Source organism: Arthrobacter sp. 10T416 (genome assembly GCF_056394165.1).
Map to the genome: position 1 here is coordinate 113,490 of NZ_JBFTHI010000006.1, position 54,276 is coordinate 167,765.

51 protein-coding genes and 1 tRNA gene (1 of these 52 cut by a window edge) are annotated in these 54,276 nt (G+C 68.9%); 25 read left to right on the forward strand and 27 right to left on the reverse strand.

Annotation, left to right across the window (positions count from 1 at the left end; translation table 11 throughout):
• On the reverse strand, positions 1 to 179 hold the 5' portion of the coding sequence (locus tag AC1DBE_RS08915) for a MerR family transcriptional regulator (protein WP_476970297.1). It extends 589 nt beyond the left edge of the window; the window shows 179 of its 768 coding nt (coding positions 1-179); its start codon is at positions 177 to 179; the stop codon falls past the left edge of the window.
• A gap of 303 nt (positions 180 to 482) precedes the next feature.
• On the opposite strand from AC1DBE_RS08915, the gene srmL reads away from it, so the two are divergent.
• The 4 genes from srmL (at position 483) to AC1DBE_RS08935 (ending at position 3,388) form a co-directional block, all read left to right on the forward strand.
• Positions 483 to 1,640, forward strand: coding sequence for a PheS-related mystery ligase SrmL (gene srmL / locus AC1DBE_RS08920; protein WP_476970298.1), 1,158 nt, complete (start codon positions 483 to 485; stop codon positions 1,638 to 1,640).
• A 105-nt stretch (positions 1,641 to 1,745) separates the two neighbouring features.
• Positions 1,746 to 2,201, forward strand: coding sequence for a hypothetical protein (locus AC1DBE_RS08925; RefSeq protein WP_476970299.1), 456 nt, complete (start codon positions 1,746 to 1,748; stop codon positions 2,199 to 2,201).
• 76 nt (positions 2,202 to 2,277) lie between these two features.
• Entirely contained in the window at positions 2,278 to 2,787 is a 510-nt protein-coding gene (locus AC1DBE_RS08930) for a hypothetical protein (protein ID WP_476970300.1), read from the forward strand.
• Positions 2,788 to 2,851: 64 nt separating this feature from the next.
• On the forward strand, positions 2,852 to 3,388 hold the full coding sequence (locus tag AC1DBE_RS08935; protein ID WP_476970301.1) for a DUF6023 family protein: 537 nt from the start codon (positions 2,852 to 2,854) through the stop codon (positions 3,386 to 3,388).
• A gap of 41 nt (positions 3,389 to 3,429) precedes the next feature.
• Here the strand turns inward: AC1DBE_RS08935 and trhO are convergent, their stop codons facing one another.
• Positions 3,430 to 4,317, reverse strand: coding sequence for an oxygen-dependent tRNA uridine(34) hydroxylase TrhO (trhO, locus tag AC1DBE_RS08940; protein WP_476878288.1), 888 nt, complete (start codon positions 4,315 to 4,317; stop codon positions 3,430 to 3,432).
• Between the two features lie 165 nt (positions 4,318 to 4,482).
• On the opposite strand from trhO, the gene AC1DBE_RS08945 reads away from it, so the two are divergent.
• On the forward strand, positions 4,483 to 5,175 hold the full coding sequence (locus tag AC1DBE_RS08945) for a GNAT family N-acetyltransferase (RefSeq protein ID WP_476970302.1): 693 nt from the start codon (positions 4,483 to 4,485) through the stop codon (positions 5,173 to 5,175).
• A 107-nt stretch (positions 5,176 to 5,282) separates the two neighbouring features.
• Positions 5,283 to 7,688, forward strand: coding sequence for a DEAD/DEAH box helicase (locus AC1DBE_RS08950; RefSeq protein ID WP_476970303.1), 2,406 nt, complete (start codon positions 5,283 to 5,285; stop codon positions 7,686 to 7,688).
• 197 nt (positions 7,689 to 7,885) lie between these two features.
• Here the strand turns inward: AC1DBE_RS08950 and AC1DBE_RS08955 are convergent, their stop codons facing one another.
• The 7 genes from AC1DBE_RS08955 to ssd all read right to left on the reverse strand — a co-directional run bounded on the left by AC1DBE_RS08955 (position 7,886) and on the right by ssd (position 13,116).
• A complete protein-coding gene (locus tag AC1DBE_RS08955) occupies positions 7,886 to 8,251 on the reverse strand; it encodes an Rv3654c family TadE-like protein (protein ID WP_476970304.1) in 366 nt (121 codons plus the stop codon).
• Positions 8,251 to 8,628, reverse strand: coding sequence for a TadE family type IV pilus minor pilin (locus tag AC1DBE_RS08960; protein WP_476970305.1), 378 nt, complete (start codon positions 8,626 to 8,628; stop codon positions 8,251 to 8,253). Before AC1DBE_RS08960 ends, AC1DBE_RS08955 begins: the two co-directional genes overlap by 1 nt.
• 149 nt (positions 8,629 to 8,777) lie before the next feature.
• Positions 8,778 to 9,113: a DUF4244 domain-containing protein gene (locus AC1DBE_RS08965; protein WP_476970306.1), complete on the reverse strand. Its 336-nt coding sequence runs from the start codon at positions 9,111 to 9,113 to the stop codon at positions 8,778 to 8,780.
• 133 nt (positions 9,114 to 9,246) lie between these two features.
• Positions 9,247 to 9,876, reverse strand: coding sequence for a type II secretion system F family protein (locus AC1DBE_RS08970; RefSeq protein ID WP_476970307.1), 630 nt, complete (start codon positions 9,874 to 9,876; stop codon positions 9,247 to 9,249).
• Positions 9,876 to 10,604: a type II secretion system F family protein gene (locus AC1DBE_RS08975; RefSeq protein WP_476970308.1), complete on the reverse strand. Its 729-nt coding sequence runs from the start codon at positions 10,602 to 10,604 to the stop codon at positions 9,876 to 9,878. Before AC1DBE_RS08975 ends, AC1DBE_RS08970 begins: the two co-directional genes overlap by 1 nt.
• A 119-nt stretch (positions 10,605 to 10,723) precedes the next feature.
• Complete coding sequence (locus AC1DBE_RS08980) at positions 10,724 to 11,923, reverse strand: TadA family conjugal transfer-associated ATPase (RefSeq protein ID WP_476970309.1); 1,200 nt, start codon at positions 11,921 to 11,923, stop codon at positions 10,724 to 10,726.
• 74 nt (positions 11,924 to 11,997) lie between these two features.
• Positions 11,998 to 13,116 (reverse strand): septum site-determining protein Ssd, encoded by a 1,119-nt coding sequence (gene ssd, locus AC1DBE_RS08985; RefSeq protein ID WP_476970310.1) that lies wholly within the window; start codon positions 13,114 to 13,116, stop codon positions 11,998 to 12,000.
• Positions 13,117 to 13,296: 180 nt separating this feature from the next.
• On the opposite strand from ssd, the gene AC1DBE_RS08990 reads away from it, so the two are divergent.
• Complete coding sequence (locus AC1DBE_RS08990; protein ID WP_476970311.1) at positions 13,297 to 15,006, forward strand: bifunctional 3'-5' exonuclease/DNA polymerase; 1,710 nt, start codon at positions 13,297 to 13,299, stop codon at positions 15,004 to 15,006.
• A 144-nt stretch (positions 15,007 to 15,150) separates the two neighbouring features.
• Positions 15,151 to 15,342 (forward strand): YegP family protein, encoded by a 192-nt coding sequence (locus AC1DBE_RS08995; RefSeq protein WP_476878278.1) that lies wholly within the window; start codon positions 15,151 to 15,153, stop codon positions 15,340 to 15,342.
• Between the two features lie 22 nt (positions 15,343 to 15,364).
• Here the strand turns inward: AC1DBE_RS08995 and AC1DBE_RS09000 are convergent, their stop codons facing one another.
• The 3 genes from AC1DBE_RS09000 to AC1DBE_RS09010 form a co-directional block, all read right to left on the reverse strand.
• Complete coding sequence (locus tag AC1DBE_RS09000; RefSeq protein WP_476970312.1) at positions 15,365 to 16,045, reverse strand: NUDIX hydrolase; 681 nt, start codon at positions 16,043 to 16,045, stop codon at positions 15,365 to 15,367.
• Positions 16,042 to 16,809: an endonuclease III gene (nth, locus tag AC1DBE_RS09005; RefSeq protein WP_476970338.1), complete on the reverse strand. Its 768-nt coding sequence runs from the start codon at positions 16,807 to 16,809 to the stop codon at positions 16,042 to 16,044. Before nth ends, AC1DBE_RS09000 begins: the two co-directional genes overlap by 4 nt.
• A 79-nt stretch (positions 16,810 to 16,888) precedes the next feature.
• Entirely contained in the window at positions 16,889 to 18,415 is a 1,527-nt protein-coding gene (locus tag AC1DBE_RS09010) for a hypothetical protein (protein ID WP_476970313.1), read from the reverse strand.
• 440 nt (positions 18,416 to 18,855) lie between these two features.
• On the opposite strand from AC1DBE_RS09010, the gene acs reads away from it, so the two are divergent.
• From acs to AC1DBE_RS09025, 3 genes are all read left to right on the forward strand, one after another.
• Positions 18,856 to 20,886: an acetate--CoA ligase gene (gene acs / locus AC1DBE_RS09015; RefSeq protein ID WP_476970339.1), complete on the forward strand. Its 2,031-nt coding sequence runs from the start codon at positions 18,856 to 18,858 to the stop codon at positions 20,884 to 20,886.
• A gap of 135 nt (positions 20,887 to 21,021) precedes the next feature.
• Positions 21,022 to 21,495 (forward strand): type II 3-dehydroquinate dehydratase, encoded by a 474-nt coding sequence (aroQ, locus tag AC1DBE_RS09020; protein WP_476970314.1) that lies wholly within the window; start codon positions 21,022 to 21,024, stop codon positions 21,493 to 21,495.
• A gap of 2 nt (positions 21,496 to 21,497) precedes the next feature.
• Positions 21,498 to 22,544, forward strand: coding sequence for a DUF2332 domain-containing protein (locus AC1DBE_RS09025; protein WP_476970315.1), 1,047 nt, complete (start codon positions 21,498 to 21,500; stop codon positions 22,542 to 22,544).
• Between the two features lie 24 nt (positions 22,545 to 22,568).
• Here the strand turns inward: AC1DBE_RS09025 and AC1DBE_RS09030 are convergent, their stop codons facing one another.
• On the reverse strand, positions 22,569 to 23,753 hold the full coding sequence (locus AC1DBE_RS09030; protein ID WP_476903174.1) for a MarP family serine protease: 1,185 nt from the start codon (positions 23,751 to 23,753) through the stop codon (positions 22,569 to 22,571).
• A gap of 251 nt (positions 23,754 to 24,004) precedes the next feature.
• Here AC1DBE_RS09030 and AC1DBE_RS09035 point away from each other — a divergent pair, with 251 nt between their 5' ends.
• On the forward strand, positions 24,005 to 24,682 hold the full coding sequence (locus AC1DBE_RS09035; protein WP_011693220.1) for a Crp/Fnr family transcriptional regulator: 678 nt from the start codon (positions 24,005 to 24,007) through the stop codon (positions 24,680 to 24,682).
• Positions 24,683 to 24,766: 84 nt separating this feature from the next.
• Here AC1DBE_RS09035 and AC1DBE_RS09040 read toward each other — a convergent pair whose 3' ends face one another.
• Genes AC1DBE_RS09040 through AC1DBE_RS09050 form a run of 3 tightly spaced genes read right to left on the reverse strand, consistent with a single transcriptional unit; the run spans position 24,767 to position 26,443 of the window.
• The gene (locus tag AC1DBE_RS09040; RefSeq protein ID WP_476903175.1) at positions 24,767 to 25,678 is read right to left on the reverse strand and encodes an NUDIX hydrolase; all 912 of its coding nucleotides are present in this window, start codon (positions 25,676 to 25,678) and stop codon (positions 24,767 to 24,769) included.
• Positions 25,679 to 25,694: 16 nt separating this feature from the next.
• The gene (locus AC1DBE_RS09045) at positions 25,695 to 26,285 is read right to left on the reverse strand and encodes a RidA family protein (RefSeq protein WP_476903176.1); all 591 of its coding nucleotides are present in this window, start codon (positions 26,283 to 26,285) and stop codon (positions 25,695 to 25,697) included.
• Between the two features lie 2 nt (positions 26,286 to 26,287).
• Complete coding sequence (locus AC1DBE_RS09050; RefSeq protein ID WP_476880481.1) at positions 26,288 to 26,443, reverse strand: DUF4177 domain-containing protein; 156 nt, start codon at positions 26,441 to 26,443, stop codon at positions 26,288 to 26,290.
• Positions 26,444 to 26,480: 37 nt separating this feature from the next.
• On the opposite strand from AC1DBE_RS09050, the gene AC1DBE_RS09055 reads away from it, so the two are divergent.
• From AC1DBE_RS09055 to AC1DBE_RS09075, 5 genes are all read left to right on the forward strand, one after another.
• Positions 26,481 to 28,844, forward strand: a complete 2,364-nt coding sequence (locus AC1DBE_RS09055) for a transglycosylase domain-containing protein (RefSeq protein WP_476970316.1) — start codon at positions 26,481 to 26,483, stop codon at positions 28,842 to 28,844.
• A gap of 2 nt (positions 28,845 to 28,846) precedes the next feature.
• Entirely contained in the window at positions 28,847 to 29,794 is a 948-nt protein-coding gene (locus AC1DBE_RS09060) for a metallophosphoesterase (RefSeq protein ID WP_476970317.1), read from the forward strand.
• A 674-nt stretch (positions 29,795 to 30,468) separates the two neighbouring features.
• On the forward strand, positions 30,469 to 32,286 hold the full coding sequence (locus AC1DBE_RS09065; RefSeq protein WP_476970318.1) for an ABC transporter ATP-binding protein: 1,818 nt from the start codon (positions 30,469 to 30,471) through the stop codon (positions 32,284 to 32,286).
• On the forward strand, positions 32,283 to 34,115 hold the full coding sequence (locus AC1DBE_RS09070) for an ABC transporter ATP-binding protein (RefSeq protein WP_476970319.1): 1,833 nt from the start codon (positions 32,283 to 32,285) through the stop codon (positions 34,113 to 34,115). Before AC1DBE_RS09065 ends, AC1DBE_RS09070 begins: the two co-directional genes overlap by 4 nt.
• Positions 34,116 to 34,201: 86 nt before the next feature.
• Positions 34,202 to 34,278: transfer RNA gene (locus tag AC1DBE_RS09075), tRNA-Pro, on the forward strand.
• 225 nt (positions 34,279 to 34,503) lie between these two features.
• Here the strand turns inward: AC1DBE_RS09075 and AC1DBE_RS09080 are convergent.
• Positions 34,504 to 34,746, reverse strand: coding sequence for a hypothetical protein (locus AC1DBE_RS09080; protein WP_476903180.1), 243 nt, complete (start codon positions 34,744 to 34,746; stop codon positions 34,504 to 34,506).
• Between the two features lie 143 nt (positions 34,747 to 34,889).
• On the opposite strand from AC1DBE_RS09080, the gene AC1DBE_RS09085 reads away from it, so the two are divergent.
• Positions 34,890 to 36,155, forward strand: a complete 1,266-nt coding sequence (locus AC1DBE_RS09085) for a helix-turn-helix domain-containing protein (RefSeq protein WP_476879939.1) — start codon at positions 34,890 to 34,892, stop codon at positions 36,153 to 36,155.
• Positions 36,156 to 36,177: 22 nt separating this feature from the next.
• Here the strand turns inward: AC1DBE_RS09085 and AC1DBE_RS09090 are convergent, their stop codons facing one another.
• The gene (locus AC1DBE_RS09090; protein ID WP_476970320.1) at positions 36,178 to 37,125 is read right to left on the reverse strand and encodes a phosphoribosylaminoimidazolesuccinocarboxamide synthase; all 948 of its coding nucleotides are present in this window, start codon (positions 37,123 to 37,125) and stop codon (positions 36,178 to 36,180) included.
• 2 nt (positions 37,126 to 37,127) lie between these two features.
• The gene (purD, locus tag AC1DBE_RS09095; protein ID WP_476970321.1) at positions 37,128 to 38,441 is read right to left on the reverse strand and encodes a phosphoribosylamine--glycine ligase; all 1,314 of its coding nucleotides are present in this window, start codon (positions 38,439 to 38,441) and stop codon (positions 37,128 to 37,130) included.
• A 119-nt stretch (positions 38,442 to 38,560) separates the two neighbouring features.
• On the opposite strand from purD, the gene AC1DBE_RS09100 reads away from it, so the two are divergent.
• From AC1DBE_RS09100 to AC1DBE_RS09110, 3 genes are read left to right on the forward strand one after another with little or no spacing between them, the layout of a single operon-like run.
• On the forward strand, positions 38,561 to 40,180 hold the full coding sequence (locus AC1DBE_RS09100) for a molybdopterin-dependent oxidoreductase (RefSeq protein WP_476970322.1): 1,620 nt from the start codon (positions 38,561 to 38,563) through the stop codon (positions 40,178 to 40,180).
• A gap of 36 nt (positions 40,181 to 40,216) precedes the next feature.
• Positions 40,217 to 41,233 carry an asparaginase gene (locus AC1DBE_RS09105; RefSeq protein WP_476970323.1) on the forward strand — a complete coding sequence of 339 codons (1,017 nt, stop codon included), beginning with the start codon at positions 40,217 to 40,219 and terminating at the stop codon, positions 41,231 to 41,233.
• Between the two features lie 4 nt (positions 41,234 to 41,237).
• Complete coding sequence (locus AC1DBE_RS09110) at positions 41,238 to 41,636, forward strand: sterol carrier family protein (RefSeq protein WP_476970324.1); 399 nt, start codon at positions 41,238 to 41,240, stop codon at positions 41,634 to 41,636.
• Positions 41,637 to 41,649: 13 nt separating this feature from the next.
• On the opposite strand, the gene AC1DBE_RS09115 is transcribed toward AC1DBE_RS09110, so the two are convergent.
• From AC1DBE_RS09115 to AC1DBE_RS09145, 7 genes are all read right to left on the reverse strand, one after another.
• Positions 41,650 to 42,393 carry a FadR/GntR family transcriptional regulator gene (locus AC1DBE_RS09115; protein WP_476970325.1) on the reverse strand — a complete coding sequence of 248 codons (744 nt, stop codon included), beginning with the start codon at positions 42,391 to 42,393 and terminating at the stop codon, positions 41,650 to 41,652.
• Between the two features lie 10 nt (positions 42,394 to 42,403).
• The gene (locus AC1DBE_RS09120) at positions 42,404 to 43,531 is read right to left on the reverse strand and encodes an L-talarate/galactarate dehydratase (protein WP_476970326.1); all 1,128 of its coding nucleotides are present in this window, start codon (positions 43,529 to 43,531) and stop codon (positions 42,404 to 42,406) included.
• Between the two features lie 96 nt (positions 43,532 to 43,627).
• Positions 43,628 to 44,548 carry an AEC family transporter gene (locus AC1DBE_RS09125; protein WP_476970327.1) on the reverse strand — a complete coding sequence of 307 codons (921 nt, stop codon included), beginning with the start codon at positions 44,546 to 44,548 and terminating at the stop codon, positions 43,628 to 43,630.
• Between the two features lie 14 nt (positions 44,549 to 44,562).
• A complete protein-coding gene (locus AC1DBE_RS09130) occupies positions 44,563 to 45,891 on the reverse strand; it encodes an enolase C-terminal domain-like protein (RefSeq protein ID WP_476970328.1) in 1,329 nt (442 codons plus the stop codon).
• Positions 45,888 to 47,513 carry an aldehyde dehydrogenase (NADP(+)) gene (locus AC1DBE_RS09135; protein WP_476970329.1) on the reverse strand — a complete coding sequence of 542 codons (1,626 nt, stop codon included), beginning with the start codon at positions 47,511 to 47,513 and terminating at the stop codon, positions 45,888 to 45,890. Before AC1DBE_RS09135 ends, AC1DBE_RS09130 begins: the two co-directional genes overlap by 4 nt.
• Before the next feature lie 10 nt (positions 47,514 to 47,523).
• Positions 47,524 to 48,438, reverse strand: coding sequence for a 5-dehydro-4-deoxyglucarate dehydratase (gene kdgD, locus AC1DBE_RS09140; RefSeq protein ID WP_476970330.1), 915 nt, complete (start codon positions 48,436 to 48,438; stop codon positions 47,524 to 47,526).
• A gap of 130 nt (positions 48,439 to 48,568) precedes the next feature.
• The gene (locus AC1DBE_RS09145; protein WP_476970331.1) at positions 48,569 to 49,453 is read right to left on the reverse strand and encodes a LysR family transcriptional regulator; all 885 of its coding nucleotides are present in this window, start codon (positions 49,451 to 49,453) and stop codon (positions 48,569 to 48,571) included.
• 143 nt (positions 49,454 to 49,596) lie between these two features.
• Between AC1DBE_RS09145 and AC1DBE_RS09150 the strand changes: the two genes are divergently transcribed.
• From AC1DBE_RS09150 to AC1DBE_RS09165, 4 genes are read left to right on the forward strand one after another with little or no spacing between them, the layout of a single operon-like run.
• The gene (locus tag AC1DBE_RS09150) at positions 49,597 to 50,598 is read left to right on the forward strand and encodes a Bug family tripartite tricarboxylate transporter substrate binding protein (protein WP_476970332.1); all 1,002 of its coding nucleotides are present in this window, start codon (positions 49,597 to 49,599) and stop codon (positions 50,596 to 50,598) included.
• A 5-nt stretch (positions 50,599 to 50,603) separates the two neighbouring features.
• A complete protein-coding gene (locus tag AC1DBE_RS09155) occupies positions 50,604 to 51,194 on the forward strand; it encodes a tripartite tricarboxylate transporter TctB family protein (RefSeq protein WP_476970333.1) in 591 nt (196 codons plus the stop codon).
• A gap of 9 nt (positions 51,195 to 51,203) precedes the next feature.
• On the forward strand, positions 51,204 to 52,736 hold the full coding sequence (locus AC1DBE_RS09160) for a tripartite tricarboxylate transporter permease (RefSeq protein ID WP_476970334.1): 1,533 nt from the start codon (positions 51,204 to 51,206) through the stop codon (positions 52,734 to 52,736).
• Complete coding sequence (locus AC1DBE_RS09165) at positions 52,733 to 53,137, forward strand: universal stress protein (RefSeq protein ID WP_476970335.1); 405 nt, start codon at positions 52,733 to 52,735, stop codon at positions 53,135 to 53,137. The genes AC1DBE_RS09160 and AC1DBE_RS09165 overlap by 4 nt, the downstream gene beginning before the upstream one ends.
• Positions 53,138 to 53,285: 148 nt before the next feature.
• On the opposite strand, the gene AC1DBE_RS09170 is transcribed toward AC1DBE_RS09165, so the two are convergent.
• The gene (locus AC1DBE_RS09170; RefSeq protein ID WP_476970336.1) at positions 53,286 to 54,047 is read right to left on the reverse strand and encodes an SDR family oxidoreductase; all 762 of its coding nucleotides are present in this window, start codon (positions 54,045 to 54,047) and stop codon (positions 53,286 to 53,288) included.
• Positions 54,048 to 54,276: the final 229 nt, after the last annotated feature.

Sequence of the window (54,276 nt, forward strand, 5' to 3'; positions counted from 1 at the left end):
AGGCCCAGCTCCCGCAGGAGCAGGATCCGCTGCAGGCGCAGGAGCGCGGCCTGGTCGTAGTACCGGTAACCGTTCTGCCCGGTGCGGCTGGGCTTGAGCAGCCCCACGCCGTCGTAGTGGCGCAGGGTCCGGCTGGTGGTCCCAGCGATCTTCGCAATCTGCTGCACTGACCAGTCCATGCGCCCCTCTGTTCCTAGCGTCTGGTCTTTCCGGCCGCTGTTTAGAGCCTAAATCTTGACGTAGCGTCAAGGTCAAGTGTCTTCCTGGCTGCCTGTGGGTCCGCTTTGCGAGCTAACCACACGGGCTGGCGGGGCCAGGCGTACGATGGGTCCATGCAGAGGCAGCAGCGATTTACCAGCCCTCGGCCGCGTACCGGCCGCACGGGCTTCTTGACGCGCGCCTAGACGCAGCCGCCGGGGTCCGTCCGGCACAGCGGTTGAGGGTGAATCCACCTCCCGCACAAAACAGCCAAGGACCCCACAATGAAGACTTACCTCAACCTGCCCGCCCTGAACTCCGCCCTCGCCGTGCGTGATCTGTCGGATCCCGACGCCGGCCCCCACGCCCTCCAGCTCGTGCTGTCCGATGTCATCAACGCCTTGGAGCGCCTCTGGGACATTCCCGCCACAACCCACCGCCTCAACCCGCTGGTGGCGACCGCCGACAACTACGACCGGCTCGGCTACTCGCCCGGCGACGTCACCCGGGACTCCCGCTATTCCCGCCATGTCAGTCCGACTGTCATGCTTCGCAGCCACACCTCGGCGGGCGTCCCGGCCCTGCTGGACACCCTTCGGGACGAGCTGGGCCACTACGACCAACTGCACGTCCTGCCGGGCCTGGTCTACCGGCGGGACGCGGTGGACCGCACCCACGTCGGCACCCCGCACCAGGTGGACCTGTGGCGGGTGAAGGCCCGCGGGTTGCTCGGTCCCGCCGAGTTGCACGGCATGATGGCCGCCGTGGTGGAAGCGGTTTTGCCGGCGGCCCAGTACCCGGATGTCCAGTGGCGAGCCACCCCGTCGGAACACACCTACACGGCACTCGGGCAACAGCTGGATGTACTGGTCACCCGTCCCGACGGCAGCCGTGAGTGGCTCGAGCTGGCCGAATGCGGGCTGGTGGCGGCGCGGGTATTGCGCGGTTCCGGCCTTGACCCGAGGCGCTGGGCCGGACTCGCCCTGGGCCTGGGGCTGGACCGCGCCCTGATGCTCCGCAAGGGCATCGGCGACATCCGGCTCCTGCGCTCGGAGCACCCGGAAGTCCGCGCCCAGATGCAGGACCTGGAGCCGTACCGGCCCGTGTCGGCCATGCCGGAGATCCGACGGGACCTGTCGGTGGTGCTGGACGCCGCGGAGGACGCCGACGGCGAGCTGCTCGGCGATCTGGCCCGCACCGCGCTCGGGGCTGAGGCCGAGGTCCTGGCGGCGCTTGAGGTTGTGGCGGCCACCCGGGCGGCGGAGCTGCCGGCGTCGGCCGTCAATCGCCTCGGCCTCTCGCTGGGACAGGTGAACGCACTCGTCCGGCTGACCCTGCAGCCGCTGGACCGGACCCTGACGGACCGGGAGGCGAATGTGCTCCGTGACCGGGTGTACCTGGCCCTGCACCGCGGGCCGCGGCTGGAGCTCATCGCCGGGTGACCGGGCGGGTCGCCGGTTGAATGTCGGCGGGCGGGACGGCGGCGGGCGGCGGCCGCCGCCGTCGGCGGTTCAGGAACGCCCAGCCCCAGCAGGTAAGTTGGAGGCATGCCTTCCGCTCCCCTGTTGCCGTCCCACACCCGCGCCGTCCGGCGCGTCCTCACCGCCGTCGTCGGCGCCGCCATTGCGGCCGGCACGGCCGGGTGCGCCGGCGGCGGCAGCATCGAGTCCGCCGACGTAAACGCGTGGAAGGCCACGGCCCTGCCGTCGGCCAGCGGGACCGTCCTGGCGGACGCGGGCAAGATCCTGGACCGCACGCCGATCGCCAAGGACGCCAGCGTCCCGGCCGGCAACTACACCCTGACGATGACCTGCGACGGCGGCGGCAAGGAATTCTTCGCCGTCTCCCTCGACGGACACCAGCTGACCGAGGCCGGAGCGGCCTGCAACGGCAGCCGGGAAACCGCGCGGATCAAGGTGCCCGCCGCTGGCAAGCTGCAGGTCAGCGCCTCGAGCGTGGATGCCCCGCTCATCTTTGCCTACCATCTGGTCCCCGCTGCGTGATGTGACTGGCGCGGGCCGATGCTGGGGCTAGGCTCAGGACATGGTTGCTGCTGGGGGTAGGCACAAGGTCCGTGCCGTGACACCGATGGTCGTGCTGGCGCTCGTGGCGTCGCCGGGCCTGGCCGGTTGCGAGGTCGCGGACGACGTCGGGGTCCCCGGGACCGACCTCCGCCCGTCGACCCGGGCCACCGCGCCGCTGCCGCTGCCCACGCAGGACCCCAAGATTGCTGCCAAAGCCAAACGGAACCAATCCGAGGTGGACAGGATTCTCGGAGCCCAGCCGGCGGACCTGATGATGGGGGCTTCTGGCGGGATCGGCTTCCGCAGCTCCATCCGACACGTCGACAGTGGCAAGTACTTCGCAACCGTTGCTTGCGCCGGGACACCCAACGCACTCCTGACCATTTCCCAGAACAGTCTCCGCGACGGCGGCACCCTGGACTTGAACGTCGAGTGCGGGAAGGCAGTCCAGTCCGCCGTGGAGCTGAAGTCCGGCCCGGTAACGGTGCAGGTGGTCAGGAACTCGACCGATCCCGGCCTTGGCGCCGCTGTCGGCTTCCGCCTCACAAACAGGCCGCCCTCGTAGCGTCGTAGCGCCGCGGGTCATGCGGGCTCTGTTCCGGCCGGCCGGCGCGGTTTAAAGTCGGACTATGCCCACCGCGGGGTCCGTCCGGCCGCGGCGGCCGCGCACCATCGCCGCCGTCGTACTAATTCTTGCAGCCGGGGCCGCACCGGGGCTCGCTGCCTGTGAGTATCAGTACGACGACGGTCGCCCCACCGGCCCTGCGACAGCGGCGGCCACCTACACGGACGCGGCACTTCCGCAGGATCCGGCCCTGAGCCGGCCGGTGACGGGGCCGGAGCTGAAGCGCTGGGTCGACGAGGTGCTGCCGGAGGGGCAGGGGCAGGCGTTCCATCTCGGGTACGGGCTGCTCGACGCCGGTGCGGTGCGGAACGAGACCACCACCCAGCTGCCGAGCGGAACCTACTCGGTGGCCCTGGTCTGCCGGAGTTCGCGGCGGGTGTCCTTCACCATCCGGGACAAGGAGAGCGTGCTGGTGGACCTGAGCCTGCGGTGCACCTCGTCGCGCGTGAACGTGGTGCAGCTTGGTGCCGACACGGTGCTGCGGGTGCGCATCGAGGCGTTGGCCGCCGCGAACTTCGCTTACCGGGTGACGCGGATTTGAGCTATTTGCTGGTCGTCAGCTCCGTGGCGGCGAGCGGCGAGTCAGGCTGCGCAACCGTCCGGGCAGCGCAAGGTCTCCGGATCCGAGGCGCAGTCGGCGCAATACAGCGTCAGCGTGCGGCAGCTGGGGTTGGAGCAGTTTTCGAACTTGCTGGTGGGGGCGGCACACCGGACGCATTCGCCGATGGTCTTGGCGTCCTCGCTGAACTCCAGGTGCATCCGTTTGTCGAAGACGTAGAGGGACCCTTCCCACAGCCCCTGGTCCTTGAACGCCTCGCCATACCGGACGATCCCGCCGTCGAGCTGGTAGACCTCCTTGAAGCCACGGTTCACCATCAGGCTGGACAGGACCTCGCAGCGGATCCCGCCCGTGCAGTACGTGACCACCGGTTTGTCCTTGAGGGCGTCGTACTTGCCGGAGTCGAGCTCCCGGATGAAGTCGTGGGTGGTGGCGACGTCGGGGACCACCGCGTCTTTGAACTTGCCGATCTGGGCCTCGAAGCCGTTGCGTCCGTCGAAGAACACCACCTCGTCCCCCGCCTGCTTCTTGGCCTCGACCAGCCGGTGCAGTTCCTCGGGGGCAAGATGCGTGCCGCCGCCAACGACGCCGTTCTCATCCACTTTCAGTTCGCCCGGTGCGCCGAAGGAGACGATCTCGTCCCGCACTTTGACACTCAGCCGGGGGAAGTCCTCAGCACCGCCGTCGGACCACTTCACGTCGATGCCGTGGAAGCCCTTGTACTCGCGGGTGGTCTTGACGTACTGCTTGACGGCGCCGATCTCGCCGCCAACCGTCGCGTTGATGCCGTCCTTGGAGATGATGATCCGGCCGGTCAGGCCGAGTTTCTCGCAGAGGGCGCGCTGCCAGAGCCGGACGGCTTCCGGGTCCGGGAGCGGGGTAAAGCCGTAGAAGAGCACAATTCGATTCACGTGTTTAAGCGTACTGGGCGGGGCAAAACACGACGGCGGCTCCCGGGGCCGTCGGAGGCAACGCTGGCCCGGCGCCGTCGCGCCGACGGTCACAATTGCGTAAGCAAGCGGCCCAGCCGAACCCGGCCCCTGTTGCTTGCGGCGGGGCTGGAATACGCTCATCTCATGAGTCTTGACGCCATGGTTGAAGACACCACCCACCTCCTTGAGGTCTGGGTTGCCGGGTGGGCCGGTTGCCGGGGTTATGAGACACGCAGGGAGGGCCGCTTCCCTGCGGCGCTGCGGGCGGACACGACCCACGAATGGGAGTATTTCGCCCACGATCCTTCGGATTCCGAGTTCGCCGACCTGGCCGCCGTCACCGCCGGGGTTCCGGCCCGGATCCTCACCATCCTCACCACCGATGTGGAACGTTACACCGCGCTGGCGCAGGCCAACGGGCTGAACGTGACGTCGGCATCGCAGACCATGATGATCGTCGACATGGAAACCCAGGACGCCGAGGATCCCTGGCTTCCGGACGACGACCTGCGCTGGGTCCCGTCGACCGCCGGCGGGGTTCACCACGCCGTCGTCTATGCCGGCGAGGAGGTGGCCGCCAGCGGGCGGGTGTTCGTCGCGGACCACACCGCTGTGTTCGACCAGATCGTCACCGAGCCGGGGTTCCAGCGGCGGGGGCTCGGCAGCTTCATCATGCGTGCCCTGGCCGCCCAGGCGTTTGAGCACGACGTCGAAAGCGGGCTCCTGCTCGCGTCCCTGGACGGCCAGCAGCTGTATTCGCACCTTGGCTGGACCACCGTGTGCCACGTACTGATGCTCTCCGCCTCCCACGAAGGCAGCGACCTCTCCGTCGGGTAGGGCACGATCAGGCGCCGGAGTTTACCGCCCCGACCGGGGTGGTACAGGGGCTGGGCTCTGGGGCTGGGGTCCCGGGGCGATTTGAGGCCGGGTGAAACAATGTTGAAGTGAATCCACATGAGTCCCTGATCCCGTTGCTGGGCCGCGGCCCGGACCCGGAACAGCTGCGGCATGTGCGGACCATCCCGGCCCGGAAGGCCATCAACGAGCCCTGGCCGGAGTGGGCCCACCCCGATCTGGTCGAGGCCTACGGCTCACTCGGCATCCAGGAGCCCTACCGCCATCAGGTGCAGGCCGCGGATCTGGCGCATGCCGGAGAACATGTCGTGATCGCCACCGGCACCGCCTCGGGCAAATCCCTGGCCTACCAGCTTCCCGCGCTGGACGCCGTCCACCGCTCCGAGCTCCGCGTCCTGTCCGATCCGGGCAAGATCCACTACGACGGCGCAGTCACCCTGTACCTCTCCCCCACCAAGGCCCTGGCCGCCGACCAGCTGGCCGCGATCCGCTCACTCAACCTGCCGACGGTCCGCGCCGAAACCTACGACGGGGACACCGACCCGGCCTCCCGCCGCTGGATCCGGGACCACGCCAACGTCATCCTCGCCAACCCGGACATGCTGCACTTCGGCATCCTGCCCAACCATGCCTGGTGGGCCAGGTTCTTCCGCCGGCTGCGCTACGTGATTGTGGACGAAGCCCACAGCTACCGGGGCGTGTTCGGCTCGCACGTGGCCAATCTGATGCGCCGGCTACGGCGGATCTGCGCGTACTACAGCCCCGCCGGTTCCGGCCCCGGTCCGGTGTTCATTGCGGCCTCGGCCACCGCTTCCGACCCCGGGACCTCCTTCGGCCGCCTCATCGGCGCCCCCGTCCGGGCGGTGTCCGAGGACTGCTCGCCGCACGGCGCCACCACCGTGGCGTTCTGGGAGCCGGCCCTGACCGAGATGCGCGGCGAAAACGGTGCCCCGGAACGCCGGACCGCCGTGGCGGAAACCTCGGACCTGCTGGCCAACCTGGTCTCCTCCCGGATCCGGACCATCGCCTTCATCAAGTCCCGCCGCGGTGCCGAGACAATCGCGTCCATCACCAAGCGCCACCTCGAAGAAGTGGACCCGAGCCTGCCGCAACGGGTGGCCGCCTACCGTTCCGGCTACCTGCCCGAAGAACGGCGTGCCCTCGAAAAGGCGCTCCGGTCCGGTGAGCTTCTGGGCGTCTCCAGCACCTCTGCGCTGGAGCTTGGCATCGACATCTCCGGCCTCGATGCGGTCCTGGTCGCCGGCTGGCCGGGGACCCGCGCGTCGCTGTTCCAGCAGATCGGCCGGGCGGGCCGCGCGGGGCAGGATGCCATCGCCGCCTTCGTCGCAAGCGATGACCCCCTCGACACTTACCTGGTGAACCATCCCGGCGCGATCTTCGATGTCTCGGTTGAGGCCACGGTGTTCGATCCCTCCAACCCTTACGTCCTCGGACCGCACCTGTGCGCCGCCGCGGCCGAACTTCCCCTGGGCCATGCGGAGTTGGATCTGTTCGGCCCCACTTCTGAAAAATTGCTGGACCAACTCGTAGCCCAGGGCTACCTGCGCAAACGTCCCGCGGGCTGGTTCTGGACCCACCCCCAGAGCGCCGCGGCCATGGTGAACCTGCGGGCCGACGGCGGCGGACCGGTGAGCATAGTGGACGCGGACACCGGGTCCCTGCTCGGCACTATGGATTCCCCGCAGACCCATTACCAGGCGCACACCGGAGCCGTCTACGTCCATCAGGGTGACAGCTACGTGGTGGAGGACCTGAACGAGGACGAGCACTGCGTTGTGGTGCGGCGGGCCAACCCCGACTACTACACCACCGCGCGGGACATAACCCAGATCGAGGTCCTCGAGACCCTCCGCACCACGCAATGGGGCGACGTGGCGGTGCATTTCGGCGATGTGAAAGTGACGACACAGGTGGTCTCCTTCCAGCGCAAGGCGCTCATTTCCAATGAGGTCCTCGGTGAGGAACCCCTGCAGTTGAGGGCCCGGGACCTGTTCACCAAGGCGGTCTGGTTCGTGATGGACAACCGCTCCCTGACCGGCGCCGGGCTGATCGAAGCGCAATTCCCCGGGGCCCTCCACGCCGCCGAACACGCCGCTATTGGTTTGCTGCCGCTGGTGGCATCCAGCGACCGCTGGGACATCGGCGGGGTGTCCACAGCTATCCATGCCGATACCGGTGTGCCCACGATCTTCGTCTACGACGGCCACCCCGGCGGGGCCGGCTTCGCCGAACGCGGCTACGACAAGGCCCGGGTGTGGCTCTCCGCGACGCGGGACGCCATCAAAGCGTGCGAATGCGAATCCGGCTGCCCGTCCTGCGTGCAGTCCCCCAAGTGCGGTAACAAGAACAATCCGCTGGATAAAGACGCCGCCGTCACGTTGATCGAAATGCTGCTGGCTGATGCGACGGACGAGATGGGCACGACGGTCACCGGGCCCGACACCCCGGCGCCGGCGGTCAGCCACCAGGCCTAGGCCGGCCGGTCGGGCACGGGCCGCCGACCACCCTGACGGAGCCAGAGCGGCGGTGTTCCGCTGGGGACGGGGGGCGGCGTCGCCGCGCAAAACTATGAGAGCAGGCGGCCATGCGAGCCGGGCGGGCACAGTTCCCCGGCACGCAGCACGCGCCGTCACCAGCCGCCAAGGCCGGGCCCCGCCGGCCACGCAATGCTTCACGGCGGCGGCGGCGGAGGACCGGCCCGGGCAAGACCGGTGGCCGCCCCGGCCAGCGTGCGGGAAAGCAGTTCCGTGCGGACCTGGACGGTGTCCCCGGATCCCACCGCACATTCCAGGACCCTGGCCTGGTGCCGGGCGGCCACGTCCGCTGCGACACCGCATGGTACGCCGGAGGAGATCCCCCGTGCGGCGTCCGCGGCAGCCAGCGCCGCCAAGTCAGCGGCCGACGCGGCCCGTGAAGCCATCACCGCGGCTTGGCCCAGCGAGAGCACGGCGGCCATGACCATCAGCAGCAGCATTCCCAGGCCGAGGGCCAGGACGCTCCCGGCACCCGCTTCTGATTCCCGGGCGAGGGCGGGCATCAGGCGGCCCTTTCAAGCGCGGGGGCACGGGAGACAGGCGAGGCGGCCCCGGAAGATGCAGACACTGCGGAGGCGTCAGCGGACTCATCGCGCGCCCACGCCTTGGCAGTCAGGGTCCACGGCACAACCGGCGCCATGGCCCCGCCGACTGTGCCCGAGACCGTGACTCTGAGCCAGGCGCCGTCGGACGCCACCGTGGACTGCGCCGACTCACCGGCTAGCTGGCGCACGATGCCTCCGACGGCGGCAGCGTCCTCGCCGCGCGCGAGCGCCCGCGCGCCGGCCCGGGCCGCCTCTTCCAACCGAAGCTGCGTCAGCCCCGCGGCAGAACCGGCCAGCAACAGCCCCAGGACGAGAACGACGGCCGGAAGCGCCACCGCGAACTCCGCTGTGACTGCGCCACGGCCCGCGGACGCGTCCGCGCGGGCAGGCCGCGTCCGCCCGCGCAGGTTCCGGTTCTGCTCCAGCCCAAGCCGCCGGGCGCCCCGGCGGCAACGCACCGCGGGTGACTCCGCCGCCCGCTGTATCACGGCATGGCCAGCGCCGCGCGAATGAGGTTCAAAAGGAACCCACGGACCTCATCGCTGCGCATGATCAGCACCAGCAGTCCGGCGAACCCGACAGCGGCCAGCGTGGCGATGGCGTATTCAGCGGTTGCCATCCCGGTTTCGGAACCGAAAAGCCTGCTCCGCGCAGTGCTTGGCCGGGGAAGCTCCTGCACTGGAGCCGCCTGCCGGGCGCCCGGGTAGATCTCGTGCACGTCGGCGAAGCGCAGCCCGGAATCGAGGGCGTTTTCGGCTCCGTTTTCGGCACCGGTTTCAGTACCGGTTTTGCTGCCTGAGGAGTTTTGATGGGTGGTCATGAGCTGTCCTCTCGGAAGGTTCCGGCACAGTTGCCGGCTGGTTCCAATCTCGCCCCGGCGGCCTGCGCCGGTAAGTGAGGAGGCGCGCCAAGTGGAAAAGTGCGGTTGTGGAGGAAGAGTCGTGCCCCCGGCTTCAGGAACCGTGCGGCAGCATCGCGAGGAGCACCGGCACAATGCCCAGGCAGACGAAAGCCGGCAGCGAGCACAGCCCAAGCGGAACGACGAGTTTGACGCCCAGGGCTGCGGCCCGCCGCTCCGCCGTCCGAAACTGTACACGGCGCAGCCGGGCGGCCTGGGAGTACAGGATGGCGGATGACGGAACACCCGTCAGGGCAGCAAAAGCCAGGGCGTCGCGAAGGCTCAGCAGCCGGTCGGGGACGGCCTGGGAGCCCCGCCAGGCGGTCTCCCAGTCGGCCCCAATCGCGAGCGCCGACACCACCGGAACCAGGGGCCGGCCCAGCTCGGGAGAAGCCTGGCCGGCCACCAACTCAAGGGCGCGGCCCACCCCGGATCCGGCATCGAGCATGGCGCCGATCAGTTCCAGCATCATCGCCGGATCCCGGAGCCCGGCGTCCGGGTCCGGCCGCCCCTTGCGCGCGACCCCTCCAGGGATCCCGGGTGTCCCTCCAGGGATCGCCGGTGTCCCTTCAGGCGCGTGCAGACGAAGCTGCCGCCACCGCCGCCGCACCCGCCGCCGGCCGGCCAGCAGCACAACTGCCGCGGCGGCCAGCAGGGCGGCCACGGCGAGGGCGCCGGAGGACATCACCACGGCCCTCCGGCCGCTGCCCGCACCAGGCGGGCCGACCAGATCCGGCCCGCCGCAGTGAGCACGATGCCCCCGGCGAGCGCCGCCATGCCCGCGGGGTTGCCGAGCAGAATGACGGCCGGGTCCACGCCCAGCAACACGCCGAGTCCGAGGCCCAGGAAAGGCAGCCAGGTCAGGATCCGGACGGTGGCCCGGGGCCCGGCGAGGGCGGTCTGTCGGGCGGCTTCGGCGTCGTCCTCGGCTTCCAGATGCGCGGCGAACCGGGTCAGCACATCGGCCAGCGGGCAGCCGCTGGCCTCGGCCACGTCGAAGCATGCCGCGAGTCCGTCCCAGACCCTGAGCTCCCGCCGGGTGCTGTCCGGGCAACCGCCCCTCCCGGAATGCCGTGCGGCGCAGGTCCGCATCGCTGACGCAACCGGGGACCCACGCTGCGCCGCCGCCCGCGCCGCCGCCATGATCTCCCGGGAGACCGGGCTGACGCCGCCGCTCTTCCGCGCGGTTGCCCGCTCCGGCCCCTCACCTTCCGGCGGACCACCAGGGGGCTCCGGTTCACCGTAGAGAACCCAGAGGTCCTCCCACAGCCGCGCGGGCGCGCGGCCGCCTGTCAGCAGCGCGGCCAGCTGCTGGACCACCGTGGTCATGGATACCTCGGCCGCGCCGCGGAGCTTTAGCAGCCGTCGCGGCAGGGAGCGAGGGCGCCAGCTGCCCGGCAGTGTTCCCTGCACCGCCCGGCCTGCCCCGGGACGGGAACCGCCGATGAGGGACCGGAGACGCCGCCTTGGCCCTTCCGCCGGTACAAGGGCCAACAGGATCGCCAGGACGAAGAGCCCCGTCAAAACCGCCGTCATGGCGCACCCGGGCTAGGCGCCTGCCGCGGCAGTCCAGCCTCGGCGGGCAGCTCCCCCGGGTCGAGGCCCAGCCGGAACGCCAGCTCCGGCCACGCCGGCCCGGCACGGAGCGCCCCTTGGTCTGCGTTGAGGGCCGATGACACAACGAGTGCGGATCCGGTGTCCCCCACCAGCCCAACAGACGCGACATGACGTCCCGCCGCTGTTCGTTGGAGGTGGACCACTGCGTCGAGCGCGCTGGCAGCCTGGAGCCGGACGGCGTCGGGCGCCATCCCGGCGAGCGCGCCCAGTGCCGTCAGCCGCGCGGGGACGGCCGCGGCGGTGTTGGCATGGATGGTGCCCCCGGCTCCCGTGTGCCCGGTGTTCATCGCCGCGAGGAGTTCACGGACCTCGGCTCCCCGGCATTCCCCGACCACCAGCCTGTCGGGCCGCATACGCAGCGCCTGCCGGACCAGCTCGCCGAGATCGACGGCGCCGCCGCCCTCCAGGTTGCTGTGCCGCGACTCGAGGGAGACCACATGGGGGTGGACGGGGTTCAGCTCCGAGGCGTCCTCGATCAGGACGAGCCGTTCTCCCGGGGCGCAGAGTCCGAGCAGCGTGGCGAGCAGCGTGGTCTTCCCCGAGCCGGTCGCACCGCTGACCAGGAAGCTCAGGCGCCGCACCACCATACGGGTCAGGACGTCCCGGATAAACGGCCCGAACATGCCGCTCCCGCCCAGCTCGTCGAGGGAGAAGACAAATTCGCGCCGGATCCGGATGCTGAGCAGGGTCCCGGCAGTGGAGATCGGAGGAAGCACGGCATGGACCCGGTAACCGCCGTCGAGCCGGACATCGACGCAGGGCGAGCCGTCGTCGAGCCTACGCCCGCCGGCCGCGACCAGTCGGGAGGCCAAAGCACGGACCTGGGCCTCGCCGGTGAAGACGACAGGGGCTGGTTCGAGTCCGCGGCCGCGGTCCAGCCAGACGGAGTCCGGGGCGTTGACGAAGATGTCGGTCACGAACGGGTCGCGGGTGATCGGCTGCAGCGGTCCCAGGCCGTTCAGTTCCGCGCTGATACTTTCGACGGCGGCCAGGGCACCGGCCGTGCCGAGGAGCCTGCCGCTCGCCTGCACGGCGGCCGCCACCCGGGAGGCGGTGACCGGCCCGGCCTCGGCCATGACCGTTTCGCGGACCGCTTCGAGGAGCCGCGCATCCACTCTGGGCGGCAGTCCACGTTGGCGCCGGCGGAACCGCGGGCCGTCCGCGTCCGTAGGAGCCGGCACGTCCGGACTCACGGGTATCCGTCCGCCGAGAAGGCCAGCACAGCTTCGGTGAAGTGCCGCACACTGCGCCGCCGGCCGGCGTCCAGCAGCCGTCCTTGTTCCGTGGCGGCGGCTGTGCCTCGGATCTCCGGCATAATCGCCCTGGCCGGAAGGCCCACGGCGTCGGAAATCAGCTGAATGTCCAGCGCCGCCCCGTGGTTGGCCCTGATAACCAGCGAGGTATCCACGGGCGGAAGTTCGGACACCAGACGCGCGGACGCCACCGCCGCCCGGAGCTGGGCTGGCAGCACCAGGAAAATCCGGTCGCACTCCCAGGCGAAGGCACGCAGGATGTCCCGGCCGCGCCCGATGTCCAGCAGAACCAGTTCATAGCCGCGCCGGGCCGCGTCCAGCACGCCGGACACGGCGGCCGGATCGACACCCCCGGGCCGTTGCCTGGTGCCCGGCCAGGACAGGAACGAGAAACCGCCGGCCTCGGGCAGGGCCGCGTACAGCTGGTCCGGATCAATGCTGCCGCTGGCCTCGGCGAGATCGGGCCAGCGAAGCCCGGGCACATCCTCGGCGGCGAGGGCCAGTTCCAGGCCGCCGCCTTGAGGATCCGCGTCGATCAGGAGCACGCGTGCCCCCGCCCCTGCGGCGGCTTGGGCCAGCCAGATCGCCGCCGTCGTGGCTCCGGCGCCGCCACAACCGCCGGTAATACCCATCACGTGGCCGCCGGGATCCGGGGCATCGGAGCGGCTCAGGAACTCCGCGAGCCACGTCCCAGCGTCGGGCAGCACGGCAACCCGTTCGGCCCCGATGGCCGCGGCCAGCTCCCACAGACGTTCCCCATCGCCGCTCAAGCCCACCAGCACGGCCGGGGCACGCCGGCGGACCGGCAACTCAAGGACGTCGCTGCCGACGAGCACGGCACTGGCCGCGTCCCACAAGGGGCCCGCCTCCCCGGCGTCCCGGGCCACACTCAATTGCCGGCCGGCCGCGGCCACGATGCGCTCCACCTCTGCCCGCAGGACCTCGGACGCCGTCACGAGGAGGGTCTCCACCGGACCGTCCGGCGGCCCGTGCTCCGGCGTACCGCCGGGGAAGGGCTGCCGGGGCGCGGGCTCTGGCCGCTGATGCCTGCTCATGCCACCACTCTGATGGCACAGACTGCCCCAGCCACCCAACAGGTGCGGCTATGTGGACAACTCCGGCAGCAGTCACCCGGAACGGGGCCCACGCACAGTCACCCACCCGCCGTCACCCAGCCGGTCCGCCACACCCCGGCCGGTCCGCTGCCGCCCCAGAGACAGGGCAGAATTGAGCCTATGTACCTGCTGCTCGCCGCCCACCCCGACGGCGCAGCCCTCCACCAGCTCACCGCGGAGGGGGCGCCCGACCCGTCCGCCCCCGATCCCCGCCTCGTCAGCGCCACCGACCTGCCCGGCGTCGTCCGCCAGCTCGAACGGCACCGTCCGCGCTGGATCTGGCACCGCACCCAGGACTGGTATCCCGCCCTCCTGGCCGCCGGCGTCGAACTGGAACGCTGCTATGACCTGACCCTGTGCGGCGCCATCCTGGCCCACTCGGAGTTCACCGCACACACCGAGTACGCCCGGTCGGCCGAGAAACTGACGCAGGACGACGACGTTCTCCAGCCGCCGCGGTCCCTGCAGCCGCCTCCCCCGCCCGCGGACCAGGGGGCCCTGTTCGACGCCCCGGGAGCACGCACCGCGCCGCGGCACACCCCTGACGAACTGCGCGCCGAATACGCCGCACAGCAGCAGGCCCTGGCCGCGGTCGCCCCGGAAGGCGACCGGCGGAAGCAACGGCTGCAGCTGCTCCTCGCCGCCGAATCCGCCGGAGCCATGATCGCCGCCGAGATGCAGCACACCGGGGTTCCCTGGCGTGAGGAACTGCACGAACGGATCCTCGCCGACTACCTGGGCCCGCGCCCGCCCCAGGGCCACCGTCCGGCGAAGCTGGAGGCCCTGAACGCCGAGCTGCGCCGTCTCCTGCAGTCCCCGGCGCTGAACCCGGACTCCCCGCAGGATCTGATGCGTGCCCTGCACCGGAACGGCATCGAGGTGAAAACCACACGCCAGTGGGAGCTGAAGGAATCCACCCACCCGGCCATCGAACCCCTCCTCGCCTATAAGAAACTCGCCCGGCTGCACGCGGCCAACGGGTGGGCCTGGCTGGACGCCTGGGTCAGGAACGGCCGCTTCCAGCCCGAATACGTGGTGGGCGGAGTGGTGTCCGGGCGCTGGGCCTCCCGGGGCGGCGGTGCGCTCCAGATCCCCCGCCAGATCCGGGGCGCCGTCCACGCCGACCCGGGCCACAAGCTGATCGTGGCCGACGCGTCACAGCTGGAGCCCCGCGTTCTGGTGGCGCTGGCCCAGGATTCCCGGATGGCCGAGGCAGCCCGGGACAAGGACCTGTACGCCGGTATCGCCGCGCAGGGCTTTGGCGGCGACCGGGCCAAGGCGAAGGTCGCGCTGCTCGGTGCCATCTACGGGGCCACCACCGGCGAGTCCGGGCGGCTGATGCCGCAGCTGGCCAAGACGTATCCGCGCGCCGTTGGCTACGTGGAGCAGGCTGCCCGCGACGGCGAGGCCGGCAGGACGGTCACCTCGCGGCTTGGCCGCAGCAGCCCGCCGCCCTCGGAGGGGTGGCTGCGCAGCCAGCAGTCCGCCACCGCGGAAGAACAACGCCGGGCCGAGGCGCTGGCCCGGTCGCGCGGCCGGTTCACCCGGAACTTCGTGGTGCAGGGATCCGCCGCGGACTGGGCTGCCTGCTGGCTGGCCGAACTACGACGCCGGCTGCGCACCCTGCGTGCCGAGGGCTCGCCCGCCGGCGAACTCGTTTTTTTCCTGCACGATGAGGTGATGGTTCATTGCCCGGCCGGGGCCGTGGACGTTTGCACGCGGGTCATCGAGGAATCAGCGGCCGCCGCCAAGGAACTGCTGTTCGGCAGGATCCCGGTGGAGTTCCCCGTGAGCATCGCCGTCGTCGACTCCTATGACAACGCCAAATAGCCGCCCCGGACGCCCGGGGTAACGTACCCGCCGGTAGCGTTGCGGCGGCTCCGTGCACCCGGATACCCTCGAAAAGCCCCGGCGACAGATCCCGTTTGTTCCGGCGCGCAATGCAACGAAGCAGGGAACCGGGGAGGCAGCAGAGTGGCTGGCGTATTCGAAATTGCAGCGGCCGGAGACGAGTCGTATTTCTTCAGGCTCACGGCCGCGGACGGAACGGTGGTGGCCGTGTCGCCCCTTTTCGATACCGTCAAGGGGGCCGCCGCCGGCATCACCGCGGTCCGTGAGAACGCCGCCACCGGGCATATTGTGGACCGGTCCCCGACGCGGCCGTAGCCGCGGGTGCCTGCCCAGTCTCCTAGACGTCGATCCCGTGCAACCGCGTGCGGTCCCAGCGGACGGACCAGCCCAGCTGGTCGAAGAGCTGGTTGAGGATCATTCCGGTGAAACCCCAGACCACCACACCGTTGACGGTGAAGGCCGGGCTCTGGAACGTCTGGCCGGCCCGGCTGACGGTGGCCATTACCCGGTTGTCGGGGTCCAGCAGGTCCCGCACGGGCACCCGGAACACCTGCGAGGATTCGCCGTAGTCCACCACCCGCACGGGCGACTGGGAAGCCCACCAGCCCAGGACCGGGGTCACCAGGAAATTTCCCCGCGGCAGCGCCAGCTCGGGCATGGCACCAAGGACCTCCACCCCGCGCGGGTCCAGTCCGGTCTCCTCTTCAGCCTCGCGCAGGGCGGCCTCGATGACGGTTTCGCCGGGGTCGATGCCGCCGCCGGGGAAGGCGACCTGTCCGGGGTGGTCGTCGAGGGTCTGCGCCCGCTGCAGCAACAGCACGTCCAGGTCCGCCGGTGCAAGCAGCTTCACGGAGGTCGCAGGGACGTCATCGAGCGAGCCGAACAGCATTAGCACGGCGGCCCGCCGCACCCGCTCGCCGGGCTCCACCGCCAGCTCGCGCCACCGCGGATCCGGTGCCGGCGCCGTTCCGGCCCGCACCGCGGCCACGAGGTCTATCAGGTCCTGGCGGGCGGTCATCGTTGCCTTTTCTGTGATTCCATGCGGATTTCCGCCGCGCGGTGCGTTTCGGCGAGCAACTTCGCCAGGAGTTCCTCCTGCCCCGGGGCCAGCTCGTACTTCAGGAGTTTCCGTGCCTTGTCCGGGTCCGTTTCGCCGGCACCGTAACTCGGGCACCAGTTCGCGACGGCACAGGCGCCGCACGCCGGCTTGCGCGCGTGGCACACCCGCCGGCCGTGGAAAACGACGCGGTGCGACAACATGGTCCAATCCCGGGGTTCGAACAGTTCCGCGACGTCGGCCTCGATCCGGACCGGGTCCTCCGAGTCCGTCCAGCCGAAGCGGCGGGCCAGCCGGCCGAAGTGGGTGTCCACCGTGATGCCGGGCACGCCAAACGCGTTACCGAGGACAACGTTCGCCGTTTTCCGTCCGACGCCGGGCAGCGTCACCAGGTCCTCCAGGCGGCCGGGCACCTCGCCGTCGTAGTCGTCGACGAGCTTGGTGCCCAGCGCCATCAGGTTCCGTGCTTTGGCCCGGAAAAAGCCGGTGGGTTTGATGATCGCCTCGAGCTCGGCCGGGTCAGCCTCGGCCATGCTCCGCGCGTCCGGGTACCGGGCGAAGAGCAGCGGCGTGATCTGGTTGACCAGCAGGTCCGTGGTCTGGGCGGACAGGACAGTCGCCACCACGAGTTCAAACGGGTTACGGAAATCCAGTTCCGCGTGCGCGTAGGGATACTGTCCGGCCAGTTCCTTGTTGATCCGGCGGGCACGGCGCTTGAGCCCCAGCGCCGTCTCCCCATCGGCCCGCGGGCTGGGTTTCGCGCTGCCGGAGCCCGCGCCGCCGGGTGCGGTGGCCACGGCTCCGCTAGCCGCGTTCGATGTTGCTGAGGTCGCGGAGCACGCCGACGCGGCCGTCGGTGTGCTGGACCAGGAATTCGTGGCCGCGGTCCTCGAGAGCCAGCACCCAGCCCCCGGGCTCGATGACGAAGGCCGGGGCGCCGCTGCGTTCGTCGACGGCAGTACGGGGCTGCGCGACGGCGAACCAGAACGCCTCGTAGGCCGGCTGGGCTCCCGCTTCCGGGCGCTGTGCCGGGTCGACGGTGGCGCCGATCGGTTCCTGCGACCGGACCTGCGGGGTGAGGGCGGTGGGGGCGTCATGGGCCGCGGCCGGGGCGGACGACGACGTTGCGGCCGGGGCCACCGCGGCCGACGCCGGAATACCGGCCGCCTGGGTTTCCTCCGGACGCGCGGTCTGCGGCGCGGTCTGGGCGGCGGTCTGCGGGGTGGGCGCCGCAGCCTGGGTCTGCTCGGCGGCGGTGCCGGAGGCAGCGCCGTGCCCGGCCGGAGCCGGAGCGGGGGCCGAAGTGGCAGCTTGGGTCTGCTCCGCGGCGGGCGCGGAGTCCTGTCCGGCAGCCGGGGGCGTGTAGGCCGCCGTCGGCGTCGGGGACGCGGACGGCGTGGAGGCGGACGGCGTGGAGGCGGACGGGACGACGCCGTTCGCCTGGGTCGCGGGCTCGGCACCGGCGGGGCGGGCGTACGGGGAGGCGGCCGCCGCACCGGCGGAGGCTCCGGCTACACCGGCGGCTGTTCCCGCTGCCGTCCCGGCGGGGGTCCCGGCTCCGTAAGGTGCTTCCTGGTGACCGCGGGCCCCGGAGTCATGCGAGGCAGTCTCCGGGTTTTCGGCCTTTTTGCCCGGCGTGACGCGTTTGGCCCATCCGGCCAGCGTGCTGCCGCCGTCCTTGGGCTTCCCGGCGCCCGCGGCCTTGGGCTCCTTGGGTGCCCGGGGCTTGCGGACCGGCTGCGCGGCGTCACGGGCCACGATGTGGGCGGGAGCCTCGGCGCGGTGCAGGAAATCACCGGCGAGGCTGGGGAACAACCGCGCGAGCACCGTGGCGGTGAACAGCCCAAGGGCGCCGATCAAGCCAAGCAGGAGGCTCGGCACAAAGGCGCCGGCGGTAGCCAGGAAGAAGAACGCCAGGCTGAAGGACGCCACCACGGAGCCGAACTGGTCAATCGAGAGGGACCCGACACGGATTTTTGTGCCGGGGCTGACCCGGCGGGCCACGAAAAGGGCCGTGACGATGACGGGCAGCAGGACTCCGAGGCCCAGGAAAAAGAGGCTGCCCAGGTTCCAGAGGTTGTACCGGACCGCGAACATCGGGATCAGGGAGGCGATGAAGAGCACCAGGGTGGACCCGAACACGGTGAGGTCCCGGACGGTGAACGGGCCCAGCACGGCCTCGTTGTTCCTCGTGTTCGGTTTGTCCACCGTGAAGCGTGGCTGCTCCCCGCGCTGTTCCCCCCGTGCCTCGGCCGGGACCGGGCCGGACTGGCCTGCCTGGCCGTCGTTGCGGGAGGGCGTGTGGAGCTGCCCGTTGCTTTGCTCGTACATTCTGTTCTCCTTAGCGTGGCCGCACCCTGGACGGTGCCGCCTAACGGCAGGCGAAAAAAGGACCGCCAGCGGTCCTGTCGCCCCCATCGGATGTCACAACTCCATCTCAGCCTAGCCAAGTGCAGGACTGATCACTAGCTGCCCGGCCGTCACTCCAGCACCGGCGCTGAACCCTTTCGCCCTGCGCTTAAACCGGTCGTCCGGACGGCCGGAGTCCGTGTTTCTGGGGGCGCCCGCCATTCGGCGCTTAATAAACACCGTTCACGGTTCCTCGTGTGACGGGGCACACGTTCTGTCAGGGCCACGCGTTAGGGTGTATTTCGGAACAGCTCCTCGCGGTACGGCCGTGACCAGCCGATGCCCGGCGACGCGCAGGCGGTCGGCATTGCGGTGGACATGGACGTCCGTGCAGCACGGATCGATGAATGACGAGGTTCACCATGTCCCAGCAGCCCCAGGGCTCCACCACCACCACTCCCCGCCAGGGCGACGCCTTCGAGAACCTCTCGCACGAGGACCGGAAGTTTGCCCCGTCGGCGGAGTTCGCGGCCAACGCCGTGGTCACCGCGGCGGACTACGCCGAGGCCGACGCCGACAGGCCGGCTTTCTGGGCCAAACAGGCCCGCGGGCTCTTGAGCTGGAGCAAGGACTTCACCCAGACACTGGACTGGTCCACGCCCCCGTTCGCCAAATGGTTCGTCGGCGGCGAGATCAACGCCGCGTACAACGCCCTGGACCGCCACGTGGAGGCCGGCAACGGGGACCGGGTGGCCATCTACTTCGAGGGTGAGCCCGGGGACACGCGCACCTACACCTACGCGCAGCTGACGGAGGAGGTCAAGAAGGCCGCCAACGCGTTTGAATCCCTCGGTGTGGCCAAGGGCGACCGGGTGGCGGTGTACCTGCCGATGATCCCCGAGGCCGTTATCACTCTGCTGGCCTGCGCCCGGATCGGCGCCATCCACTCGGTTGTCTTCGGCGGGTTCTCCGCCGAAGCCCTGAGGTCCCGGATCGACGACGCCGAGGCGAAGCTGGTGGTCACGGCCGACGGTACTTACCGCCGCGGCAAGCCCAGTCCGCTGAAGCAGGCCGTCGACGAAGCCCTGTCCCACGAGGGCAGCGGCGACGGGCACACGGTCCAGAACGTCGTCGTGGTCAAACGCAACGGCCAGGATGTCGACTGGCATGAGGGCCGGGACCACTGGTGGTCCGACACCGTCGACGCCGCCTCGGCCGAGCACACCGCCGTCGGCCACGACGCCGAGCATCCGCTGTTCATCCTCTACACCTCCGGAACCACAGGCAAACCCAAGGGCATCCTGCACACCACCGGCGGCTACCTCACCCAGGGCGCCTACACCCACAAGGCCGTCTTCGACCTGCACCCGGAAACGGACGTCTATTGGTGCACGGCCGACATCGGCTGGATCACCGGCCACTCCTACGTCGCCTACGCGCCGCTCCTGAACGGCGCCACCCAGGTGATGTACGAGGGCACGCCCGATTCCCCGCACCAGGGCCGCTGGTGGGAGATTGTGGAGAAGTACAAGGTCTCCATCCTGTACACCGCCCCCACCGCCATCCGCACCTTCATGAAGTGGGGCAAGGAGATCCCGGCCAAGTCGGACCTGTCCTCCATCCGCGTCCTGGGGTCCGTGGGCGAACCCATCAACCCCGAAGCCTGGATGTGGTACCGGGAGGTCATCGGCTCCAACGCCGGCGCGCACGGAGAAACCAAAGAGAACCCGGCACCGATCGTGGACACCTGGTGGCAGACCGAAACCGGCGCCCAGATGATCGCCCCGCTTCCCGGGGTCACCGCGACCAAACCGGGTTCCGCGCAGGTCCCGCTCCCCGGCATCGCCGTGGACGTCGTGGATGAGGCCGGCGAATCCGTACCCAACGGGGCCGGCGGGTACCTGGTGATCCGGGAGCCGTGGCCGGCCATGCTGCGAGGGATCTGGGGGGACCCGGAGCGGTTCAAAGAGACCTACTGGTCCCGTTTCGAGACGATGTACTTCGCCGGCGACGGCGCCAAGAAGGACGACGACGGCGACATCTGGCTGCTGGGGCGGGTGGATGACGTTATGAACATCTCCGGCCACCGGCTCTCGACGGCGGAGATCGAGTCCGCCCTCGTCTCCCACCCGGCCGTAGCGGAGGCCGCCGTCGTCGGAGCCGCCGACGAGACCACCGGGCAGGCCGTCGTCGCGTTCGTCATCCTGCGCGCGGACGCCGTGGACTCCGGCGACGCGATGGTCCAGGAACTCCGCAACCATGTGGGCAAGGAGATCGGGCCGATCGCCAAGCCCCGGACCATCCTGGTGGTGCCGGAACTGCCCAAGACCCGCTCCGGCAAGATCATGCGGCGCCTGCTCAAGGACGTCGCCGAAGGCCGCGAAGTGGGCGACGCCACCACCCTGGCCGACAACACCGTGATGGCCCAGATAGCGAGCTCGCTCAAGAAGTAGCCCGCGCTCAAGGTCTAACGCATAGGCCGTCGGCCCCCTGAGCCCCCACCAGCCGGTGGGGGCTCAGCCGGCGGGGCGGCGGCCGCAGCAAGACACATCAGCGTCCGGCCGCGCCAACGCGGTACATTGGCAGGCATGAGCGAAGCCACCCCCTCGGACCCCGGCCGCGGCACCATCCTGGTCCTCAACGGTCCCAACCTGAACCTGCTGGGCACCCGCGAGCCGGAAAAGTACGGCACGGCCACCCTTGCCGACGTCGAACAGCTTGCCAAGGACGCAGGCGCGGCCCTCGGGTTCGACGTCGAGTGCTTCCAGTCCAACCATGAAGGCGCGCTCATCGACGCCATCCACGCGGCCCGCGGCAAGGCCGTCGGCATCGTGCTGAACGCCGGCGCCTACACCCACACCTCGGTGGCGATCCGGGATGCCCTCACGGCCGTGCAGGTGCCCGCCGTCGAGGTCCACATCACCAACGTGCACGCCCGTGAACCGTTCCGGCACCACTCCTATCTGTCCGATGTCAGCAAAGCCGTCATCGCCGGCGCCGGCGTCCTGGGTTACCGTTTCGCCGTCGAATACCTCGCCGAACTGAACGCGCCCCGGGGCTGACCATGGCCCCGGATGCCGGGCCCACCCGGACCTCGAACTGGTACCGGCACTTCGGTACCGTCGACGCGCCCGGCAACTCCGCCTGCTACGCGGAGTGGTCGCTGGGCATCGCCGACGATCCCGCGCTGCTCCGGCGGATCGATCAGTGGCCGCACAACAAACGCCAGCCGCTGCTGATGCTGGCGGCCGCCCGCTTCCTGGGCGCCGGGATCAGCCCCTACCCGGAGTTCCGGCAGTTCCTGGACCGTCACTGGGACGCCGTCTCCCGGACCGTCCTCGCGCGCTCCACGCAGACGAACGAGGCCGGCCGCTGCGCCGCGCTCCTGCCGTCCCTGGCGCGGATCGCCGCAGCGGAGCGCCGGCCACTGGCCCTGATCGAGGTCGGCGCGTCGGCCGGGCTCACCCTGTACCCGGACCGCTACGGTTACGAGTTCGACGCCGGGCCCGGTGCCCTGACGCGCCTCGATCCTGCGGGCGCCGCGGCCGGGACCTACCCTGTCCTGCGGTGTTCCACGACCGGCCCGGTGCCTTTGCCAGCCGTGCTGCCGGAGGTGTCCTGGCGCGCCGGGATCGACCTCAATCCCCTGGACATCCGGAACGCCGACGACGTCGCCTGGCTGGAGGCCCTGATCTGGCCGGAGCAGGACTTCCGCCGCCAGCGGCTGCGCCAAGCGATCAGCGTCGCCCGCGCGGATCCGCCCCTGCTGGTTGCCGGGGACCTCAACGAACAACTCGTGGCCCTGGCGGACCAGGCACCGCCGGACGCCGCCCTGGTGGTATTCCACAGCGCCGTGATGGCCTACCTCGACGCGGAGAGCCGGGAGCGTTTCCGCGACACGATTGGCCTGCTGGCAGCCGAACGCGGCTGCCACTGGATCTCGAACGAGGGCCACATGGTGATCGTGCAGGCCGACGGCTCCAGCGTGGTGCCGGAAATGGACGAATCGCGTCTAGGCGGCCGCTTCCTCCTGCTCGAAGACGGGCTGCCCGTGGCGATCGCCGGCCCGCACGGCCAAAGCCTGGAGTGGGTCGAAGCGCCTGCGGGCTAAGGTGCGGCTACGAACACCTCGCGGCTATTTCTTGATGCACTGACCCGGCGAAACGGCGGTGCCCAGCCCGGCAGCGCGGGCGGCGACGGGGGCGAGATCATTCATGGTGATGGCGAATCCGAGCGAGGGTTCAGAGGTTGACTTGGCGAAGACGACGCCGGCCACCTGCCCGGACGTGGTCAGCAAGGGGCCGCCGGAGTTGCCCGGCTGGACGTCGCCCGCCAGCCGGTAGACGTCCTCGGCGGCGGCGTTGTTCCCGTAAATATCCGGGACCAGGACGGTGGTGATGTCGCGCACGGTTGCCGGCTTCGACTGGAACGGACCGCCGTGCGGGTAGCCCGCGAAGGCGGCCGGGCTGCCGGCGGGCAGGTCCTGGCCCATGGGCAGCGGAGCGGAGGGCAGTCCGTCCACGGCCAGCACGGCGAGGTCGTGCCGGCTGTCGAAGTAGACCACCCGGCCGGGAAGCGCCCCGCCGCCGGGGACCTCGACCACAGGCTCCGGCACGCCGGCCACCACGTGCGCGTTCGTCACGACGCGGCCTGGCGAGACCACAAAACCGGTGCCGGTCTGGTTCTGGCCGCACTGGTACGCGGTGCCGGCGATCTTCAGTACGGAAGCGGCGGCTTTGTTCAGTGCCGGGGTGTCGGTGCTGGCATCCGGAACCGGCACCGGCCGGCTGCCGACGCCTCCCTCGAACAGGGTGGGGATGCCGTCCCCGATCACGGCCGACCGCAGCTGCGCCATGGACGTCTTCAGCGGCGTGGGCGTGACGCCGTCGATGAAGCCGATCACCTTCGAATCGGCAAGCTGCTGGGACACAAAAGGAACACCGAGGGCGCTGATGCTGAAGGCCAGCATGGACATCACAAGGGCGGACACGGCGAGGTTGACCCCGCCGCCGACCACCCGGTCGACCAGGCGGAGCGGGCTGATCCGGACGACGCTGCGGATCCGCCGGCCGATCATGGTGCCCAGCCCGTGGCCCAGCATGATCAGGAGCACGGCCGTGGCGATGATCGCGGTGAGGCGCCAGCCCGGGTCGTCCACGAGGTCGCTGACGATCGGCACGGACATAAAGGCGGCCACGGCACCGGCGGCGAAGCCCGCGATGCCGCCCAGCGTCACCAGGAAGCCGTTCCGCAAGCCGTAGATCAGGTAGGACAAGAGCGTCAAAATCAACGCCAGGTCCAGGATGGTCAAGCCGAACACCGGGGCTCCTTAGGGACTGGTAGGACCCTTATTCTACCGGCGCAGGCTGACTGTTTGTCGGGGCCGGGTTCCGGGCTGGACGGGGCGCGGGCGGTGATGTCGACCGTGGCCGGATGCGTGGTCCGGGCCGGGGCCGGGCCGTCACGTGCCCGCCGCAAAGCGCGTTTCGGTGCCAAGTACGTCACAGAAGCCGCAAAATTCTGAAACAATGGCTGAAGCGCCCCAGCCGACACAGTAAGTCAGGAGATTTCATGGATATCGAGGTATTGCGCCGCGCACCCCTTTTCGCCACGCTCGACGACGAGGCGTTCCGTCTGCTGACGGACGAACTCACCGAGGTGGACCTCTCACGCGGAGCCTCGGTTTTCCGGGAAGGCGACCAGGGTGACCAGCTCTACTTCATCGTCTCCGGCAAAGTGAAGCTTGGCCGCACSTCCCCCGACGGCCGCGARTCGCTGCTSGCCATCCTCGGCCCGGGYGAAYTGTTCGGCGAAATGGCCCTGTTCGACCCGAGCCCGCGTACCGCCACCGCCACCGCGGTCTCCGAGACCCGCCTGGCCGGGTTGAAGAACGAGAGCCTCAACGCCCTGCTGCGGACCCGCCCGGAGGTTTCCGCACAGCTGCTGCAGGCCCTGGCCCGCCGCCTGCGCCGCACCAACGACTCACTCTCCGACCTCGTCTTCTCGGACGTTCCGGGACGTGTGGCCAAGGCGCTGCTGGATCTGGCCGACCGCTTCGGCCGACCGGCGACCGACGGCGTGCTGGTGGCCCACGAGCTGACCCAGGAAGAGCTGGCCCAGCTGGTCGGCGCCTCCCGCGAAACGGTCAACAAGGCCCTCGCCGAGTTCGTCCAGCGCGGCTGGCTGCGCCTCGAGGCCCGGGCCGTTGTGATCCTCGACATGCAGCGTTTGCGCCAGCGTTCCCGCTAGGCCCCCTGCGCCTGTAGGCATACGAAGGGCCGGCTCCGGACGATCGGAGCCGGCCCTTCGCTGTATCCGGACTGGTGCTGCGTTCTACCGTTCGCGCTGCGGTTCCCCCGCCACGGTCTTGGCGGCTTCGACTTCGAGCATGAGCCGGCCGTCCTCTTCCACCAGGGTCGGCTGGTAGGCGTGGGCCTTGCGCTTGTAGCTCAGGTAGGCGATGCAGCCGTTGGCTGCGGCCATCTTCTCCAGCATGATCTCCGAGCCGGGTACCAGGAGCTGGCCGAGCGTCAGCCCCACCGTGTTCGGCTGGCCCACCTCGTCGCCGAGGACCGTCGTGTCACGGCCCTCCACGGCCTTGCGGACACAAACCCACCGCGCCCACACGCCCTTACTGGCCAGCATCGAGGGCTGCTGGTTCATCGGGATGGTCGCAGCGAAGTAGCGGGTGTTGAAGCGGCGGTGGGCGAAGTCGGGGCTAAGCCAGTTCACCAGAGGTTTGAGCAGGTCGGTACGAACCGACAGGCCGCGCTTGGCAAGCACGTCGGTGAACGACTTTTCCTGGTCTGCCACCGCTTCGCGGGCGCGCATCCACTCGGACGTGGACGTGGCCTCCACGGTGGTGGACAGGTCCGGGCCGGCCAGCAGGACGCCCGTCTCCTCGAACAGCTCACGGATGGCGCCCACCACATGGCGGCGCGCCAGCCCGACGTCGGGCGTTCCCATCTGGTCGGCCCACCACTGTGGCGGCGGACCAAGCCAGCCGACGGCGTCGTCGTCGGAGGATTCGAGCGAGCCGCCGGGGAAGGCGAGCACGCCGAGCGGCGACGAGCCGGGCCGGTAACCCAGCCAGGTTTCCAGCCCGGTGGGCGAATCGCGCAGCAGGACCACGGAGGACGCGAACCGGGGCGCCCGGGGGGTCCGCTCGCCGTGGTCAATCCAGCTGCGGGCGGCCTCCTCAAGATCCGGGGGGAGGACAAACAGGCGTCGTGCTAAGTGCGGCAAAGGAAGCGACCGGCCTTTAGGCGAATTCGGCGATCAGTTCGACCTCGACCGGGGAGTCGAGCGGCAGGACTGCAACGCCGACGGCGGAGCGTGCGTGCTGGCCGGCGTCGCCGAGGACTTTGCCCAGGAGCTCGGAAGCGCCGTTGATAACACCGGGCTGGCCGGTGAACGAGGGGTCCGAAGCGACGAAGCCGACCACCTTGACGATGCGGGTGACCCGGTCGAGGTCACCGATGACGCTCTTGACGGCAGCCAGGGCGTTGACGGCGCAGATCTCCGCGTAGCGTTTGGCCGCCTCCGGTGAGACGGTGGGCTCATCCGAGGCGGCCTCGGTGCCGCCGGAGACCTTGCCGGTCGCTTCCAGCTTGCCGCCGATGAACGGCAGCTGGCCGGACGTGTACACGTGGTTGCCGGAGATCACGGCGGGGACGTATGCGGCCACCGGGGCGGCAACGTCGGGAAGCGTCAGGCCGAGCTCGGCAAGGCGTTGTTCGACGGCGGACGACGCGCCGGTTGCCGTGGCACTTTCGGCCGGGCCGGCGGTGCTGGCGGCCGGAGCTGCGGTGCTCACAGCCGTGGCCGGCGCCGCTGTTTCGGGGGTGGTCATTGCTAGTTCTTCTCCCGCTTCAAGTAGGCAACCAGGCCGTTTCCATCGGGGCCTGTAACAACCTGGACGAGCTCCCAGCCGTCCTCGCCCCACTGGTCCAGGATCTGCTTGGTCGCGTGGATAATGAGCGGAATCGTGGCGTACTCCCATTTGGTCATGAAGTAAAGCCTAGTCCTTGCCGGTAAAGTGGAAAACATGGCGACTGGTAAGAACCCTTTATTCGACACGGCCACCACCCTCGGAAAGCTCATCCTTTTCCTGGGCGTGAGCGCGATTTGTGGTGTCCTCGTGGCGGGGCTGCTGGTCCCGGCGGCCGCCGTTTCCGGCAATGCCGCGAGCGGTTCGATCAAATTCTTTGAGACCCTTCCGGCGGAACTGAAGGTTGAGCCGCCGAGCCAGTCGACCAAGATCCTGGCCGCCGACGGCAGCGTCATCGCCAACCTGTACCAGGAGAACCGGACCCGGGTTTCGCTGGACCAGATGTCGCCGTACATCAAGGACGCGGTAGTCGCCATTGAAGACAGCCGCTTCTACGAACACGGCGGCGTCGACACCACCGGTATTCTCCGCGCACTGGTCAGCACTGCCCGCGGCAACAAGCAGGGTGCCTCGACCATCACCCAGCAGTACGTGAACAACGTCATCAACTCCTCCCTGGAGTCCGAGGGCAAGGGCGACAAGGTCCTGCTGAACGGTGTTAACAAGGGCGTCGGTGACAAGCTCCGCGAGATGAAGCTCGCCATCGCGCTGGAGAAGAAGTTCTCCAAGGAACAAATCCTCGAGGGTTACCTCAACATCGTCTTCTTCAACCGTGACGCTTACGGCATCGAGGCTGCCTCGCGGTTCTTCTTCAGCACCTCCGCCAAGAACCTGACCCTGCCGCAGGCGGCCCTCCTGGCCGGCGTCGTGAACAGCCCGTCGTTCTACGACCCCATCACCAACCCGGACAACGCCAAGGTCCGCCGCAACCTGGTCCTCAAGGCCATGCTGTCGCAGAAGAAGATCAAACAGGCCCAGTACGACGCCGCCGTCGCCACGCCGGTCAAGACCAAGGTGACCCAGCCGCGCCAGGGCTGCGCCTATTCGCCGACGTCGCCGTACTTCTGCGACTACGTGCTGCACCTGCTGCTGAACAACCCCGCCTACGGTGCGGACACCAAGGAACGCGAACGGAAGATCTTCCGCGGCGGCCTGACCATCAAGACCACCCTGGACCCGAAGGCCCAGAAGGTCGCCCAGACGCAGGTTGACTCCGCCGCCGGCGCGAACCCGGACAAGTGGGGCGCGTCCATGGTGTCCGTGGAACCGGGCACCGGCAAGATCGTCACCATGGCCCAGAACACTTCATGGCTGGAAACCAAGGGAAAGTTCAACACGCAGCTGAACTTCAACGTCGACAGGTTCGATGACAAGGGCAACGACCTCAACGGCCTCGGCGGCGCCCAGCCCGGCTCCACCATGAAGCCGTTCACCTTCGCCGAGTGGCTGGACGAGGGCAAGTCGATGAACACCGTGGTCGACGGCTCCGTGCGCCAGTACCCCCTGAACTTCCCGTGGAAGAACACCTGCGGCACCAACACCGGCGCGTACAGCACCCCCGAACATGACGCGCAACTGGGCGCCGCAGAGGACCTGCAGAACGCCGAACCGGACTATTACAAGCCGATGTCCGTCCTCAAGGGCCTGTACAACTCCATCAACACCATCACGTTCGCATCCGCCGCCCAGCTCGATTTCTGCGGGATCCAGAAGGTCGTCGACGCGGTCGGACTGCACTCGGGGCTGCCCACCAGGGACCAGGACGGGAAGATTGTCCTCGACGCGAACGGCCACATCAAGGAGCCGACCCCGAAGATCAATATGTCCCAGATCTCCAACCTCCTGGGCTCCACCCAGACCGCTCCGCTGACCATGGCGAGTGCCTTTGCCACCTTCGCCAACGACGGCCGGTACTGCGCGCCGATCGCGATCACCTCGGTAACGGACGCAACCGGGGGCAAGCTGCCCGGCCAGGCCACGAACTGCCGCGACGCGCTCAAGCCCGAGGTGGCCAGGGGCGTGAACTACGCCCTGCAGGAAGTCCTGAACCGCGGCTCCGGCTCGCTGATCCAGCCACGCATTTCGACGGTGACCAACTTCCCGATCGCGGCCAAGACCGGTACCTCCAACAACAACGGTTCCACCTGGGTTGTTGGCCACACCACGGGCCTGGCCACCGCCGCCTGGTTTGGTGACCCGCTCGGCGCCCAGGGACGTTCGGGCCAGAACATCACGGTCAACGGCCAGTTCTACGAGGGCATCGACGGTTACATGATTGCCGGTCCCATGTTCTCCCGGTTCATGTCCCAGATCGCGCCCGGGTACGGCACCGAACCGTTCCCGGAACCGCCGTCGAACCTGCTGACCGAACCCACGCCTTACCAGCAGCCGAACACCAACACGGGCGGCAGCAACGGCGGCGGGAACAGCAACGCCAACACGGCGCCGTCGTCGCCGAGCCCGGCCCCGTCCTCCGCGCCGTCCGCGCAGCCGACTAAGCCCGGCAACAAGAAGCCGTAGCCGTGCCCGCCGGAACCACCCTGGCCAGCCGCGTCCGAAGCATCGGGCGCGGCTTCGCCGTCACCGCCGCTGCCGGGGCTGCAGCAGGCGCCGCCGCGACCGGCTATGGCCTGTGGGAGAAGAACCAGTTTGTCCTTCGGGAAGAAACGCTTCCCATCCTCCCGGCCGGGTTCGGCCCGCTGCGGGTGCTGCACCTGAGTGACATCCACTTCGTTCCCGGCCAGAACCGTAAGGCCGCGTGGCTCCGATCCCTCGCGGAACTAAACCCCGATCTGGTGGTCAACACCGGAGACAACCTCAGCCACGCCAAAGCGGTGGACCCCCTGCTGGAGATGCTGCAGCCGCTGATGGAATTTCCGGGCGTCTTCGTTCCGGGGTCCAACGACTACTTTGCCCCGCGGTTCAAGAACCCCGCGTCCTACTTCCTGGGGCCCTCGAAAGCCCAGAAGGACCCGGACCCCCTCGACTGGCCGCGGCTCCGGGCAGGCTTCGGCATGGGCGGCTGGGTGGATTTGACCAACCGCTGCCAGTCCCTGGTGGTCAAGGGACTCCGCATCGACTTCTCTGGCGTCGACGATCCGCACCTGCGCCTGGAGCGCTACGCCGGCTGGCCCCGCGGCACTAAAGGCCAGGACGGCAAACCGCACCTGCGGATCGCCGTCGCGCATGCCCCGTACCAGCGCGTGCTGGACCACTTCACCGAGGACGCCGCCGACCTCCTCCTGGCCGGCCACACCCACGGCGGCCAGATCTGCGTACCCGGCTACGGCGCCCTTGTCGCCAACTGCGACCTCCCCACGTGGCGTGCCAAAGGACTCCACGACTGGGAGAGCAACGGACGGACGACGCCGGTCAACGTCTCCGGCGGGATCGGCACCTCCCGCTTCGCGCCGGTCCGGATCGCCTGCAAGCCCGAAGCCGTGCTGCTCACCCTCACCGCACGTTCCTGAGCGGGGCTGCCACCACCCTCCGACGGACATGCCCATCCTTGGACTTCGGCGTCGGACATGCCCATCATTCCTGCCCCTCGGCGACGGACATGCCCATCCTTGGACTTCGGCATCGGACATGTCCGTCCCTAGACGCCGGCTTCGGGCATGCCCGTCAGTCCTGCACCTCGGCGACGGGCATGCCCATCCTTGGTCCCTAGCAATGGACATGTCCATCCCCGGCACTCTGGGATGGACATAGTGGCATTATGTCCATCCCCCAACGCCAGGAGTGGGCATGTCCGGACACACCTTGCGCCGGAGACGAGCATGTCCATCTGGGCCGTTGCAGAACACGCATGTCCGTCGCCAGCTCGGAAAAATGGGCATGTTCGGAAGTGGCATCCAAGAACGGACGGGCATGTCCAAGTTGGCCTCGGAAAAATGGGCATGTCCGTTCGGGCCGGCGCAGAACGGGCATGTCCGCCGCCGCGACCCTGGACCTACGCCCGTCGTCCCGCGCCCCCGCCCCGCCACCCACCGCCACCCCACCATTGCGGAACATAATTACTGGGCGAGATTCCGGAACTGGACAATATCCTGTGAACGGGGTCACGGGATGGCCTAGGGTAGTTGCTACAGGAAACTACATCCAGTTGCGTAATCCCTTTCGCAGTTGCAGCTAAGAAGCAGGCATGGCCAAGCAGACCCCGTTCTTCTCATCAATTCGCCGTCTATATCCGCACGTCAGGCCGATTATGCCGCGCCTGGTCATGGGCCTGCTCTCCGCCTTGATGGCCAGCCTGGTGGCCCTGGCCATTCCCCAAGTGCTGCGGGTGCTCATCAATGACTGGCTGCGTCCCGGCGGCAGCAGCCAGGCCGTCTGGATCGCCTCAACTGTGATTCTGCTGCTGGGGATCGCCGAAGCCGGGCTCGTCGCGCTCCGCCGGCAGTTCGTCATCAACCCCGCCACCACCGTGGAAACCCGGATGCGGGTGTCGCTGTACGACCACCTGCAGGATCTCACCGTCTCCTTCCACGACCGCTGGGGCTCCGGACAGCTGCTCTCGCGGGCCATGACGGACCTGAACTTCCTCCGGCGCTGGATGGCATTCGGCGCCATCATGCTGGTGGTCACCACCCTGACCGTCGTGATCGGCGTCGTCGTGATGTTTTCCATGAGCTGGCAGCTGGCCCTGATCTTCCTGGCCGCCGCGGTACCGATCATGATCTACGGCTTCCGCTTCCGTACCCGGTTCAGCAAGGTCGCCCGGCGCAGCCAGGACCAGGCCGGGGACCTCGCCACCACGGTCGAAGAGTCCGTCCACGGCATCCGCGTTCTCAAGGCTTTCGGACGCAGCCGCGAGGCACTCGAGAACTTCAACGAACAGGCCGAGGAGCTGCGCCAGACCGAGATCGCGAAAGCCAAGCACCTGGCGGCTTTCAGCCTGGTCGTGACGCTGCTGCCCGAGCTGGCGCTCGGCGCGGGCCTGGTGGTCGGCGTGATGCTGGCGGCCGACGGCGGGCTGAGCATCGGTTCGCTGGTGGCCTTCTTCGCCACCGCCGCCGTCATCGCGGCACCGGTCGAATTCTGCGGCATGCTGCTGGCCATGGCCCTCACCGCCAAGACCGCCGTGGACCGGCACTACGAGGTGATGGATGCGGTCAACACCATCACCAGCCCGGATCAGCCGCGCCGCCCCGCGGAGCTTAAGGGCGCCCTGGACTTCCGGAACGCGACCTTTGCCTTCGAGGACGCGCCGGACAAACCGATCCTGCGGGACATCACTTTGGACATCCTGCCCGGCGAAACCATGGCGCTGGTGGGCATCACCGGCAGCGGCAAGAGCGCCCTGCTCCAGCTGGTCCCCCGCCTGTTCGACGTCACCGCGGGAGCGGTCACGATCGACGGCGTGGACCTGCGGGAATTCAGCGTGGAGGACCTGCGCACGGTCGTCGCGGTGGCCTTCGAGGACACCACCCTGTTTTCCAGCTCGGTCCGGGACAACGTCCTGCTCGGCGTCCCGGCCGGGGAGTCCGCGGAGCGCCGCGAGGAGATCCTGGCCGAGGCGCTGGAGACCGCGCAGGCCCACTTCGCGTACTCGCTGCCGGAAGGCCTGGACACGCTGATCGGCGAGGAAGGGCTCAGCCTGTCCGGCGGGCAGCGGCAGCGCATCGCCCTGGCCCGGGCCGTGGCCGCCAAACCGAAGGTCCTGGTCCTGGACGATCCGCTCTCCGCGCTGGACGTCAACACGGAAGAACTCGTCGAGGCGCGGCTGCGTGAAGTGCTCGCGGACACCACCACCCTGATCGTGGCGCACCGGCCCTCCACCGTGGCCCTGGCCGACCGGGTGGCCCTGCTGGAGGACGGCAGGATCGCCGCCGTCGGCACCCACACCGAACTGCTCGCCACCAACAGCCACTACCGCTATGTGATCGCCAGCCTGGACCCGGAACCGCGGGACCTAGACTCCGAAATGTCCGCCCTCGAGGCCGAGGAGGTGTCCCGATGACCACGGCCACCTTCGGTACCGCCAACGAGGACAACGCGCATCTGTCCAAGTCCGAAAGCAAGGCCGTCCGGCGCCGTTCCCTGGCCCTGCTGGCCTCGCTGATCCGCCCGGTCCGCCTGCGCTTCTGGCTGACCATCGCCGCCGTCGTCCTGTCCCAGGCGGCCCGTGTGGCCGGGCCCGCACTGATTGCCTTCGGCATCGACCGCGCCCTGCCCGCACTGCGCGCCGGTGACAGCGTCCCGCTGGTCCTGGCCGGTGCCGCGTACCTGGCCGCCGCCGTCGCCACCGCCGGACTTACCGCCGTGTACGTGACGTCGACGGCGCGCCTGAGCCAGGCGATGCTGCTGGACCTGCGGGTCCGGGTTTTCCGCCAGACCCAGCGGCTGAGCCTGGAGTTCCACGAGAAATACACCTCGGGCCGCATCATCGCCCGGCAGACCTCTGACCTTGAGGCCCTCCGCGAACTCCTTGACTCCGGCGTCAGCTCGCTCGCCTCCGGGATGCTGTTTATGATCTTCACCGCGGTCACTGTGTTCGCCCTCGACTGGCGCAGCGGGCTCCTTGTGCTCGCCGCCGGCGTCCCCATGTTTTTCCTGTCCCGCTGGTACCAGAAACACTCCCAGATCGCCTTCCGCGAGTCCCGCGTCGTTTCGGCCCGGCTCATTGTGCACTTCGTTGAGACCATGACCGGCATCCGCGCCGTCAAGGCCTTCCGCAAGGAACGCCAGAACGCCGGCCGCTACGCCGAACTCTCCGAGGAGTACCGCAAGGTCACGGTCCGGTCCATCAACCTCAACGGCGTCTTCCAGCCGGGCCTGGTGCTGATCGGCAACGTCTGCGTCGCCGTCGTTCTCCTGGTGGGCGGCTTCCGGGTCCTCGGCGGCGAACTGGCCGTGGGCGTGCTGCTGGCCCTGATCCTGTCCGCCAAGCGGTTCTTCCAGCCGGTGGACCAGATGGCGATGTTCTACAACTCCTTCCAGAGCGCGCAGGCGGCCCTGGAGAAGGTCTCGGGCCTGCTGGAGGAGGTGCCCACCGTCCGGCCGCCGAAGACCCCGGTTGCCCTGCCCTCGGCCAAGGGCAGCATCGAATTCAACAACGTCGAGTTCCGCTACGGCGACGGCCCGGTCATCATCCCCGCCCTGGACCTGCACATTCCCGCCGGCCAGACCGTGGCCCTGGTGGGCCAGACCGGTGCCGGGAAGTCGACCCTGGCCAAGCTGATCGCCCGCTTCTACGACGTCTCCTCGGGTTCCCTGACGCTCGACGGCGTGGACCTGCGGGAGCTGACGACGGCGGACCTGCGCCGCAACGTTGTGATGGTCACGCAGGAGGCCTTCCTGTTCAGCGGCTCGGTGGCGGACAACATCGCGCTGGGCCGGCCCGAGGCCTCCCGGCAGGAGATCGAGGACGCGGCACGGGCTGTGGGCGCCCACGAGTTCATCTCGGCCCTTCCCGACGGGTACGACACCGACGTCAACAAGCGCGGCGGCCGGGTCTCCGCCGGGCAGCGGCAGCTCATCAGCTTCGCCCGCGCCTTCCTGGCCCGCCCGGCCGTGCTGATCCTCGACGAGGCCACGTCCTCCCTGGACATCCCCTCCGAACGGATGGTCCAGTCCGGCCTGGCGAGCCTCCTGGCGGGCGTCAGCTCGGGCGAGGCGGGCCGGACCGCGCTGATCATCGCGCACCGGCTGTCCACCGTGGAGACCGCTGACCGCGTGCTGGTGGTCCATGACGGCAGGGTGGTGGAGGACGGCACCCCCGAGGAGCTGATCGGAGGCGGCGGCCGCTTCGCCAAGCTGCACGGCGCCTGGAAGGACTCGCTGGTCTAAGCCCCTCCCCCGCGAGGGCCCGCGGCCGATTCGCATCCGGAGCCCGGATCGGATACTCTTGTGAAGTTGCTTTTGAAGTAACGGATCGGGATGTGGCGCAGCTTGGTAGCGCGCGTCGTTCGGGACGACGAGGTCGCAGGTTCAAATCCTGTCATCCCGACCATTCAAAAGAGGGTCCTCCACTCGGAGGGCCCTCTTTTTTGTGCCCTTCGAGTGCAGGACCCCCGACGGCGCGCGCACCGTACACCGCCGTCGGACACCATCGACTGCTCCGCAACAGCCGTTTAGACCCCTCAAAAGGGCGGTTACGGAGCACTCGACACGGGTTCGGACACGAAAAAGCCCCGGAACACCCTTGCGGGCATCCCGGGGCTTTCGGGAGAGTTGGTTACATCGGGTCCGGCCAGTTGCCGATGCCGGTGGTCTTGGCCATCGGATCCGGCCAGTTACCAATAGCGGAAAGGCTGCTGGTGGAGCTCATCGGATCGGGCCAGTTGCCGATCGCCTGGGTGCTGTTGCTCATGGGGTCCGGCCAGTTACCAATGGCACTCACTGACAGTACTGCCGGAGCCGCTGCGGAGAACGCCAGGGCACCAGCCAGGGCGACAGACGCTGCAATCTTCTTAAACATGTGGGTTCCTCAATACGAGTCGGAAATACGCTTCGAAAAGTTACAAAGCAAGCACGAGCCCTTGTTGACATACATTGTAAAATTACTTGCACAGAGACTGTCAAGCATTTAGTACAAAGACTGTCCGGAATTAGGAGGAACCCGTGGGGAACGGATTCGGGGAGAAGCTCCGAGCGGAACGGCTGGAGCGCGGCCTGACGCAGGCGGAGCTGGGCAAGGACCTTTTCTCGCCCAGCTACATCTCGCTGCTGGAGACCGGCCGCCGTGAACCGACCGCGGATGTCATCGAAGAACTCGCCCGCCGGCTCGAGCTCGCCCCCAAGGCGCTGGAGGCCTGGAGCCAGCCCGTGTCCGTCAGCGACGCCGAATACGTGCTCGCCGGGCTGTACGCCCGTCAGGCCTGGGACCTGCGCGATTACCCGCTCGCCGCCAGCCATGCCGCCACCGCCGCCCAGATCGCCCTGGAAGGCAAGAACACCAGCGCCTGGTGGAACATGACCTATATGCAGGCCGAGTGCCTCATGAAGCAGGGCCACCTCAAGGAGTGCCAGGACCTGGTGCAGCGGTTGCTGGACCACCCGATGGCCGCCGAGTCGGCCGGCCTGGGCGTCCGCGCCCGGCAGATGCTGGCCGCGGTGTGCCACGGCCAGGGCCAGCTGGCGGTCGCCGTCGAACACGCCCAGGAGGCGGTGCGGCTCTGCGCCCAGCTGCCCAAGGGTTCCACCCTGATCATCGGCGCCCTGCGCGCCCTGATCGGCGCCCTCGCCGAAAGCGGCCGGCTGGATGAGGCCTGGCAGTACTGCCAGGACATGAACGAGCAGATGGATGACCAGCCGATCTCCCAGCTCGCCGGCGAAGTTGCCTGGGTGATCGGAAACGTGGCCTTTATGCGGCACGACTACGCCGAGGGCATCAAGTACCACGAGAAAGCCGCCCAGCTGCTCTCCCCCGCGAACGACATCGACCTGTGGGCCCGGTTCAACAAGGCCTCGGCTGCGGTCCGGCTGTCCTCCGGGATTGTCGAGCCGGAGACCCTGTCCTCGATCGAGCGCGCCGAACTGGCCCTCTCGATCGTCGGCGGCAACAAGACGGACCGGCTGGAGGTCGCATTCATCCGGGCGCGCTGGCTCTACCTCACCGGGGACATCGTGGGCGCCGTGCAGAAGCTCCGGGAGATCCACGCCGAACGCGACGCGCTGGCCAAACACGTGGCCGGGGAGGTCGCCCTGCTGCTGGGCAAGGCGCTCAAGGCCGCCGGGGAGTCCGAGGAAGCGCTCGTCTATCTGGACGAGGCCCAGAAGGAGTTCAGCGCGGCCGGCGCCTCGGACCGTGTGCAGCAGGCCATGGACGCGGTCCTGGAAATCCGGCTGGCCCAGCGCCGCGCCGAAGCCGCCGCGGCCGGCAAATAACGGGCTGCCGGCAGCATGGCGGCTAGCTGAAGCTGCGGCCGGTGAGCTTCTCGTACGCTTCGACGTAGCGGCTGCGGGTGCGGGCCACGACGTCGGCCGGGAGCTCCGGCGGCGGCGTGTCCGAGGCCTTGTCCCAGCCTGACTCGGCGGAGGTCAGCCAGTCGCGGACGTACTGCTTGTCGTACGAGGGCTGGGCCTTGCCCGGCGCATAGGTGGCGGCGTCCCAGAACCGGGAGGAGTCCGGCGTCAGGACCTCGTCGCCGAGCGTGATGACCCCGGTCGCGGGGTCGATGCCGAACTCCACCTTCGTGTCGGCCAGGACGATGCCGCGGGCGCGGGCAATCTCCTCGGCTTTGGTGTAGATCTCCAGGGTGAGCTCGCGGAGCCGGCCGGCGACGTCTTCGCCCACCAGCCCGACGACGGCGTCGTAGGTGATGTTCTCGTCGTGCTCGCCCACCTCGGCCTTCGCGGAGGGCGTGAAGATAGCCTCGGCGAGCCGGGACCCGTCCACCAGCCCCGCCGGCAGCGGGATGCTGCACACGGTGCCGGACTGCCGGTATTCGACCAGCCCGGAGCCCGTCAGGTAACCGCGGGCAATGCATTCGACCGGGAACATCTCGAGTTTCTTGCAGATCATGGCCCGGCCCTCCACCGCGGCCGGGACACCGTCCTCGACCGTGGAGGCGATGACGTGGTGCTCCACGCCAAGCTGTTCGAACCACCACAGGCTCAGCTGGGTGAGGATGCGGCCCTTGTCCGGGATCTCGCTCGAGAGGACGTGGTCGTAGGCGCTGATCCGGTCGCTCGCGACCACCAGCACGCACTCACGGCCCAGGCGCTCCGTGATGGTCGCGTCGACCGGGACGTACAGGTCCCGGACCTTGCCGGAGTAGACATGCTGCCAGCCGGGCAGGTCCAGCGTTTCGGTGTCCAGGCCTCCGGCGGGCATGGCGGATTCGGTTGCGTTCATGCTCAGGCCTTTGCTTTCGCGACGGCGGCGGCCGTGCCGGGCGCCGCCACCTTGATTTCGCCGCGGGCGGCTTTGCCGCCGATGTCGGTGCGGAACTGTCCGCCGTCGAGCTGTACCAGTTCGACGCCGTCGTACGCCCGTTCACGGGCCTCCACGAGGTCCGTTCCGAGTGCCACGACGGCAAGGACGCGGCCGCCCGCGGAGACCACCTTGCCCTCCTCGTCGAGCCGGGTGCCGGCGTGGATCACGTGCACGCCCTCAATGGCCTCGACCTTCTTCAGGCCGCGGATCCGGTCCCCAGTCCGGGGGGTGCCGGGATAGTTTTCGGCGGCAACCACGACGGCGACGGCGGACTCCTTGGACCAGCGCAGCGGCTGCGCCTTCTCCAGTTCGCCCTTGGCGGCGGCCATCAGCAGGCCGCCGAGGGGCGTCCTGAGCCGGGACAGGACGGCCTGGGTTTCCGGGTCGCCGAAGCGGACGTTGAACTCGATGACGCGGGTGCCGCGGGAGGTCAGGGCCAGGCCCACGAAGAGGACCCCGACGAACGGGGTGCCGCGGTGGGCCATCTGGTTGACGGTGGGCTGTGCGACGCGGTCGATGACCTCCTGGACCAGGCCTTCGGGAGCCCAGTCCAGCGGGGTATAGGCGCCCATGCCGCCGGTGTTGGGTCCCTCGTCATTGTCGAAGATGCGTTTGAAGTCCTGCGCCGGGGACAGCGCGACGGTGGTGCTGCCGTCGCAGAGCACAAAAAGGGACACCTCGGGGCCGTCCAGGAATTCCTCGATGACGACGGTGCCGCCGGCGTCGAAGCAGGTCTGCGCGTGCGCCAGTGCCTCGTCCCGGTCGTTGGTGACCACAACACCCTTGCCGGCAGCGAGACCGTCATCCTTTACGACGTAGGGCGCGCCGAAGGTGTCCAGCGCGTCGGCGGCCTCGGCGGCGTTGGACGCCACCCGGGCCATCGCGGTGGGCACGCCGGCTTCGGCCATGACCTCCTTGGCGAAGGCTTTCGAAGCCTCGAGCTGCGCGGCGGCCTTGCTGGGGCCGAAGACCGGGATGCCGGCATCGCGCACGGCGTCGGAGACACCTGCGGCCAACGGGGCCTCGGGGCCCACCACCACAAGGTCGACGTCCAGCCGGGTGGCCAGCGCGGCGACGGCGGCGGGATTATTGGCGTCGATGGCGTGTGTGGGGACCAGCTTGCTGATGCCGGCGTTGCCCGGGGCCGCGTGGACCTCGGAAACATTCGGGTCGGCGAGCAGGGAACGGACAATGGCGTGTTCGCGGCCGCCGGGGCCGATGACAAGTACCTTCACAGTTCCCAAGGGTACTTTGTGGACGGCGCAGGCTCCTAAGCTGTGACCTGCCTCCGAACATGCCCATCCCCCGGCGGCGGCGGGACAATCCGCAGGCGCCGCCGCTACGAACACCCTGTATGAAGACGCCCAGCACCCGGAAGCCCGGCACCACCACGCAGCCCAGCAAGCGGCCCGCGCTGCTCTCTGGACCCACCGCGCTCGCCGCCCTGGCCGGGGTGGTCTCGGCCGCCGTCGTGCTGGCCGTCGCAGAGCTGATCGGCGCGTTCTTTACGGCCCGCGCCACGCCCCTGATCGCCCTCGGCTCGACGTTCATCGACTTCACCCCGCCCTGGATGAAGGACTTCGCGATCGCCACGTTCGGCACGAACGACAAGACCGCCCTGTTTGTGGGCATGGGCCTGACCATCCTCCTGCTCGCCTGCGTGCTGGGCATCGTCGCCTACCGTAAGTGGGCCCTGGGCGTGGCCGGTGTGCTGTTGCTCGGCGCGGTGATCGTGGCCAGCGTCGTGACCCGCGCCAGCGTCAAACCGCTGGACGCCATCCCCTCGCTGATCGGCACCGCCGCCGGCCTGGTGATGCTGCGGATCCTGGTCAGCAAACTGTGGCGGATGCAGCAGTGGCCGGAGGTGGCCTCGGATCTCGGCGCCAAGGAACCGGACCGCCCGGCCACCACCCGGCGTGCCTTCTTCACCGCGAGCGGCATCACCGCGGTGGCTGCTGCTGCCGCGGCCACGGGGGGACGGCTCCTGAGCGCCGCCCGGAGCAACGTGGCGCAGGCCCGCGAAGCCCTCCGGCTGCCGGCCCCCGCCCGGCCTGCCGCTGCCGTGCCCGCCGGTGTGCAGTCCAAGGCCCCGGGCGTGACGCCCTGGCTGACGCCGAACAAGGACTTCTACCGGATTGACACCGCCCTCAGCGTCCCGGAAGTCGACGCCCAGTCCTGGGAACTGCGGATCCACGGCATGGTGGAACAGGAGGTGCGGCTAAGCTTCCAGGACCTGCTGGGCGCCAAGCTGATCGAATCCCATGTTTCCCTGACCTGCGTCTCCAACCCCGTCGGCGGGAACCTGGCCGGCAACGCCAAATGGCTGGGCATGCCCATCCGTGACGTCCTGAAGATGGCCCGCCCCAAGCAGGGCGCGGACATGGTGCTCTCTACTTCCGTTGACGGTTTCAGCGCGTCCACACCGCTGGAGGTCCTGCAGGATGACCGCGACGCGATGCTGGCCATTGGCATGAACGGCGAGGCCCTGCCCCTGGAGCACGGCTACCCGGTCCGGATGGTGGTTCCCGGGCTGTACGGCTTCGTCTCGGCCACCAAGTGGGTGGTGGACCTGGAGGTGACCCGGTTCGCGGATAACAAGGCCTATTGGACCCAGCGCGGCTGGTCCGAGCACGGCCCCATCAAGACCATGGCCCGGGTGGAGGTCCCCAAGTCCTTCGCCAAGGTGGCCGCCGGGAAGGTCGCGATCGGCGGTACAGCCTGGGCCCAGACCCGCGGCATCACCAAGGTGGAGGTGCAGATCGACAACGGTCCGTGGACCGAAGCCGTCCTGTCCGCGGAGGCGTCCGTGGTGACCTGGCGGCAGTGGTCCCTTGACTGGGACGCCACCCCGGGCCCGCACTACATCAAGGCCCGCGCCACCGACGGCACCGGCGAGGTCCAGACGGAGAAGCGCGCCAATCCAGTGCCCGACGGCGCCTCCGGCTGGCAGTCGGTAATGGTCACCGTGGAGTAACCGGGACGGGCCCGCGGCGCACCCTAGACTGGCAGCATGCCTTTGAACCCGCATGCCACCTTTACTGTTGAGTCCGCCGTCGAACTGGCAGTGGTGGAACGCAGCGGTTTTATCGAGTCCCGCCACATCGGCTCCGCCGTCGTGATGGCGGCGGACGGCACCATCGTCACCGAACTGGGCGACATCACCACCCCGATCTTTGCCCGTTCCACGCTCAAACCCTTTCAGGCGCTGGCGTCCATGCAGTCCGGGGTGCCGCTGCGGGGCGCCCAGGTGGCCATCGCCTGCGGGAGCCACGTGGGCTCGCTGGACCACATGGACGTGGTGGAAGGCATGTTGAAGGCCGCCGGCGTCAAGGAGAACCAGCTCCAGTGTCCGGAGGCGTGGCCGGAGGACGAGACGGCCCGGACCTGGCTTGTCCGGACCGAGCGGGGAAAGTCCAGGCTGGCCTTCAACTGCTCGGGAAAGCACGCAGCCTTCCTGTGGGCCTGCACGGAGAACGGCTGGGACACACACAGCTACCTTGAACCGAACCATCCGCTGCAGCAGCGGATCCGCTCCGTGATCGAGGAATACAGCGACGAGCGGATCGCGCACCTGGGCATCGACGGCTGCGGCGCCCCGGTGGCAGCCCTCTCCCTCACCGGCCTGGCCCGCGCCTTCTCCCGCCTGGCCAAAGCCCCCGGCGACAAGAACTCCAATGCCCGCGCCGCGACGATCGCCACCTCCATGCTGGATTATCCGTGGGCGGTCCAGGGCTGGGGCCAGGCGAACACGGTCGTGATGGACGAGCTCGGAATCCTCGCCAAGATCGGCGCCGAAGGGGTCCTGGTCATGGCCACCCCGCAGGGCGTCTCCGTGGCGATCAAGGTCCTGGACGGCAACATCCGCGCCACCACGCTGGTGGGCCTGACCCTGCTGGCGGCCGCGGGCGCCGTCGATATTCCGGGGGTCTCCAGCGTGCTGGAAAGGGTGGTTGAGCCGGTCCTGGGCGGCGGCCACCCCGTGGGTAAGATCCGCCTCGGCCACGCCGTCTCGGCGCTACTGGACTAGGCCCGTGGCTGTTTCACGGCGCCGGATCCCGGTGGACGAGGGCCGGGCGGCACTGGCCGCCTGGCGGGATTCCGGCACGGACCCGTCAGCGTCCGCCGGAACGCCAACCGCCGCGCCGGTGCCCCGCGCCACGATTGCAACGGCCGTGCGCTACTCCCTCGAGGAGGTTACCGCCCGCGCTCCCGGCAACTCCGTGGAGGTCCGCGTCCCGCCGTTCGGCGTGACCCAGTGTGTGGAGGGTCCCCGGCACACCCGGGGCACTCCCCCGAACGTCATCGAGTGCGACGCCGCCACCTGGCTCGCCATGGTCACGGGCCGGCTTAGCTGGGCGGACGCCGTCGACGCCGGCAAAGTGGCCGCGTCCGGGCTCCGGGCCGACCTGTCCAGGCTGCTGCCGCTTTGACCGCTCTGGCTGCCTAGCCGGCCGCGCCGGCCAGGCTGCCGCCCCCGCCGTCGGCCTGGCTTTCCGCGGCGGGGGTCCGGAGCCGGCGCCGGGAGTTGGCCAGATGGCTGCGCATGGCCGCCGACGACGACGGTCCGTCGCCTTCAGCGATGGCCGCGTAAATTGAGGCGTGTTCTTGCACCACCTGGTCGAAATGTTCGCGTGCGTAGTGCTCCCCGCCGGTCATCAGGCGCGTCCGGGGCATCGCGATCATGGTTTGCCCCAGCGCCGCGAGGCAGTCAGCGTAGAAGGGGTTGCCGCTGGCCACGGCGATGGCACGGTGGAATTCGAAGTCGGCTTTCATGGCGTGCGCCGGGTGTGCGCCGCTGGCCGTGAACTCCTCCAGCGCATGCCGGACCGCCTGCAGCTGCCGCTCCGAATGGTTCCCCGCGGCCAGTGCGGCTGCCTCCGATTCGACGCCGGCCCGGAATTCCAGCAGGTGAACCCGGTCCTCCATGCTGGTCACGGCCCGGCTGCCCGGCACCGGCCCGGCGTCCGCCGGAGGCGGGGTCAGTGCGAAGCTGCCCCGCCCACGTTCGGTTTCGACCAGCCCTTCGGCCTGCAGGCGGGTGAGGGCCGCCCGGACCACGGTGCGGCTGACGCCGTACTCGCGGATCAGGGCGTTCTCGCTGGGGAGCTTGCCGCCGGGCTGGATGGCTCCGTCGACGATGCTCCTGCGGAGATCGTCGGCGAGATCCGCGGTCAGGTTCCGGCTCATGGTCTCTAGGTTACTTGCCGAATTCCACCGAGTCGGTGGTCCAGGCGCGGGCCTGGTCGCTGAGGGTGATTCCGAGGCCCGGGCGGTCCGGCACCAGCATGCGCCCTTCCTTGGTTTCGAGGCGTTCGTTGAACAGCGGATCCAGCCAGTCGAAGTGCTCCACCCAGGGTTCGCGCGGGTACGCGGCGGCGAGGTGCAGGTGGATTTCCATGGCGAAGTGTGGGGCCAGGCCCAGGCCGCGCTCGTCGGCCAGCGCGGCGAGGCGCAGGAACTGCGTGATGCCGCCGACGCGCGGCGCGTCGGGCTGGATGATGTCGCAGCCGTTGACCTGGATCAGGCCCTTGTGCTCGGCCACCGAGGCCAGCATCTCCCCGGTGGCGATGGGGGTGTCGAGCACGTTCGCGAGGTGGGCGTGGCCTTCGAAGTCGTACGCATCCAGGGGTTCCTCAATCCAGATGAGGTTGAATTCCTCCAGCTGGCGTCCCATCCGCAGGGCCGTGGCGCGGTCCCATTGCTGGTTGGCGTCCACCATCAGCGGGACATCCCAGCCGATGTGCTCGCGCACGCCCGCGACCCGGCGGAGGTCCTCGGCCGTGTCCGGCAGGCCCACTTTGATCTTGATGCCGCCGATGCCCTCGTCGAGCAGGGCCGTGGCCCGGGACTTAACCTCCTCGAGCGAGGCATTCAGGAAGCCGCCGGAGGTGTTGTACGTCTGCACGGAATCGCGGTAGGCACCAAGGAACTTGGCCAGCGGCAGCCCCGCGCGCTTGGCTTTGAGGTCGTACAGCGCAATGTCAACGGCGGCGAGGGCCTGCGTGGCCACCCCCGAGCGGCCCACGGAGGCCCCGGCCCACAGCAGTTTTGTGTACAGCTTGCCGATGTCGTTCGGGTCCTCCCCGATGATGCCCTCGGCAACTTCGCGGGCATGCGCATACTGGGCCGGTCCGCCCGCGCGCTTGGAGTAGCTGAAGCCGATTCCGCTGTGACCCTGTTCGGTGGTGATCTCCGCGAAGAGGAATACCACCTCGGTCATGGGCTTCTGCCGCCCGGTGAACACCTTCGCGTCGCTGATCGGGACGGCGAGCGGCAGCTTGGCGGTGGACAGTTTCACATGGCGGATGAGGTCAGCGCTGGACATGGATTCTCCCTTGGGTGGTTGCCGGGAGTGCGTCGTTCCGGCCACACTTAGGATATAAGTTTTAAACTTGTATAACAAGTACTTTACGACGGCGGATCAACCCAGCAGCCAGGCGACGGCCAGGAGCACACCGCCGCTGAGGACGGTCGTGCACAGGATCACGTCGCGGGCCATGGTTACGCCGCGGCCGTAGGGGGACGCAAAGAGGAAGACGTTCTGGGCCGTCGGAAGCGCCGCCATGATGACGCTGGCCAGGAGGTGCTGGCCGTCGAGGCCGAAGACGAACCGGCCCAGGGCCCACACGATCAGCGGCATGGCCACCAGTTTCATGGCCGTGGCCACCAGCGTCTCGGTCCGCCCGTTCCCGCTCTGCAGCGGCGCTTTGCCGGCCAGTGAGAGTCCGAAGGCGATCAGGACCAGGGGCACGGCGCCGCCGGCGAGCATATCGATGGGTTTTTGCAGGAGTTCGGGGGCGTTCCAGCCGGTCAGCGCGACGGCCGCACCCAGCCCGGACGCAATGATCATCGGGTTCGCAAACGGCTGGAGCGCCAGCTTCCGCCAGGAGATCCGGCCTCCGCCGGCCACGCCCAGGACGGTGAGGTAGAACGGGGCCATAACGAGGATCTGCACCAGGAGCACCGGTGCGACGTGCTGGGCGGTGCCCACCGCGTACAGGGACACCGGGATGCCGATGTTATTGGCGTTGGCGTAGCTGCTGGCCATGGCACCTACGGCTGTTTCGGCGGCCGGGCGCCGGAAGAACAGGACACTGAGCAGGGTGTACAGCAGCCCCACTGCCGCTGCGGAGAGCAGCGCCAGCGGGGCGTCCGTACCGAGGGCGGCGCGAATGTCGCTGCCCGCCACCACCGTAAAGAGAAGGGCGGGGTTGGTGATGTAGAACGCCGTACGGGTCAGGGCGCCCTGGACCTCCGGTCCGAGGATCCGCAGCCTGGCGGACCCGTACCCGATGGCGATGACCAAGGAGACAATCAGGATTCCGGAGACAACACCGCCCACGTCCGGGTCTGCTCCTAACGGACCAGGCAGGGCCGTTTGGGATCAAAGGCCCAGCCGTCGACGTAATACTGCATGCCGACGCTGTCGTCGCGGGCATCGAGCCCGTGCTCCAGGTACAGCTCGTGGGCTGCGGCGAGGGCGCCGCGGTCCAGCTCGATTCCCAGGCCCGGTGCGTCGGGGACGGCAATGGCGCCGTCCCGAATCTGCAGCGGCTCCGTGGTCAGGCCCTGGCCGTCCTGCCAGATCCAGTGCGTATCCAGGGCCGTGATCTCGCCCGGGGCAGCCGCGCCGGTGTGGGTGAACATGGCCAGCGAAATGTCGAAGTGGTTGTTCGAGTGCGAACCCCAGGTCAGGCCGAACTCGTCACATAGTTGGGCCACCCGCACGGATCCGTGCATGGTCCAGAAGTGCGGGTCGGCCAGGGGAATGTCCACCGCGCCGCCGCGCACCGCGTGGGACATTTCCCGCCAGTCGGTGGCGACCATGTTCGTGGCGGTCCGCAGCCCGGTGGCGCGGCGGAACTCGGCCATCACCTCCCGGCCGGAGAACCGGCCCTCGGCACCGCACGGGTCCTCGGCGTAGGCCACCACTCCCCGCATCCGCTTCCCCAGCCGGATGGCTTCATCGAGCAGCCAGCCGCCGTTGGGGTCGAGGGTGATCCGCGCGTCGGGGAATCGCTCGGCCAGGGCGGTGACAACGTCCACCTCGGCGTCGCCGGCCAGGACGCCGCCCTTGAGCTTGAAATCGCTGAAACCGTAACGCTCCCGGGCTGCATCGGCCAGGGCCACTACGGCGTCGGCCGTCATGGCCTCCTGCCGGCGCAGCTCTTCCCAGCGGTCTGCCGGGGCCGGTTCGATGAGGTAGGGCAGCCCGGTCCGGCCCTGGTCTCCGATGAAGAAGAGGTATCCGAGCATCGGCACGGAGTCCCGCTGCTGCCCGTCCCCCAGCAGTTCCGCGACCGGGACTCCCAGGAATTGTCCGTGCAGGTCCAGCAGCGCCGCTTCGACGGCCGTCACGGCATGTACGGTGGTGCGCAGGTCGAAGGTCTGCAGGCCGCGGCCGCCGGCGTCGCGGTCGGCGAAGGTGGCGGAGATCTCCCGCAACAGCGACCGGTAGCGGGCCACGGGCCGGCCGGCGACGAGGCGGCCGGCCTCTTCGATGGTGGCCCGGATTTTTTCGCCGCCGGGCACCTCACCCAGTCCGGTGCGGCCATCAGAGTCGGTGATGATGACCACGTTGCGGGTAAAGAAGGGGCCATGGGCGCCGCTGAGGTTCATCAGCATGCTGTCATGCCCGGCGACGGGCACCACTTCCACCGTGGCGATGGTGGGCCGGGACGTCATGCGTTGATCCCCGCATTCTCCAGTGCTGCCGCCGCGTGCTCCGCGGCCGGCTGCACAACGCCGTCGACGCGCCGGTTGAGCTGCCAGGGATTGCCGTCCTGGAGGGCGGCGGGCAGCAGTTCCTGCGGCAGGTTCTGGTAGGCCACGGGCCGCAGGAAACGGTTGATGGCCAGGGTGCCCACCGACGTCGTGCGAGGGTCCGAGGTGGCAGGGAACGGGCCGCCATGAACCATGGCGTGGCCGACCTCCACGCCGGTGGGCCAGCCGTTGACGATGATGCGGCCCACTTTCTGCTCCAGGGTGGGCAGCAGCCGTGCGGCCGCTGGATAATCCTCGGCGGACAATTGCAGGGAAGCCGTCAGCTGCCCTTCGAGCTTCTGCGCCGCCTGGACCAGCTCCTCAACGCCCGAATACCGGATCACCAGGCTCGCGGCGCCGAAGATCTCGGCGTGCAGGACGTGGTTGGCCACGAAGTCGGCAATACCCGTCCCGAACACGGCCGGCGCCGGTGCGTTCTCGGTGCCGCCCGGAGTGCCTTCGCCAACCACCTCGACGTTGCGGGCCGCGCGCAGGGCGTCGGCGCCGTCGTGCCAGGATTCCGCGATGGCGGCGGTCAGCATCGTCTGGCCGGAGCACGCGGACACGGCCCGTCCGACGGCGGCGGCGAACTGGTCGCCCGCGGCGCCGGCCGGCGCGAACAGGAGCCCGGGTGACGTGCACAGTTGGCCCGAGCTGCCGGTCACGGCGGCAACGTACTGGGAGGCCAGCGCCTCGATGTCCCCCTTGAGGGCGCCGGGGAGGACGAAGACCGGATTGAGGGAGGACATTTCCGCATACACCGGAATGGGCTCGGGCCGGTTCGCGGCGGTCCGCATGAGGGCCAGGCCCGCGGATTGGGATCCGGTGAATCCGACGGCCTTGATGGCAGGGTCGGCCACGAGCGCCTGGCCGATGCTGCTGCCTGGCCCGTAGACCAGCGAGAAGACGCCGGGGTGGAGGTCCAGGTCCCGCACCGCTTTGACGATGGCCTGGCCGACAAGTTCACCCGTCCCGGGGTGGGCGTTGTGCGCCTTGAAGACCACCGGGCAGCCGGCGGCCAGCGCGGAGGCGGTGTCGCCGCCGGCCGTCGAGAAAGCGAGCGGGAAGTTACTGGCGCCGAAGACCGCCACCGGGCCCACCGGGATCTGCCGCTGGCGGATGTCCACCCGCGGCAGCGGGGCGCGGTCCGGGAGCGCGGGGTCGATGCGGACGCCCCGGAAGTCGCCCTGGCGGACGACGCCGGCGAACAGGCGGAGCTGGCCGACGGTGCGCGCCCGTTCGCCCTGCAGCCGTGCGGCCGGCAGCCCGGTTTCGAGGCCGGCGCGGACCAGGAGTTCGTCGCCGAGGGCTTCGATGTTCGCCGCAATGGCTTCGAGGAAGTCGGCGTGCGTCTCCGGGTCCAGTGCGCTGAACGATTCGAAGGCGTCCGCGGCCGCTGCCGTCGCCGTCGCGAGCTGCCGTTCGGTCAGCAGGGTGTAGGACGGTTCGAGGCGTTCGTTGCTGGCCGGGTTGGCGGCGAAGGTTGTGCTCCCCTCGCCGGGGGTGGGGCGGCCGGCGATCAGGGAGTGTCCGTTCAGGGTCACAGGGTTCCTCCTAGGAAACGGTGGAGATCAGGGCTTTGAGGTCCGCGAGATCCTGCGGCGCCAGGTTTTGCAGGGGCGGCCGGACCGGGCCCGCGGACCGGCCGATCGCGTCCAGGCCGCCCTTGACGATCGATACGGAGTACCCCTTGACCCTGTCCCGGATGTCCAGATAGGGGATGACGAAGTCGTTGAGTTTCCGGTTGACGGCAGCTCGGTCCTGGTTGCGGACGTCCCGGTAGAAGTCCAGGGCGAACTGGGGCACGAAGTTGTACATGGCGCTGGAGTAGGTGCTCATGCCCAGCTGCAGCAGCGGGAGGGCGAAGGTCTCCGCGGTGGGCAGGCCGCCGAGGTAGAACAGCCGGTCGCCCAGCTTGGCGTAGACGCGGGCATCGTGTTCGAGGTCGCCGACGCCGTCCTTGAAACCGATGAGGTTCTCGTGGCGGTCGGCCAGGGTGGCCACCGTGGTGTCCTTGTAGATGGCGTTGGCCCGGTTGTAGATGATGACGCCCAGGGAGGTGGAACGGCAGACGGCGCTGACGTGTTCGATGAGCCCGGCCTGGTCCGCCTCGGTCAGGTACGGCGGCAGCAGGAGGATACCCTCGGCTCCGGCGGCCTCGGCGGCCCGGGTGTTTTCGATGGCCTGGGCTGTGGATCCGCCCGCGGAGGCCAGGACGGGAACCCGCGCTCCGACCTCGTCGACGGCGGCCCGGACCACGCGCTCCGCTTCGGCCGGCGTGAGCGAGAAGCCCTCGCCAGTTCCCCCGGCAGCAAAGAGCCCCGCCACCGGGAAGCTGGCCTGCCAGGCCAGGTGCTTGCGGTAGTTCTCCTCATCGAACTGCAACTGCGCATCGAACGATGTGACCGGGAAGGAGAGCAGTCCCTCTTTGAGCGTGTCGAGCAGTTCGAGGGGTGTGTATTTTGCCACGGTGGGGTCCTCCGGGTGGGCGTCGTGATGGGCGCTGGTGGTCTGGTTCCCCTTCAGACTAGGCGCGGGGTAGATGCCTGTCTAAGTGCATTTTTGTATGTATTGATACCCAAAGTGCATCGCTGACTGCCTACTCCATCTGGTATTCCAGCTCCGCCAGCAGCCGGCCGAGTGCCGGGTTCTCCATCCGGCGGTTCCAGATGGCGTGCAGTTCCACCGGCTCGCCCTTGCTGCCGGAGAGCGGAAGGAACTCGACGCCGTCGATCCCGAGGGCGGTCGCCGAATGCGGGACGAAGGCGACGCCGCGCTTGGCTGCCACCAGCGCCACCATGGTCAGGATCTGGCTGACGGTATGGACCACATTGCCGTGCTGGATGGGGAAGGTCCGGACCACGAGGTCATAGAAGTAGCGCGCCTGCAGGGGCGAATGCATGATGATGGGCTCGTCCTTGAGCTCGTCGTTATCGATTTCCCGGCCCAGGCGGGCCAGGCGGTGGCCGCTGGGTACGGCGAGCACCAGCGATTCGCGGTACAACAGGTGCGAGTCGAACACCTCCTGGTCAAAGGGCGGCCGGGCGAGCCCGAAGTCGAGCTCGCCGGTCTGCAGCGCCTGGATCTGCTCGCCGGACACCAGCTCCTGCAGGTCGATGTCGACGTCGGGCAGGCGGGTGCTGATCTCCTCCAGCAGGGGGCCGAGGATGCTGAGGCCGCTGGCCGCCGTAAATCCGATCCGCAGGAGCCCGGACCGGCCGGAGGCGATGCGCCGGGCCGCCACCGGGGCCCGCTCGGCGAGCGCCAGCAGCCGCCGGGCCTCCTCTAGGAAGGCCCGGCCGGCATGGGTCAGCTGGACCTTGCGGTTGTCCCGCTCGAGCAGGTCCGCGCCGACGCTGCGCTCGAGCTTCTGGATCTGCCGGCTGAGGGGCGGCTGGGTCATGTTGAGCCGCTCAGCTGCACGGCCGAAGTGCAGCTCCTCCGCCACGGCGATGAAACCGGCAAGCTGGTCAAAGGTAAACATTCATGCCTTCCGGGTATTACTCGATGCCCATTCGGGCTTAGACAGGCATCATAACGTCTCCCTACACTCGATTCAGCGAGCCGACGTGATGCGGTTCACAATGCTTCCGGGGCGACCGCCCCGACCACCAATGAGGAGTTTCAATGATGCACTTCCCTTCGCGCCGCACCATGATGGGGGCGGCCGGCGCCGTGACGCTGCTGGCGTTGACCGCCTGCGGCAACGTGGCAGGCGGCAGTACCGATTCGTCCAAATACCCGAATGGGCCCGTCAACTTCACCGTGGGCCAGGCGCCGGGCGGCAGCACCGACCTCATCGCGCGGGCCATCTCCGAGGGCGCCGCCAAGAGCCTTGGCGCTCCGATGCCTGTGGTCAACAAGCCGGGTGCCAACGGTGCCCTGGCCAGCAAGGAGGTGGCGGGCAAGCCGGCCGACGGCCAGAACCTGGTGCTCCTCAACGCGTCCCTGATCACCATCACGCCGCTGGCCGTCACCAAGGACGAGGCCGTCAACATCGATGACTTCGACGTCATCGCGGGTCTTTCCCAGGACGACTACGTCATGGTGGCCAGCGAGAAGTCCGGCTTCAAGAGCATCAAGGACGTCACCGGCGCCGGACGGAATATCACGTTCGGCACCACCGGCGTCGGAACCGGCAGCCAGTTGGCCCAGACCGTCCTGTTCAAGCAGGCCGGCGTCAAGGGTACGGATGTACCGTTCGACAGCGGCAAGCCTGCGCTGACGGCCGTCCTCGGCAACCAGGTGGAGCTCGCGACGATCCAGCTCGGTGAGGCCATGCCGCAGATCAAGGCCGGCAAGGTCACGCCGATTGTGGTCTTCTCCGAACAGCGCAACCAGTTCCTCCCGGATACCCCCACGGCCAAGGAGTCGGGATACGACGTACCCGTCGCGCAGTACCGCGCCGTCGCCGCCCCGAAGGGCACGCCGCAGAACGTGAAGGACAAACTGCTCGCCGCCCTCAAGGAGACGTTCAAGTCGGATGCCTACAAGTCCTTCAACGAGCAGAACCTGCTGACCCCGAAGGAGATTTCGGGCGAGGAAGTGGTCACCCAATGGAAGGACTACGCCGCGAAGTACAAAGCCCTGGTGGAGAAGTACAGCATCAGCCTCAACGGGACGAAGTGAATCCAGTGACAGCAGCGCACCAGCCGGTGGCCGCCGGAGCCGGGAGCCCCGCGGCCCCCGGCCCCGGCGGGGACGCCGCTTCCGGCGCCCAGGAAGAGCTCTCCGACGATTTCACCCCCGAACAACTGGCCGCCCAGTGGGAGGACGAAAAGCCGCCCGCGGCCGGACCCCTGGCCAACGCGGCGTCCTCCCTGGTGGTGCTCGGCGTCGGCGTCGGATCCCTCGTCCTGTCCGTGGCGATGGGCCTGGGCACCCCCGAGGCACCGCAACCGGGACTGTGGCCGTTCATCATCAGCTGCGTCATGGTGGTCCTGGGGCTGTTCCAGCTGATCATCGGCCGGCACAACCGGGACGCCGAGAAATTCACCCGGATGTCCCTGGCCCCCGTCACCGGCCTGGTCACTCTCGCCACCATGGTGGCCCTGATGCCTGCCATCGGCTTCGAGCTGCCCGCGATGGTGCTGTGCATCATCTGGATGCGCTTCCTCGGTGGCGAAACTTGGCGTTCCACGCTGCTGGTCAGCGCGATCGTTGTGGTGGCCTTCTACGGCATCTTCGTTATGGCCCTCAGTACCTCCATCCCCCACCTCTTCTAGGAGAACCCCGTGGATTTTCTGAATCCCGTGATCAACGGATTCACCGTTGTCCTGGAGCCGACCAACCTCCTCTACTGCCTGATCGGCGTCGTCATCGGCATGCTGATTGGTGTGCTGCCCGGACTGGGGCCCGCGGCGACCATCGCCATCCTGCTGCCGCTGACGTACAACGTCGAACCCGTCACCGCCATCATCATGCTGGCCGGCATCTTCTACGGGGCGCAGTACGGCGGCACCATCACCTCCGTGCTGCTGAAGCTCCCGGGTGAAGCGTCCTCCGTCGTGACCGTTTTCGACGGCTACCAGATGGCCAAACAAGGCAAAGCCGGCACCGCCCTGGGCCTGGCCGCCATCGGCTCGTTCATCGGCGGAACCGCGGCCATCCTCGGCCTGACGTTCCTGGCCCCGATCGTGGCGAGCTTCGCACTCGACTTCGGCCCCGCCGAATACTCGGCGCTGGCGCTTCTTGGCATCCTGCTGGTGGCCACCATCAGCAACGGCGCCAAGACCAAGGCTCTGATCGCCGCGGCCCTCGGGCTGCTTCTCGCAACCGTGGGCCGGGACATCTTCACCGGCGAGAGCCGCTTTACATTCGGAAGCCTGGAACTGGCCGACGGGATCGACTTCGTCCCCATCGCCATGGGCGTCTTCGGCCTCGGCGAAATCCTCTACAACCTGGAGGAACGCCACCGCGCCGCCAAAGCCCCGTCCAAGGTCGCGAACGTCTGGCCATCCCGCAGCGACCTGAAGGAAGCCTCGGGCGCGATCGGCCGCGGTTCGGTGCTCGGGTTCTTCCTCGGCATCCTGCCCGGCGGCGGCGCCACTATCGCCTCGATGGCGTCCTACGCCATGGAAAAGAAACGCGCCAAGCAGCCGGAGCGCTTCGGCAAGGGAGCGCCCGAGGGTGTCGCCGGTCCCGAAACGGCCAACAATGCCGCCGCCACGTCCTCGTTCATTCCGCTGCTCACGCTGGGCATCCCGGCGAACGCCACCATGGCCCTGATGTTCGGCGCGCTCCTGATCCAGGGCGTGACCCCGGGCCCGCAGCTCGTTGAGGAGCACCCGGACCTGTTCTGGGGCGTCGTCAACTCGATGTACATCGGCAACATCCTGCTGCTGATCATGAGCCTGCCGCTTGTGGGTTTGTTCGTGAAAATCCTCCGGGTGCGGGCCGCCATCCTGGCTCCCGTCACGGCGCTGATCACCCTGCTGGGCGCCTACACCATCAACAACAGCATGTTCGATGTCACGCTCGTCGTCGTCTTCGGCGTCATCGGCTACCTCATGAAGAAGTTCGGCTTCGAACCCGGGCCGCTGGTTCTCGCCTTCGTCCTGGGATCGCTGCTGGAGAGCTCGCTGCGCCGGTCGCTGCTGGTCTTCGGCGGGGACCCGGCCGGCTTCTTCAGCCGCCCTATCTCGGCGACGCTCCTCATCGCGTTCGTCCTGGTGGCCGTGCTGCCCGGTCTTCGGTCCCTGCTAGCCAAACGCAAGCTCTCCGCTGCCGGAGCAGCCGCCCCTGAAAACATCAAGGAGAAGGTATGAGCATCATCGTCGGCTTTGTCCCCACCCCGGCCGGGCAGGCGGCCCTGACGGCCGGCATCGCGGAGGCCACCCTCCGCCGCCAGGACCTCGTCATCGTCAATTCCGCGCGGGAGGGCGCACTGGTGGATAAGTCCGTGGCCACGTCCGCGCTCCTGGCCGAGGCCGCCCAGCGCGCCACGGACGCCGGCGTTTCGGCGTCGGTCCTGCAGCCCTCCTACCAGCACGACCTCGCCGACGAGTTCCTCGACCTCGCCCGGGAGGTCAACGCCAGCCTGATCGTCATCGGCCTGCGCCGCCGGTCCCAGGTGGGCAAATTCATCATGGGAAGCCACGCGCAGCGCATCCTGATCCAGGCCGACCGTCCGGTTTTGGCGGTCAAGGCCGACGGAGCGGAAGGCTAGGCAGGGCGGCGACGACGTCGATCGGCGACCGCGAGGGCGGCCGACGGCGGCAGGCCTCCGGGCGCTGTGCGCGGGCTCACCAGCCCCGCCGGCCCGGAGGCCTTCTCAGTTAAATCCAGTCCGAAGCCGTCCCGGGGACGGCCATCATTTAGCCGCGCCCAATGAACGGCATCCCGGCGGCGGTGATGACGAGCGATCCCACGGTGGCGGAGGCGGGCAGGCCGGCCATCAGCAGTACGGCGCGGGCCGCGTCCTCCACGGGGAACGTGGGCTCGGCGCGGCGGGTTCCGTCCGCTTGCAGGGCTCCGTCACCGACGCCGATCTGGTCCATGAGTTTCGTGGCGGCGTTGCCGATGTCGATCTGGCCGCAGCTGATGCCGAAGCCGCGGCCGTCCAGGTCGATGCTCTTGGTCAGCCCGCTGATGGCGTGCTTCGTGACCGTGTACGCCACAGTGCGCGGCCGAGGGGAATGCGCCGAGACCGAGCCGTTGTTGATGATCCGGCCGCCCTGCGGTGTCTGGGCCTTCATGGCCCGGACCGCGGCGGCGGCGCACAGCAGGGAGCCAGTCAGGTTCACGGCGGCGGTGGCTTCCCAGTCGGCGACTGTGAGTTCGTCCACCGACGCCGCCGGGCCGAACACCCCGGCGTTGTTGAACAACACATCCACCCTCCCCCAGTGACCGACCACCTTGGCGAAGAGGCGTTCGACGTCGTCGGGCCGGGTGACGTCGCAGGGCACCACGAGGGCCTGCGCGTGGCCCGCGCCGGTTTCCTGCAGGGGTTCTTCCCGGCGGCCGGCGAGGACCACGCGGTAGCCGTCGGCCAGCATAAGCCGCGCCACCGCCCGGCCGATCCCGGACCCCGCCCCGGTGACGACGACTACCCTGCCGGGCTGGTGCTGGTGTGTCATGGGGTACTCCTGGGGTGGCGGGCGGGTGTCCGGTCCCGGTCAGCCTATGCCGAGTGTGCACTTCGCGGCAGTGTGCGTCGGGCAAAGTCATAGGGTCGTTGCAACGCTCTGAAAGATGGAGCGTTTGATGGGCAACGTATTTTCCTTGGATTCCCGGACTGAGTTCTTTGATTTGGTGTGCGGCGGGATGTCGGTTCTGGCTGCTGCCCGGCGTGTCGGCGCGGCGCGT

Coding starts and splice junctions, on each gene's coding strand:
- AC1DBE_RS08965 (WP_476970306.1), bottom strand. CDS start 9,113: ATGACCACCCATCAAAACTCCTCAGGCAGCAAAACCGGTACTGAAACC.
- srmL (WP_476970298.1), top strand. CDS start 483: ATGAAGACTTACCTCAACCTGCCCGCCCTGAACTCCGCCCTCGCCGTG.
- aroQ (WP_476970314.1), top strand. CDS start 21,022: ATGAGCGAAGCCACCCCCTCGGACCCCGGCCGCGGCACCATCCTGGTC.
- AC1DBE_RS09000 (WP_476970312.1), bottom strand. CDS start 16,045: ATGACCGCCCGCCAGGACCTGATAGACCTCGTGGCCGCGGTGCGGGCC.
- AC1DBE_RS09050 (WP_476880481.1), bottom strand. CDS start 26,443: ATGACCAAATGGGAGTACGCCACGATTCCGCTCATTATCCACGCGACC.
- AC1DBE_RS09120 (WP_476970326.1), bottom strand. CDS start 43,531: ATGTCCAGCGCTGACCTCATCCGCCATGTGAAACTGTCCACCGCCAAG.
- AC1DBE_RS09150 (WP_476970332.1), top strand. CDS start 49,597: ATGATGCACTTCCCTTCGCGCCGCACCATGATGGGGGCGGCCGGCGCC.
- AC1DBE_RS09080 (WP_476903180.1), bottom strand. CDS start 34,746: ATGTTTAAGAAGATTGCAGCGTCTGTCGCCCTGGCTGGTGCCCTGGCG.
- AC1DBE_RS08970 (WP_476970307.1), bottom strand. CDS start 9,876: ATGTCCTCCGGCGCCCTCGCCGTGGCCGCCCTGCTGGCCGCCGCGGCA.
- AC1DBE_RS08945 (WP_476970302.1), top strand. CDS start 4,483: ATGAGTCTTGACGCCATGGTTGAAGACACCACCCACCTCCTTGAGGTC.
- AC1DBE_RS09045 (WP_476903176.1), bottom strand. CDS start 26,285: ATGACCACCCCCGAAACAGCGGCGCCGGCCACGGCTGTGAGCACCGCA.
- AC1DBE_RS09070 (WP_476970319.1), top strand. CDS start 32,283: ATGACCACGGCCACCTTCGGTACCGCCAACGAGGACAACGCGCATCTG.
- AC1DBE_RS09025 (WP_476970315.1), top strand. CDS start 21,498: ATGGCCCCGGATGCCGGGCCCACCCGGACCTCGAACTGGTACCGGCAC.
- AC1DBE_RS09100 (WP_476970322.1), top strand. CDS start 38,561: ATGAAGACGCCCAGCACCCGGAAGCCCGGCACCACCACGCAGCCCAGC.
- AC1DBE_RS09130 (WP_476970328.1), bottom strand. CDS start 45,891: ATGACGTCCCGGCCCACCATCGCCACGGTGGAAGTGGTGCCCGTCGCC.
- AC1DBE_RS09065 (WP_476970318.1), top strand. CDS start 30,469: ATGGCCAAGCAGACCCCGTTCTTCTCATCAATTCGCCGTCTATATCCG.
- AC1DBE_RS09170 (WP_476970336.1), bottom strand. CDS start 54,047: ATGACACACCAGCACCAGCCCGGCAGGGTAGTCGTCGTCACCGGGGCG.
- AC1DBE_RS08955 (WP_476970304.1), bottom strand. CDS start 8,251: ATGCCCGCCCTCGCCCGGGAATCAGAAGCGGGTGCCGGGAGCGTCCTG.
- ssd (WP_476970310.1), bottom strand. CDS start 13,116: ATGAGCAGGCATCAGCGGCCAGAGCCCGCGCCCCGGCAGCCCTTCCCC.
- AC1DBE_RS08990 (WP_476970311.1), top strand. CDS start 13,297: ATGTACCTGCTGCTCGCCGCCCACCCCGACGGCGCAGCCCTCCACCAG.
- AC1DBE_RS09090 (WP_476970320.1), bottom strand. CDS start 37,125: ATGAACGCAACCGAATCCGCCATGCCCGCCGGAGGCCTGGACACCGAA.
- AC1DBE_RS09115 (WP_476970325.1), bottom strand. CDS start 42,393: ATGAGCCGGAACCTGACCGCGGATCTCGCCGACGATCTCCGCAGGAGC.
- acs (WP_476970339.1), top strand. CDS start 18,856: ATGTCCCAGCAGCCCCAGGGCTCCACCACCACCACTCCCCGCCAGGGC.
- AC1DBE_RS09010 (WP_476970313.1), bottom strand. CDS start 18,415: ATGTACGAGCAAAGCAACGGGCAGCTCCACACGCCCTCCCGCAACGAC.
- AC1DBE_RS09105 (WP_476970323.1), top strand. CDS start 40,217: ATGCCTTTGAACCCGCATGCCACCTTTACTGTTGAGTCCGCCGTCGAA.
- AC1DBE_RS09165 (WP_476970335.1), top strand. CDS start 52,733: ATGAGCATCATCGTCGGCTTTGTCCCCACCCCGGCCGGGCAGGCGGCC.
- AC1DBE_RS09055 (WP_476970316.1), top strand. CDS start 26,481: ATGGCGACTGGTAAGAACCCTTTATTCGACACGGCCACCACCCTCGGA.
- AC1DBE_RS08935 (WP_476970301.1), top strand. CDS start 2,852: ATGCCCACCGCGGGGTCCGTCCGGCCGCGGCGGCCGCGCACCATCGCC.
- AC1DBE_RS08925 (WP_476970299.1), top strand. CDS start 1,746: ATGCCTTCCGCTCCCCTGTTGCCGTCCCACACCCGCGCCGTCCGGCGC.
- AC1DBE_RS09145 (WP_476970331.1), bottom strand. CDS start 49,453: ATGTTTACCTTTGACCAGCTTGCCGGTTTCATCGCCGTGGCGGAGGAG.